Genomic DNA, 48,103 nt, shown 5'->3' on the forward strand with positions numbered 1-48,103 from the left:
GGTGGGGACCGGGCTGGGGAGCGCGGAGCGCCGGGGAGCCCGTCGGGCCCGCACGGCGCGGGCGGCGGCGGCGTCCGGACGGCACGACGAACGGCCGGTCGGGACGGCGCTAGACAACCATCGACCACCGACACCGGTTCCGCAATCCGCCGAGGGGATGACTCCCCCGGCCCGCGGCCGCCGGGACGCGCGGAGGACGCGCAGGAGACGTGTCGGCGGCGGCTCCTACACTTCCAGGATGCGCATCGCCACCTGGAACGTGAACTCCATCCGGGCCCGCACCGGCCGCGTCGTCGACTGGCTCGTGCGCGAGGACGTGGACGTCCTCGCCATGCAGGAGCTCAAGTGCAAGCCCGAGCAGTTCCCGCACGAGGCCTTCGCCGACGCCGGCTACCACGTCGAGATGGTCGGGCTCAGCCAGTGGAACGGCGTCGGCATCGCCTCGCGCCTGCCGATGGAGGACGTGCAGATCGGCTTCCCGGGCATGCCCGGCTTCGCGAAGGAGGCGGCAGCCGACGGCTCCTACCCGCTGGAGGCCCGCGCGATCGGCGCCACGGTCGACGGCGTGCGCGTCTGGAGCCTCTACGTCCCGAACGGCCGCGCGGTCGACGACCCGCACTACCTCTACAAGCTCGAGTGGCTCGCGGCCCTCGAGGCGAGCACCCGCGAGTGGCTGGCCGCCGAGCCCGACCTGCCGCTCGCCCTGGTCGGCGACTGGAACGTCGCGCCGCTCGACAGCGACGTGGGCGACCCGAGCCTCGGCCCCGGATCCACGCACGTCTCGATCCCCGAGCGCGCCGCCTTCGCCGCCTTCGAGGACGCGGGCCTGCGCGACGTCGTCCGCCCGCTCGTGCCCGAGGGCTACACCTACTGGGACTACAAGCAGCTCCGCTTCCCGCGCAACGAGGGGCTGAGGATCGACTTCGTGCTCGGCTCCCCCGCGTTCGGCGACCTCGTCACCGGCGCCTCGATCCACCGCGACGAGCGCAAGGGCGACGCCCCGAGCGACCACGTCCCGGTGGTGGTCGACCTCGACCTGGAGACGACCCTCGACGACGACCGCCCGATGATCTTCTGAGCATGGCCTCGTCGAAGAAGAAGCGCGCGCGGGCCGAGGCCGCCTCGGCCGGCGCCTCCCGCCCCGCCGCCCGACCCGCTACGGCGCGCCCTGCGACCGCCCGCCCCGCGACCGCCCGTCCCGGAGCCGCGCACGACGAGTTCCGGTCCGACGCCTACCGCTCGGTGGGCGAGATCATCGCCGCCGGGAAGCCGCGCCGGCGCCGCTGGGACCTCGTGCTCTCGATCCTCGGCTGCCTCGCCCTCGGCCTGCTCACGATCGTGCTCGGCTACCTCGCCGCGATCCTCTCGGTCTTCCCCGCGCAGTGCGAGGGCCAGAACTTCGCCTGCGACTTCGACCGGATCGACTGGGGCGTCTCGATCGCGCTGATCGGGCCGCCCGCGCTGACGCTGATCGCCGTGGCCGTGACGGTCGTGCGCTACCTCGTGGGCCGTCGCGCGTTCCTCGTGCCGGTCATCGGGTTCGTGCTCTGCATCGCCACCGCGTTCCTCGCCTCCTCGCTCGTGACGAGCTCGATCCCCGGGTCGGCGCTGGTCTAGCACCGACCCGGGGGCGCGTCAGCGGTCGGCTCGGTCGGCGCTGGTCCAGCACCGACCCGGGGGCACGTCAGCGGTCGGCGTGCTCGGCGCTGGTCCAGCACCGACCCGGAGGCGCGCGAAGGCGAGGTCAGCCGCAGGCGGGCTCGTCGTTCAGCGTCACCGCGGTGGGGTTGATCATCGGGGTCACCCGCACGGTCTGGTCGCCGAAGCCGGAGGCGTCGCCGGCGCTGAACTGCACGTCGAACGTCTCGGACTGGCCGGGCGAGAGCTGCACCGCGACCTTCGAGACGGGACGGCCGAGGTCGTCGAGGCTCTCGGGTCCGTACCCCGTGCCGTCGGCCCAGGCCGCGCTCGACACCGTGGTCCCGGGAGGGCCGTAGACGTAGATGTTGGTGACGAAGTCGCCCAGGGGGTACGCACCGCGCCCGCCGGCCGCGGCGACGTAGCCGGGCAGCGTCCGAGCGATCGCCTTCGAGATCGTGTTGGTCACGGTGACGGAGGTGGTGAAGACCGCGCCGGAGGCGGCGCACCGGCCCGCGCTCGACTGCGTGACCGCCGTGCTCAGGTAGTAGTCCATCTTCGAGCCGCCCGAGGCGTCCTGGAAGAACACTCCGGTGGTCGTGCCGTCGGTCGTCGTCTGCGGCAGGACCCCCGCGATCGGCGTGGGCGCGAGGAGCGCCTGCTCGTCGGCGTCGGAGCTGTAGGCGAGGATGCGGCTCTCGTCGACCGCCTTCACGATCGCCGGGAGCATCTTCGTCGGCTCCATCTCCCCGCCGAGGATCTTGCCCAGGACCGTCGCGCTCGCCTCCGAGAAGAACTCGTCGGTGCGCTCGGCCACGACCGACTCCGGGTAGCGGAAGTAGACCTCGTTGAGCAGGGTCGAGACGGTGTTCTCGCTCGTGAGGACCGTGCCGTCGGTGAGGGTCACGGGCCCGGTCGAGCCGAGGAGGTAGGAGAGGGCGACGGGGTCGATCGCGAGGACGCCGTCGATCCTCTGCTCGGGGAACTTCTGCGCCCAGAACTGCGAGGCGATCGAGGCGGCCGTCGGGAAGTCGGGGCGGCTGGTCGAGACGTTGAAGGTCGTCGCCATGTTCTCGCCGATGGTGTCGAGCGCGCTCTGGTCGACGGTGACGGGCGCCAGACCGCGGAAGTCGCCGCTGCCCAGCTGACGGCCGATCGAGATCGCGCCGCCGTCGACGTCGAGCTGCATCACCGACGACGCGCCGCCGCCCAGAGCCTGCGACTCCGCCAGGTTCTGGAACATCACCAGGTAGTGGCGCGGACCGGACGCTCCGAGGGAGTCGGGGAGGATCGCGGTGAGCGGCTCGACCTGCTCCATCGCCGCGGTCGCGGTGGCCAGCTGCGGAGTGAAGGAGTCGAGGGCCGAGGCGACCTGCGGCACCAGCGGGCCGCGGTCGATGCCCTCGACGCGGGTCTGCGCCGCGTCGACGACCTCCTTGGCGACGGTGATCTTCTGCGACAGCTCGGTGACCGCCGCGAGGTCGACCCTGCCGTCGACGGGCTTGAGGATGTCGAGCGAGGTCGTGGAGAGCGGCGTGACGATCCGGCCGGAGACGTCGTCGGCGATCTCGGTCGCGGCGCGGACCGCGGACAGGTTCGGCCCGAGGACGGGCACCACCTCCATCACCCGCCACACCGGGTCCTCGGTCTCGTCGCGCGCCTCGCCGGTGAGGGTCGCGATCCGGCCCGCGGTCTCCTCCGCCCCGGAGGTGTCGAACGTCGTCAGCCTGTCCGTCACCTGCGACACCAGCGGGATCGCCTCGGTCAGCTTGTCGCGGACGGTCATCGCCTTGTCGTAGGTGCGCACGCCGAGGAGCACCGCGACGACGGCGCCGATCAGCAGGACCAGGAGGACGATCAGCGTGATCCAGAGGCCGCGACGGCGGCGCGGCCTGCCGCGGGTGGAGCGGTCGGCGGACGTGGTGGTGCTCATTCGAGAGAGCCTAAGCGACGGTCGGCGGAGTGCGACCGGGCCCGCGCCACCGGCCCCGTCCCAGGACGAGGGACACTCGACGCGGATGCGCGGGCCGTCCGGCGCCTCCGCCGGGACCGAGCGGGAGGCGGGGATGCTGCTCCGCTCAGCCCAGCAGGAGGGACACCCCGATGAGCACGGGCACTGCGGCGACCGTGGTCACGAGGGCCGTGTCGCGGGCGACGGCGACGCCCCGGTCGTAGCGCGAGGCGAAGGTGAAGATGTTCTGCGCGGTCGGCAGCGCGGCGGTCACCGTCACCACGAAGAGGTGCTCGGAGTCGAGGTGGAACGCGAAGCGCCCCAGCAGCAGCGCGACCGCCGGCATCACCAGCGACTTGAGGACGGACGCGACCACCACCTCGACCCGCGCCGGCCCCGCCTCCAGCGGCCGCTGCCCGCGCAGCGACATCCCGAAGGCGATCAGCACCAGCGGGATCGACGCGTTGCCGATGATCGAGAACGGCTGCAGCACGGGCGCGGGCAGCTCCACGCCGGTGAGGGCGACGACGAGGCCGAGGGCGGAGGCGATGATCATCGGGTTCCGCAGCGGCTGCGTGAGGATCGCGCCGACCGAGGTCCGCCCGCTCGTCGAGACGTCGAGCAGCGTCAGGATCGTCGGCGCGAGGACGATCAGCTGCAGGAGGAGCGTCGGGGCCACCCACTGCGGATCGCCCAGCACGTAGATGGCGACCGGCAGTCCGATGTTGTTGGCGTTGACGTAGGAGGAGGCCGCGGTCCCGATCACCGTCTCCGGCAGCGGGCGGGGGAAGAGCAGCCGCGAGGCCAGCACGTAGAGCAGGGCGACGGTCAGCACCGTCAGGAGCGAGACGAGCAGGAACGAGGAGAAGAGGACGGAGACGTCGGCCCGCGACAGCACGGTGAACAGCAGCGCCGGCGTCGTGACGAAGAAGGCGATCCGCGACAGGATCAGCCGGCTCTCGGGCGGGACGATCCGGAACCGCGCGATCAGGTAGCCGACCGCGATGACGACCCCGATGATCGAGAAGCCGGTGAGCACGCCCTCCACGCTGCCGCCTCCCCGCCGCGGCCCGTCCGCTGTCGCGCCTCCACCCTAGGCAGTGGCCGGGCGTTGCAGCGCCGGCGGGACGCGCCTACGGTGTGCGGCATGCCGCATCTCGAGGTCCCCGGCGCGAGCCTCCACTGGGAGGCGGACGGCCACGCCTCCGCGCCCGCCCTGCTGCTCGTGCACGCGGGCATCGCCGACCTGCGGATGTGGGACCCGCTCGTCCCCGATCTCTCGCGCGACCGGCTGGTGGTCCGCTACGACGTCCGCGGCGCGGGCGGAACGAGCACGGAGGACGTGGAGTACGACCCGCGCCGGGACGCCCTGGACGTGCTCGACCACCTCGGGGTCGAGCGCGCGGTGGTCGTCGGCTGCTCGCGGGGCGGGACGCTCGCGCTCGACCTGGCGCTCGAGCATCCGGAGCGGGTGACCGGCCTGGTCGTGATCGCCCCGGGCCTGGCGGGCTTCGACTACCCCGCGCTGACGGCGGAGGAGGAGCGCCGCTTCGGGGAGGTCGAGGCGCTGGAGCTCGCGGGCGAGCGGGAGGCCGCGGCGATCGTCGAGGCGGAGCTCTGGGCCGTGGGTCCCGACCGCTCCGCGGACGACGTGGCTCCGCAGTTCCTCGCGCGGGTCCGGGAGCTCGCGCTCACGGGCGTCGGCCACGAGGCGGAGGCCCCCGCCCGGTCGATCCCTCCGGGCCGGCGGGCGAGCGGCTCGGGGAGATCGCCGTGCCGACCCTCGTCGTGGCGGGCGCGCGCGACCTCTCGGAGTCGCTGCCGGTCTGCGAGCACCTCGCCGCCGAGGTGAGCGGTGCCGAGCTGCACGTGCTCGAGGACGCGGCGCACCTGCCCGGCCTCGAGCACCCCGAGGAGTTCCTCGCGGTGCTGCGGCCGTGGCTGGAGCGCCACGGGATCTGATCAGGCCACGGCGGCCAGGTCGAACGCCCAGTCCACGTAGAGCTCCGGCGGCTCGCCCTGCTCGACGAGGTCGATCCGGTCGAAGCCGGCCTCGACGCAGGTCGCGCCGGCGTCCAGGTCGCTCTCCGCCACGAAGGCGTGCACGAAGCGGGGCACGGGGAACGCCGCCGCCTCCTCGAGCAGCATCCGCACGGAGTCCGCGGTGATGCCGCGGGCGTGCGGAGCGATGCTCCACGCCGCCTCGTAGGCGACGACGCCGCGCGAGCAGCCGTACCAATAGCCGATGGAGCCGACGGAGAGTCCGTCCAGCTCGACCACGTAGAAGAACGCGTCTCCGTCCGCCCAACCGCGCAGGTAGCGGTCGTGGCGCACGAGGATCTCGCTCTCGCTCTCGAGTCCGCCGCCCGCGTGCGCGAGGGTGTCGCGAAGGACGGAGGCGTCCGCCTGCGGCCAGGGGAGCAGGCGGAGGTTCTCGGGGTGGTGGTCGATGCTGGCTGTTCTCTGGTCGCTTCCGGGTTCGGGTCCCGTCACGCGCTCCGATCCTCTCTCTCAGGATGGCTCGCCGATCGAGCGCGCCGCCAGGGTGTTCGGCGCGCCTGTCCGATCGGATGTCTCCGCACTCGGGATGCGGACACGGTGTCGCCCCATCTTCGACCCGATGAGGGGAGGGAAACGGAAGCGGTGAGGAATCTAGCCCCGGACGGGGGGTGGCACCTGCACAACACCTGGGCAACCGCTGACCGCGGGGCCTCCGAGGGGCGGCGGAGACGTGCGCCCGCCCCCGCGAGATCGCCGCTTCGCTCCGCCGAGACGCAAGAAAAGCGCGCGCACGAGCCCATACGCTCGGAGTCGGAGCGCGTTCCGCTCCTGCAGCCCCGTATCACCAGCGTGAGGAGGATCACCATGTCGCAAGCCGTGCAGAGCACCGTCGTCGGAGAACCCGAGGTCGTCGAGGACCGCGTGGAGGAGTCCGCCGCCTGGCTCGACCTGAAGGCGGCCGCCGCCGCGCTGCAGCCGCTCCAGTCCCAGGACGGCTCGCTCGCCGAGCCCGAGCGGCTCGAGGAGGCGCGCGCCCTCGTCGAGCGGATCGTCGCCGGCGTCCGCACCCTCGCCCCCGCGTTCCCGCACGACGCCGCGTACCTCGACGCGCTGGTCGTCGACCTCGAGCGCTGGAGCGCCGGCGGCCTCGGCCTGCCCGACTTCCTCGACTCGCTCACCGCGTTCCAGCCGCAGCTCGAGCGCGTCGACGGCCGCCGCCACCTCGTCGTCTTCCCCATGTACACCCAGAACGGCAGCCGCGACCGCCACGTCGAGGCCGTCCTCGTCGAGGTCGTCTGGCCGCGGTTCGTCGCCGAGCTGGAGGCGGGGGACTACTCCAACGCCCTCTTCGTGCCCGTGCGCTTCGTCGACTTCACCGCCGGCTACGACACCGACAGCGCCGTGCTGTTCCCCGAGACCGTCGCGATGCGCTCCGTCCCGTCCTTCACCTGGGGCGCGATCTTCGCCGACCGCGAGGCGGCCCGGTTCCGCCGCGTCGTCACGGAGGCGGCCCGGATCACCCGTCTCGAGCTCCCGGAGGACGCGCAGCGCCTGCTGGCCGACCAGCGCCTGGCGGAGGAGTCCTTCGTGATGTGGGACCTCATCCACGACCGCACCCACATGCGCGGCGACCTGCCGTTCGACCCGTTCATGATCAAGCAGCGGATGCCCTTCTTCCTCTACTCGCTGGAGGAGCTGCGGTGCGACCTCACCGCCTTCCGCGAGGCCGTCGCCATCGAGCGCCGCCTCGGCGCGCTCGACCGCCGCGACGACGAGGAGGAGGCGCTGGCCGAGCGCTCGCGCTTCGTGCAGTACGCGATCCTGTTCGACCGGCTCTTCCGCTTCCCGCTCACCGGGTCGCGGGTGCGCAACTACGACGGCCTCGGCGGCCAGCTGCTCTTCGCCTGGCTGCACCAGCACGGCGTCCTGCACTGGACCGACACCCGGCTGGCGTTCGAGTGGGACGGCGTCGCCGACGTGGTCGTCGCCCTCTCGGACGCGATCGACGAGCTCTACTGGCGCTCGATCGACCGGCCGAAGACGGCGCACTGGCTGGCCGCGCACGAGCTGATCGCGGCCACTCTCACTCCGCACCCCGCCTCCGCCTGGGCCCGCGGGCTCCCGGACGAGGTGCTGCTCGGCGCCCCGCGCGGCCTCACCGACGCGGTGCTGGACGACGAGTTCCCGCTGTCGATGTTCTACGAGGCCCTCGGGAAGAAGATGGGCGACGTCATCGCCTCGACCCGGGGCATCACCGGCCGGGACTGACGCCGAGCCCGGGAGGCGGCGGGGTGCGCTCCTCCGCCTCCCGGGGCCCCGTCCGACCGGCGTCGGTTAGCGTGGGGCGCATGCCCTCAGGTGACGGAGCCGCGGACCCGCTCGACGCGGGCTGGATCCGGCGAGCGCCGAGCCGGGCCGGATACGTGCGCGACGCGGTCACCGCGGGGATCCTGCTGGTGGCGACGGTCGTCTCCGTCGCGCTGTACTCCTCGGCGGGATTCCCGGACGCGGCGCACCCCGTCGTCAGCGCCCACTGGGCCGTCCTGATGACCCTTCCCCTCGCGCTGCGCCGCCGGTTCCCCGCGAGCGTGGCGGCCGGGCTCTCCGTCGTCTACGCGCTCGGGATCGTGCTCCAGGTGCCGGAGTCGCTCTTCGGCCAGATCTGCCTGTTCCTCGCGCTCTACACGGTCGGCGCGTGGGGCCGGAACCGGCGCACGGCGCTCGTCGTCCGAGTGGCGATCGCGGTCGGGATGCTGGGCTGGCTGCTCACCACCCTCGCCACGGGCGAGTACTTCGGCAGCTCCGTGCCGGTCGACGACTCCCCCGGCCTGCTCTCGCCCTACGCGGCGGAGTCGGCCCTCGCGGTCGTCTCGAACCTGCTCTACTTCGGCAGCGCCTACGTCTTCGGCGAGGCGTCGTGGCAGTCGGCCCGCCGGCTGGAGGCGCTCGAGACGCGCACGGCCGAGCTCGACGACGAGCGGGAGCGCTCCTCGCGGCAGGCCGTGTCCTCCGAGCGGCTGCGGATCGCGCGCGAGCTGCACGACGTGGTCGCGCACCACGTCAGCGTGATGGGCGTGCAGGCGGGAGCGGCGCGGCGGGTGCTGGCGCGGGATCCGGAGCGGGCGGCGGCCTCGCTCAGCGCCATCGAGGGCGACGCGCGCTCGGCGATCGAGGAGCTGCACCGCATCCTGGTCGCGCTGCGCGCCGAGGACGCGGTCCCGAATCCGCTCACCGACGCCGCGTCCACCCGCGGCGTGGCCCAGCTCGAGGAGCTGGTCGCGGCGTCCAGCGGGTCGGGCCTGCCCACCGTCTTTTTCACCCTCGGCACGCCCCGCGAGATCCCCGCGACGGTGGGGCTCAGCCTCTACCGCATCGCGCAGGAGTCGCTCACGAACGTCCGCAAGCACGCGGGGCGCGGCGCGCACGCCGAGGTGCGCCTCCGCTACGCCCCCGACGCGGTCGAGCTCGAGATCGCCGACGACGGCGGGTCCGGCCCGCACCCGAGCGCTCCCGCCTCCTGCGGACTGGGGCACACCGGCATGAGCGAGCGCGCGGCCGCGGTCGGCGGCTGGATCGAGATGGGGCCGAGGGGCGGAGGGTACCTCGTGCACGCCCGGGTGCCGCTGTCCCCCGTCCGGGCGAGCGTGCCGGACGCCGACGACCCGGTACCGTCGTCGGAGACGTCGCGGGGGCGTCAGGAGCGAGCGAGCGGGGGCCGCCCATGACCGAGCACGTGCGCGTGCTGCTCGTCGACGACCAGGAGCTCGTCCGCGTGGGCTTCCGCATCATCCTCGAGTCGGAGCCGGGGATCGAGGTGGTCGGCGAGGCCCGCACCGGGCTCGAGGCCCTGCAGCGCGCCTCCGAGCTGCGCCCCGACGTGATCTGCATGGACGTGCAGATGCCCGGCCTCGACGGCCTGGCCGCGACCCGCGAGATCGTGGCCGACCCGCGCCTGTGCTCGCGGGTGCTCATCCTCACCACCTTCGACCGCGACGACTACCTCTTCGAGGCGCTCTCGGCCGGCGCCAGCGGGTTCCTGCTCAAGAACGCGTCGCCGGAGGAGCTGGTCGAGGCCGTGCAGGTGGTCGCCCGCGGCGACGCGATGCTCGCCCCCGACGTCACCCGGCGCGTGATCGAGCGGTTCGCGTCCGTGCCCGAGCACACGCCGGCCGCGGCCGAGCACTCCGGAGTGGCCGACCTGACGGACCGCGAGCGGGAGGTGCTCGTGCACCTGGCGCGGGGCTGGTCGAACGCCGAGATCGCGGCCGAGCTGTTCGTGGGCGAGGCGACCGTGAAGACGCACGTCTCGAAGATCCTGATGAAGCTCGGCGTGCGCGACCGGATCCAGGCGGTCGTGTTCGCCTACGAGCACGGGATCGCGGTACCGGGGCGCCCCTGAGCGGTGGGCCGGGCGGTCGGCACCGTGGTGGACGGCTCGGAGGTGCTCGACGCCGGGGCGGTCAGCGCCGGGGCTGGCTCGAGGCCGGGCGCGGCGGGGTGCGGCGGACGAACTCCATCCGGATCTCCGGCACGATCTTCCGGTCGAGCACGACCGTCATGTAGCGGCCGTCGACGCGGGCGCCGATCGCGACCACGTCCGGGTCGGTGTCCACGCGGTAGCCGCGCAGCGCCTCCCCGTCCACGATCACCGGGACGCCGCGCACGACGTCCTCGTCGCGGAGGGCGGCGGCGACCACCGGCATCCCGCCGCGGCGGCTGCGCACGCGGCCCGGGAAGGTGTTGCGGAGCACGTCGCCCATGTGGGCCGCGAGGCGGGACTCCAGGGGCCGGCTGCGCTCGGCGGGGATCGGCACGGAGGTGCGGACCGCCTCCCAGAGCACCGGGTACCGCATCCGCGTCACCTGGTCGACCATCCACGGCGGCAGGTGGTCGTTCTCGGCGCGCTCGATCGCGCGCTTCTGCTCGGGGGTCAGCGGGACGTGGTTGACGGGGTCGGCGCGGTTGCGCGGGTTCTTGTAGAACGAGTACGAGAGCGAGATCTCGACGAAGCGGCCGAGCGCCCTCGTCTGCGCCGCGGCGAACTCCTCCAGCCTCGGCTGGGGCGCGAACGCGAGGACGGGATCGCCGAAGCGAGCCGCGATCTCGTCCACCCCGGGAGGGGCGGGCATGTCGCGGACAGCTCCCGTCGTGTCCATGCGCATACGTCAAGAGTGGCCTGCCTCCCAGCCGATACCAACTTCTTGACGGAGATCGGCTTTCGGGTCGTCGTCCGTTCACCTGCCCGAAACATGCGGGAGGCAGGAGGGGTGTCTCGGAGGGCGCCTCCGGGGCTCCTCCGGGTGGCGGGCTGCGAAGATGGAGGGATGAGCGCTCTGCACGATCCCGACGTCCGCGGCTTCGCCTCCGACAACTACTCCGGAGTGCACGACGAGGTCCTCGCCGCGATCGCCGCGGCCAACGGAGCGCACCAGATCGCCTACGGCGAGGACGTCTACACCGAGCGCCTGCAGGAGGCGTTCCGCCGCGAGTTCGGCGAGCAGGCCCAGGCCTTCCCCGTCTTCAACGGCACGGGCGCCAACGTCACCGGCCTGCAGTCGATGCTGCCGCGGTGGGGCGCCGTCGTCTCGGCGGGCACCGCGCACATCACCTCCGACGAGGGCGGAGCGCCCGAGAAGGTCGGCGGGATCAAGATCCTCACGGTCCCCACGCCCGACGGCAAGCTGACCCCGGCGCTGGTCGACCAGGAGGCGTGGGGCTTCGGCGACGAGCACCGCGCCCAGCCGCTCGTGGTCTCGATCACCCAGTCCTCCGAGCTCGGCACCGTCTACACCCCCGAGGAGGTGCGCGCGCTCGCCGACCACGCGCACGGCCTCGGCATGCGGCTGCACATGGACGGGGCGCGCATCGCGAACGCCGCGGCCGCCCTCGGCCTGCCCCTGCGGTCCTTCACGACCGACGCGGGCGTCGACGTGCTCTCGTTCGGCGGCACCAAGAACGGCATCCTGCTCGGGGAGGCGATCGTCGTGCTCGACCCGGCGGCCTCGACCGGGCTGACCTTCCTCCGCAAGACCAACATGCAGCTGTCCTCCAAGATGCGCTTCATCTCGGCGCAGCTGCTCGCCCTGCTCGGCGACGGCGGCGAGGAGGAGCCCCTGTGGCTCCGCTCGGCCCGGCACGCGAACGCCATGGCTGCGCGCCTGCGCTCGGGGCTCGAGGAGGCGATCGCCGCCGGCCGGATCACCGGGCTCGAGTTCACGCAGCAGACCCAGGCCAACGCCGTGTTCGCGACGCTGCCGCCCGGAGTCGCGGACCGGCTCCGCACCGCCTACCGCTTCTACGACTGGAACCCGGCGACCGGCGAGGTCCGCTGGGTCTGCTCCTTCGACACGACGGAGGACGACATCGACGCGTTCACGGCCGCGATCGAGCGCGAGCTGGCCGCGTGAGGGCCCGCCTCCCGCGCCTGGCGACGGTCGCCGCCGCGCTCGCCGTTCTCGTCGCGCTGACGGGCTGCACGTCGGCCGAGCGCTCGGACGTCGCGGCCACCCCGTCGGCGTCCGAGACCGCCGCTCCGACTCCCTCCGCGACTCCGACGCCCTCGCCCACGGCCTCGACCCGCCTGGGCTGCGACTCCCTCCTCCCCGCCACGCGGGCGGCCTCGGCGCTGGGAGTCTCCCGCAGCGCTCTCGAGGGCAGCCGCGAGGTGACGACGCGCTCCTCGGGCGAGCTGATCCGCGAGGCCGCGGAGGAGAACGGCGGAGTGCTCCGCTGCGCCTGGTACGACGAGGACGCCTCGATCACCGCGGCCGCGGTCGACGACGCCGCCGAGGCGTTCGCCGGCCGTCCGGGCCCGCGCCTCGAGACCGGCGTCGAGGCCTACGGCTCCTGCACCGACGGCAGCTGCGACCTGGACCTGCTCGCCGGCGCCACCTGGGTGACGCTGCAGCTGCGCGGCGCCCCCGCGGCCGTCGACCTCGCCGCGCTGGCGACCGGCACCGCCTCCGCCGCGCTCGGCACCCTCGACGAGCCGGTCACCGCGACGGCGCCCGTCTGCACCGAGGTCCTGACGGCCGAGCAGCTGTCCGGTGCCGCCGGTCTCGCGCAGGCGACCGCGGGGACGGGGACCGGGACGCCGACCACCGCGTCGGCCGCTGCCGCCGCCCGGGCCGGGTACGCCTCCTGCAGCTGGAGCGACGCCTCCAGCGCCGCGTACTCGGGCGTGACGGTCGACGCGCTCCCGAACGGCGACGACGGCTGGCGGAACCTCTCGCTGACCTCGGGCCTGGCGATCCCGCTCGAGCCGCTCGACGGCTTCGGCGAGAAGGCCCTCACCGGCTGCGCGGCGGGCGTCTGCGAGATCGACGCGCTCGCCGACGACGTGTGGTGGCGCGTGACCGTCACCGGCGACGCGTCGAAGGCCGAGGCCGTCGCCCGCGCCGTGCTCGCGAACGCCTGACCCGGGCCCCCCGCTCCTCCTTCGCGAGCGGGTCAGCGCCAGTACTCGTACCAGGACGACTCGCGGCAGCCGAGGGACGCGTAGAGGCGGCGGGCGCCGGCGTTCTCGGCGAGCACCTGGAGCCAGAAGCGCGCGACGCCCCGGCCGGACGCGTCCTCGAGGAGGGCGCGGATCACGGCGGAGGCATGCCCGCGGCGCCGGGCGTCCGGCCGGGTCGCCAGGGCGAAGAGGCCGCCCCAGAGCTCGCCGTCCGGCGCCGTGACGAGCGCGAGGCGGCCGGTCGCGGCCGGGCCGTCCCCGTCGACGGCGAGAGCGTAGGAGGAGGGGCAGCCCGCGAGGATGCGCTCGGCGACCGCGCGCTCCTCCGCGCCACCGCGACCGTCCACCGACCACCAGAGGGCGAGCCAGTCCTCGTCGGGAGCCGGGGAGAGGCGGACGCGAGGCCGCGGCGCGGGCCTCGACGGTGCGGATCCCGACGGTGCGGACCGCGACGGCGGGGATCCCGACGTCGTGGGCAGGGCGGCGAGCGCCTCCTGCACCGATACGGTCAGCACGAGCGTCCGGTCGATCGGCGCGGCGCCCCGCTCGGCGAGCAGCCCGGTCAGACCGGCGGGGCTCGGCGGCCCGATCTGCACGAGGGGCGCGATCCCGTGCTCGCGGGCGAACGCCTCCGCCGCGTCGAGCGCCGCCTCCTGGTCGACGACGTCGCCGGACGCGAGCACCGAGTTCGCGCGCTTGGTGACTCCTGCGGAGGCGCGCAGCTCCCAGGCGCCGAGGGGGCGCCGCACGAGCGCGGGCCAGGCGTCGGCGGCGAGGCGGTCGAGCAGGCGCGGATCCATCGGGCCACGGTAGCGGGAGCGGCGCCGGAGCCCTGTGGACGCCCCCGGAGACGGCTCCGGCCCGCAGGATCCGCCGCGGACGAGCCGAGCGGGATCCTGCGGGCCGGAGGCCGTGGAGGGACGAGCCCTACATGTTGATCATGTGCCCCTTGAGGCCGTGGAAGCCCTCCTGCAGCGCCTCCGACAGCGTCGGGTGGGTGTGCACGTTGCGGGCCAGCTCGGTCGCCGTGAGGTCCCACTTCTGGGCGAGCGTGAGCTCGGGAAGCAGCTCCGAGACGTCCGGGCCGATCATGTGGGCGCCGAGGAGCTCGCCGTACTTCTTGCTCGCGATGAGCTTCACGAAGCCGGTGGGCTCGCCGAGGCCGTGGGCCTTGCCGTTCGCCATGAAGGGGAAGGTCGAGACGGTGATCTCGTGTCCCTCGTCCGTCGCCTGCTTCTCAGTGAGGCCGAAGGAGGCGATCTGCGGCTGGCAGAACGTCGCGCGCGGCATCATCCGGTAGTCGCCCAGGGTCTGGGTCTCGGCACCGGCGAGGGTCTCGGCGGCGACGACGCCCTGCGCCTCCGCGACGTGCGCGAGCTGGAGCTTCGCGGTGACGTCGCCGATTGCGTAGATGTGCGGCACGTTGGTGCGCATGTGGTCGTCGATCGCGATCGCGCCGCGCTCGGTGAGCTCGACGCCCGTCTTCTCGAGGCCGAAGCCCTCGGTGCGGGGGACCCAGCCGATCGACATGAGCACCTTGTCGACCTCGAGGGTCGACTGCGTGCCGTCCTTCGCGGTGTAGGTGACCGTGACGTAGCCGTCCTTGTCGACGACCGACTCGACCTTGGTCGAGGTCAGGATCTCGACGCCGAGCTTCTTGTACTGCTTCTGGATCTCCTTGGAGACGTCCGGGTCCTCGTTGGGGAGGGCGCGGTCCATGAACTCGATGATCGTCACGTCGACGCCGTAGTTCTTGAGGACGTAGGCGAACTCCATGCCGATCGCGCCCGCGCCCACGATGGCCATCGTGTCGGGGAGCTCGCGGGTCATGATCTGAGTCTCGTAGGTGACGACGTTCTCGGAGAGCTCGACGCCGGGGAGGAGGCGGACGCTCGCGCCGGTCGCGATGATCGCGTCGTCGAAGGTCAGCGACTCCGTGCCGCCCTTGCTCAGCTGCACGTCGAGGCCCTGCGGACCGGTGAAGGAGCCGACGCCGTCGAACTCGGCGATCTTGTTCTTCTTCATCAGGAAGTGGACGCCCTTGGTGCGGCCGTCCGCGACCGAGCGGCTGCGGTCGAACGCCGCGCCGAAGTCGAACGAGACGTCGCCCGAGATGCCGAACTGCTTCGCCTGGGTGTGGAAGAGGTGGGCGAGCTCCGCGTTGCGCAGCAGCGCCTTGGACGGGATGCAGCCGACGTTGAGGCAGACACCGCCCCAGTACTGCTTCTCGACGACGGCGACGGACTTGCCGAGCTGGGCGGCGCGGATCGCGGCCACGTATCCGCCGGGGCCTGCCCCCAGGACGACGACGTCGAAGTGCTGGGCCATGGATGATCCTCCAGAGTCGTGGATGGTGGTGCGCGGGGTGACCACGCCGTCTCCCACCGTACCGTTCCGGGGCTCGGAGGCGGCCCGCTCCTCCGTGGGCGAACGCGCGCGCGGGCGCCTGCCGTGCGCGCGCGGGAATGCCCGCGGGGCGGGGACGGTTGGGCTCCACGGGCGACGGAGCCCCTCCCCCAGTCCCCCGCACGGAAGAAGCCCCGCGATGTCCGCCACCGCCTCCCGCACCGCCAGCACCAGCGCCCCGATCCTCGACGTCCTCGCGGAGCGCTGGAGCCCCCGCTCCTACGACGCGACCGCGACCGTCTCCGACGAGACCCTCGCGTCCCTCCTCGAGGCCGCGCGCTGGTCCCCGTCCGCCAGCAACTCGCAGCCGTGGCGCTTCATCGTCGCCCGCCGCGGAACCGACGAGTTCGACCGCATCGTCGCGACGCTCGCCGGCTTCAACGGCGCCTGGGCCGGCTCCGCCGCCGTCCTGGTCGTCGCGCTGGCCGAGACCGTCGACTCCGAGGGGAAGCCGCGCCCCTGGGCCGTCTACGACCTCGGCCAGTCGATCGCCCACCTCAGCGTCCAGGCGCACCACGAGGGCCTGCACGTGCACCAGATGGCCGGCTTCGACAAGGACGCCGTCCGCGCCGCGTTCGGCGTCGACGAGCGCTTCGACCCGGTGACGATCGCCGCGGTGGGAGTCGCGGCCGACGCCGACGCGCTGGCGAACGAGACCCTCCGCGAGCGCGAGACCGCGCCGCGCACCCGCCTACCCCTCGAGGAGCTCGTGCTCGTCCAGGCGTAGCCCTCCGGCGGAAGGCCTCCCCCGTCCGCGGACCGGGGAGGCCTTCCGCGTCCCACCCCCTGTGTTACTCCCCGTGTCGGTCCCCGCTGTGCCGCCGGGAGCCTCTCCGTACGATCGGACGATCCGCCCGCCCGTCCCGCTGCCCGGAGAGACATGCCCGCCACCCCCGCCGCCCGCACGAGCCTGGCCTTCGACGCCGAGCTCGGCCAGTCGGCGTTCCCCGTGCGCTTCGAGGGGGTCGGCCGCACCTTCGCGCTCGGGTCCCCCGTGCTGACGGATGTGACGCTCGAGGCCGCCGCGGGCGAGGTCATCGCGATCCTCGGCCCGAGCGGTTGCGGCAAGTCGACGCTGCTGCGCATCGCGGCGGGCCTGGACACCGCCTCCGAGGGGTCCGTCCTCATCGACGGCGCCCCCGTCTCCGGCATCGACCCGCGCTGCGCGGTGGCGTTCCAGGAGCCGCGGCTGCTGCCCTGGCGGAGCATCGCCGACAACGTCGCGCTCGGCCTGCCGCGCGGCACCCCGCGCCCGGCGGCCCGCGCCGCCGTCGACGAGCTGCTCTCGCTGGTCGGCCTCACCGCGCACGCCCGCTCGCGGCCCCGCGAAGTGTCCGGAGGGATGGCCCAGCGAGCCTCCCTCGCCCGCGCCCTCGCCCGGAACCCCGGCGTGCTCCTCCTGGACGAGCCCTTCGGGGCGCTCGACGCGCTGACCCGCCTGCGGATGCAGGACCTGCTGCTCGACGTGCACGCGGCGGCTCCGGCGACGATCCTGCTCGTCACCCACGACGTCGACGAGGCCCTGCAGCTGGCCGACCGCATCGTGCTCCTCGGGCGCGACGAGCCCGGAGGCGTCTCGCGCATCCAGCGGATCGTCACCGTCCCCGGCGCGCGGCCCCGCGACCGCGGCTCGGCGGAGCTCGCCGAGCACCGGGCCGAGCTCCTCGCGGGGCTGGGCATCGAGCGGCACTGACCCCGGGCGGATCGACCCGCGTCCCTCCACCCGGGCGGCACGGTCCGGGCGGCACGACCTCCCTCCCCAGCCGCCTCCTCCTCCCGCTCTCCACCGCACGAGCACCTCCCCGCACCGCCCCTCCCCCGCAGCGTCCACACTCGCTGTCACCGCATCCCCGAAGCCGAGGCCCCCATGTCGTTCACCAGCTCCCCGCTCACCCGCCGCACCGCTCTCGCCGGTCTGCTCACCGCCGCCGCCGTCCCGCTCCTCGCGGGCTGCGTGCAGGGCGAGGGCGGAGGAGGAGCGGCGGCCGCGACCGCCGACGCCGCCTCCGGAGGAACCCGGGGCGGCACGCTCACGCTCGACTTCGCGACGTACAACCCGCTGAGCCTGGTCATCAAGGAGAAGGGCTGGCTCGAGGCCGCCCTCGCCGAGCAGCAGGTCACCGTCGCCTGGGTGCAGTCGGCCGGCTCCAACAAGGCCAACGAGGCCCTGCGCGCCGGAGCGATCGACGTCGGCTCCACCGCCGGCTCGGCCGCACTGCTCGCCCGCTCGAACGGCTCGCCGATCAAGACGATCGACATCTTCTCTCAGCCGGAGTGGTCGGCCCTCGTCGTCCCCGCCGGCTCGGCGATCACGTCGGTCGAGCAGCTCAAGGGCAAGCAGATCGCGGCCACCAAGGGCACCGACCCGTACTTCTTCCTGGTGCAGGCGCTCGAGGCCGCCGGGCTGGGCATCGGCGACGTGACGGTGCAGAACCTGCAGCACGCCGACGGCTGGGCGGCGCTGCAGAACGGCTCCGTCGACGCCTGGGCCGGCCTGGACCCGATCATGGCCGGCGCCGAGGCGGCCGGGGCGACCCTGCTCTACCGCAACGTCGACTTCAACTCCTACGGCCTGCTCAACGCGACCGAGAGCTTCCTCGCCGAGAAGCCGGACCTCGCGCAGACCGTCGTGAACGCGTACGAGCACGCCCGCGCCTGGGCGCTCGAGAACCAGGACGAGACGGCGAGCATCCTCGCCTCCGTCGCCGGCCTCGACGTGGCGGTGGCGACGACGGTCATCACCGAGCGCAGCAACCTCGACGTCGACAACGTCCCCGGCTCCGCGCAGACCGACGTGCTCGCCGTGATCGGCCCGATCTTCGTCGAGAACGGCGACGTCGCCTCGCAGCAGCAGGTCGACGACGCGCTCGACTCGCTGCTCGACGACACCTACGCCTCGGCGGCCGACCCGAGCGCCATCGGCGCCTGAGGGTCCGGCCCTCCGCCCCCGACCCCGTGATCCGAGGAGACCGACGATGACGATCCGCGACGACGACACCGCGACCGACGCCGATGTGCTGCGGCGGAGCGCGCTGTCCGCGCCGATGCCGGGTGAGCCCGGACTCGTGACGGCGGGCCCGTCGGTCGCGGCCTCCCAGCGCCGCCTCCGCGAGGACCGCTCCCACCCGCTCACCACGCGACGGTGGTTCGTGGTCGCGGGAGGCGCGATCCTGCCCGTGCTGCTGCTCGTCGCCTGGCAGATCGCGACGACGACCGGGATGGTCTCGGTGGCGGTCTTCCCCTCGCCCGCGATGGTCTGGGCGGCCGGCGTCGACCTCGCCCAGCGCGGCGACCTCGGCCAGGACGTCGCCATCTCGACGCAGCGCGTGCTCATCGGGTTCGCGCTCGGCTCGGCGCTCGGGCTCGTGGTCGGCGCGCTCTTCGGGCTCTCCCGCGTCTGGGAGGTCGTCCTCGGGCCGACCCTCGGCGCGATCCGGGCGGTCCCGTCGCTGGCCTGGGTCCCGCTGCTGCTGCTCTGGATGGGCATCGGCGAGGAGTCGAAGATCACGCTGATCACGATCGGCGCGTTCTTCCCCGTCTTCACCACGGTGGCCACGGCGCTCGGCCACGTCGACCGGCACCTCGTCGAGGCGGGCCGCGCCTTCGGCCTCTCGGGCGTCCGGCTCTTCACGACGGTGCAGCTGCCCGCGGTGATCCCCTCCGTGATCTCCGGGCTGCGCCTCGCGCTCGCCCAGTCGTGGCTGTTCCTGGTCGCCTCCGAGCTCATCGCCTCCTCGATGGGCCTCGGCTTCCGCCTCATCGACAGCCAGAACAACGGCCGGATCGACCGGGTGTTCCTGGCGATCGTCCTGCTGGCCGTGCTGGGCAAGCTCACCGATGCCGTCGTCGGCGTGTTCCAGCGCTACGCCGTGAGGAAGTGGGCGTGAGCGCCGGGGAGGGAGCTCCGAGCGTGAGCGGGACGATCGCCAACCTGCTCGACGAGCACCGCCGGTTCCCCCCGCCCGCGGCCTTCGCCGCGCAGGCGAACGCGGGCGCGGAGGAGTACTCGCGAGCCGCCGCCGATCCGGTCGCGTTCTGGGAGGAGGCGGCCCGCCGCCTCGAGTGGGCGGAGCCGTGGCACACCGCCCACAGCTGGGAGCCTGCCGCTCCGCTGCCCGACGGCTCGCTCTCGGTGCCGCGCACGACCTGGTTCGAGGGTGGACGGCTGAACGTGGCCGTCAACTGCGTCGACCGCCACGTGGACGCGGGACGCGGCGGGAAGACCGCCCTCCACTTCGAGGGCGAGCGCGGCGACCGGCGGTCGATCACCTACGCCGAGCTCCAGCGCGAGGTCTCCCGCGCCGCGAACGCGCTGACCGCGCTCGGGATCGGGAAGGGCGACCGCGTCGTCGTCTATCTCCCGGTGATCCCCGAGACCATCGTCATCACGCTCGCGATCGCGCGGATCGGCGCGATCCACTCGCTCGTCTTCGGCGGCTTCTCCGCCGAGGCGGTGCGGTTCCGCGTGGAGGACACCGGCGCGAAGCTCCTGGTCACCACGGACGGGCAGTTCCGGCGCGGAGCGGCGGTGCCGGTCAAGGCGAGCGCCGACCGGGCGATCGAGGGCGTCGCGTCGATCGAGCACGTCCTCGTCGTCCGCCGCACCGGTGAGACCGACGTCCCGTGGACCCCGGGCCGCGACGTCTGGTGGCACGAGCTGGTCGACGCGCAGAGCGACGTCCACGAGGCCGAGGCCTTCGACTCCGAGACGCCGCTGTTCATCATCTACACCTCCGGCACGACCGGGAAGCCCAAGGGACTGGTGCACACCAGCGGCGGCTACCTCACGCAGGCCTCGTGGACGCACTGGGCGGTGTTCGACGCGAAGCCGGACGACGTGCACTGGTGCACCGCCGACCTCGCCTGGGTCACCGCGCACACCTACGAGATCTACGGACCGCTCTCGAACGGGCTCACCCAGGTGATCTACGAGGGCACCCCGAGCACCCCGCACACCGCCCGGCACTTCGAGATCATCGAGCGGTACGGGGTGACCGTCTACTACACGGCGCCGACGCTGATCCGCACGCTGATGACCTGGTTCCCCGAGGGCGTGCCCGCCCGGTACGACCTGTCGAGCCTGCGCCTGCTCGGCACCGTCGGCGAGTCCATCAACCCCGAGGCCTGGGTCTGGTTCCACGAGGCGATCGGCGGCGGTCGCTGCCCGATCGTCGACACCTGGTGGCAGTCCGAGACCGGCGCCGCGGTGATGTGCCCGCTGCCGGGCGTCTCGACCCTCAAGCCGGGCTCGTCGCTCGGAGCCCTGCCCGGGCTCGGCGTCCTCGTGGTGGACGAGCACGGCGAGCGGGTGCCGAACGGCTCCGGCGGCTACCTCGTGGTCGACCGGACCGGGCCGGCGCTCGCCCGGACCGTGTGGGGCGACCCGGAGCGGTACCGCGACTCCTACTGGGCCCGCTACGCGTCCCAGGGGTGGTTCTTCTCCGGGGACGGCGCGAAGTACGACGCCGACGGCGACGTCTGGGTGCTCGGCCGCGTCGACGACGTCATCAACGTCTCCGGCCACCGCCTGTCCACGATCGAGATCGAGTCGGCCCTCGTCGCCCATCCGGCCGTCGGCGAGGCCGGAGTCGTCGGAGTCGCCGACGCGACGACCGGCCAGGCGATCGCGGCGTTCGTCATCCCCTCCGACGAGGCCGTCGACCGCGCCGAGGAGGACCCGGCCTACTGGGCCGCGCTCGGCGCGACGCTCTCGGCGCTCCTGCGCGACCACGTGGCGGTCGCGATCGGTCCGATCGCCAAGCCGCGCGACGTGGTGGTGGTGCCGGATCTGCCCAAGACCCGCTCCGGCAAGATCATGCGGCGGCTGCTCGGCGACATCCGCGACGGCCGCCCGCTCGGAGACGTGACGAGCCTCCAGGACGACACCGTCCCGGCGCGCATCGCCCGCATCGTCGCCGAGCGCGGGTAGGCGCCGCGCCAGTCGGACGCGGCGGGCGGACCCTGTTTCGGGGAGGCGTCGGGAGCCTGCGCGTCCGCGGCGAGGAGGGGCCGCCGGGGAGCATGCGGAGTAGCGTGAAGCCGTGCGCGACGTCCAACAGCAGATCATCTCCGAGCTCCACGTCTCCCCCGCCGTCGATCCGGCCGTCGAGGTCGAACGGCGCAGCGGCTTCCTCGCCGACTACCTCCGCAGCACCGGCGCGAAGGGCCTCGTCCTCGGCATCAGCGGCGGCCAGGACTCGAGCCTCGCCGGGCGCCTCTGCCAGCTCGCGGTCGAGCAGGTCCGCGCGAGCGGCGGCGACGCCTCCTTCATCGCGGTCCGCCTGCCGTACAAGGTGCAGGCCGACGAGGAGGACGCCCAGCTCGCCCTCACGTTCATCCGCCCGGACCGCCAGGTCGTCTTCGACATCCACCAGGGCGTCGACGGCGTGGCCGCAGCATTCGGCGACGCGGTCGACGAGCCGATCAGCGACTTCGTGAAGGGCAACGTGAAGGCGCGGATGCGGATGATCGCGCAGTACGCGATCGCCGGCCAGGCCGGGATGCTCGTCGTCGGGACCGACCACGCGGCCGAGGCGGTCACCGGCTTCTTCACGAAGTACGGCGACGGCGGCGCCGACGTCCTCCCGCTCACCGGCCTCACCAAGCGGCAGGGGCGCTCGCTCCTCGAGCACCTGGACGCACCGGCCCGGCTCTACGAGAAGGCGCCGACGGCGGACCTGCTCGACGACAACCCCGGCCAGACCGACGAGACGAACCTCGGGCTCACCTACGCCGACCTCGACACGTACCTCGAGGGCGGCGAGGTCGACCGGGCCGTCGCCGAGGCCATCGAGGCGCGGTACGCCGCGACCGAGCACAAGCGCCAGGTGCCGCTGTCGATGTTCGACGACTGGTGGCGCTGAGCCGCCGCTGACCGCTTCCAGCGGCCGGCAGCTCAGGACCGCACGGGGCCCCGCTGAGGCGGGGCTCCCGTGCGTCCGGCGCGGAACCGATGCCAGGACCGGACCCGCCGCGGTATCAGGAGTCGGCGCGGGCGTTGTAGACGAGCACCTCGCCGGAGTCGACGGAGGCGCGGTAGGCGCGGAACACGTCGAGGGCCTCGTCGCGGAGCACGCCGTCGACGACCTCGATGCCGCGGGCCTCGAACTGCGCGGCCCAGTCCTCGCGCATCGGCCCCTCGTCGAAGGTGCTGATCTCCTCGAGCTCGGGGCCGGAGCCCGCGACGACCAGGCGGCGCACCCCCGACCACATCGTCGCTCCGTAGCACTGCACGCACGGGCGCCAGTTGACGACCAGGTCGTGCGCGGGGAGGCCCTCGCCGCCGAGGTCCCAGGTGCCGAGCGCGGTCTGCGCGAGACCGAGCGCCGTCACCTCGGCGTGGCCGGACGAGACCCCGCTGCCGAGGACGACGTTCACTCCGACCGAGACGAGACGACCGGAGTCGCGCTCGACGACGATCGCCGCGAACGGGCCGCCGTTCCCCTCGCGGAAGTTGCGGTCGGCGAGCGCGTGCACGAGGGCCATCCGGTCCTCGAGGCTCGGGAGGACCTCGGGGACGTCGCGGAGGGCGTCACCGATCCAGGCGGGCAGGGCGATCTCGTAGCGGGTGGCGAGGCGGTCGATGTCCATGGGTCCTCCGGGAGACGGGGCGGGGCGGGGCGGCGGGTCGGCGGGGCGGAGACGGATGCGCGGCAGGCACGGCACGGGCGACGCGCGGATGACGACGGCCGTCGCCCCTCAGCCTCGCAGTCCCGAGCGCCGGAGACGGAATCGGCCCGGCGCGTCGACGCGGAGGTCAGGCGAGGAGGGCCTCGCCGAGCGCCGCGGCCTGCGCCGCCCAGAAGCGCTTCGCCACGCCGGTCCGGCGGAACAGGGCGTCGAAGCCGTGGAAGGCGCCCTCCACGATCTCGAGCCCGCACGGCACTCCGGCCGCGCGCAGGCGCTCGGCGTAGCGGACGTCCTCGTCGTGGAAGAGGTCGAGGCCGCCGACGCCGATCCAGGCCGGCGGGAGGCCCGTGAGGTCGTCGCGGCGGGCGGGGGCGGCGTAGGCCGTGACGCCGGGGCCGCCGGGCTCGCCGGCGAGGTAGGCGGTCCAGCCGAAGCGGTTGCTGCCCGGGGTCCAGACGCGGACTCCGCGCGGAGGAGGACCGGGCCGGGTGACGGTGCGGTCGTCGAGCATCGGGTAGACGAGCAGCTGGAACGCGGGCTGCGCTCCTCCGCGGTCGTGGGCGAGGAGGGTCGCACCCGCGGCGATGCCGCCGCCCGCGCTCGCGCCTCCGACGGCGATGCGCGCCGGGTCGACGCCGCGCTCCTGCGCGTGCTCGACGAGCCAGTCGAACGCGGCCAGCACGTCCTCGACGGCAGCCGGGGCCGGATGCGCGGGCGCGAGGCGGTAGTCGACGGAGACGACCGTGATGCCCAGGGTGCGGGCGAAGTCGATGCAGGACGCCTCGTCCTGGAGGTGGCTGCCGAGCACCATGCCGCCGCCGTGCACCCAGAGGAGCGCGGGAGCGGTACCGCGGAGGATGCGCGGCCTGTAGCTGCGGGCCCGGACGGGAGCGGCTCCGGCGACGGGGATCTCGACGTCGTCGACCACGATGTCGGGCGGAGCCTCGCCTCCCTCGGCGGCGCGTCGCGTGGCGAGGCGCAGCAGTCGCGGGCCGAGGACGATCGGCGGGAGGAAGCGGCCGAGCGCGAGGTCGGGGTGGAAGAGGGGCGCCGTCGCGGCGGTGCGGGCTGACGCGGTCATGCGCGGGAGGCTACTCCTCGCGACCGTGCCGGCGCCCCTCGGCGGGGCTACGGACGCACGAGGGTCTTGATCGCGCGGCGCTCGTCCATGGCGGCGTACGCCTCGGCGATCTCCTCGAGGGGCAGCTCGAGGTCGAAGACCAGACCGGGCTCGATCGCGCCGCTGAGCACGTCGGGCAGCAGCTCGGCCATGTAGCCGCGGACCGGCGCGACTCCGCCGTTGACGCCCACGTTCGAGCCGAACATCTGGCGGACGGGCAGCTCGGGGCCTCCGTTGGGGACGCCGACGTAGCCGACCATGCCGCCGGGGCGGGCGGAGTCGAGGGCCTGCTGCATCGACTCCTTGGTGCCGACGCACTCGAGCACGCAGTCGGCGCCGATCCCGCCGGTCAGCTCGCGGACGCGCGCGACGCCCTCGTCGCCGCGGGTCTCGACGATGTGGGTCGCCCCGAAGCGGCGGGCGAGGTTCTGCCGCGACTCGTGCCGCGACATCGCGATGATCGTGGTCGCGCCGAGGCGCTTGGCCGCCAGGACGGCGCAGAGGCCGACCGCGCCGTCGCCGACGACCGCGACGGTCGAGCCCGCGGTGACGCCGGCCGAGACCGCGGCGTGGTGGCCGGTCCCCATCACATCGGCGAGGGTGAGCAGGCTCGGGATGAGCGCCGGATCCGGATCGATGCCCACGCGGAAGAGCGTGCCGTCGGCGAGGGGCACGCGCACCTTCTCGCCCTGGGCGCCGTCCGCGAAGCCCTCCTCGCGGACCTCGGCGCCCCACCAGCCGCCGGTGAGGCACGAGGTGGAGACGCCGTTGGCGCAGTTCGCGCAGGTGCCGTCGCAGACGTAGAACGGGGCGATCACGAAGTCGCCGACCGCGACGTCGTGCACGTCGTCGCCGATCTCCTCGACGACGCCGACGAACTCGTGGCCGATGCGGTGCGCCTCCTTGGTGGGAGTGACGCCGCGGTAGGGCCACAGGTCCGAGCCGCAGACGCAGGCCGCGGTGACGCGGACGATCGCGTCGCGCCCCGTCGAGAGCTGCGGGTCGGGGACCTCCTCGAGTCGGATGTCGCGCTCGCCGTGGATGAGTGTTGCTCGCATGGGTGCTCCTGGTCGGGAGGGGGGTGGGGTCGGCGTCCACGGTACGCCCGCGACCGGCCGCGGGCGCCGGAGAGGCGGGGGCTTGCACGAACGCGCGCCGACGCGGCACAGGTGGAGAGCCGGGGCGCGGCCGGGGGCGGTCCGGCGCCGGGCGGGAGGCGTCCTGCCGGAACGGAGCGGCCCCGCAGCAGCCCTGCGCCGCGTCACGGCTGCGCCTCCGCCCAGCCGTCGCGCCCGATCACGACGTGTGCGAGGAACCGCAGGCCGCACGCCTCTGCCCCGTCGGCGATCGCCCGCGTCGCCGCACGGTCGGAGGGGAGCACCACGGCCTCGCCCGCGTGGCTGTGCGCCAGGCCGATGCCCGCCGCGCCGCGCGCCAGCACCTCGGCGAGCACGGCGGCGACGGGGATCTCGGCGTGCGCCGGGGCTCCGTCGGCCAGCGTCAGGACGTCGCGGACGGCTCCGGACTCGGCGAGCGCCACCGCCAGCACGGTCTCGACCGGCCGGGCGGCCAGCAGCGGAGCGACGAGCCCGGCCAGGCCGGCGGCGTCGGTCACCCGGGCGGCGCGCGAGGCGCGGTTCATCCTCCGCCGCAGCTCGAAGGAGGCGACCAGGCGGCAGGCGGCGACCTCGCCGACTCCGCGGTGCCGCATCAGATCGCCCACCCCGGCCCGGGCGACGGCGTCGATGCCGCCGAAGCGCGCGAGGAGGCGCTGCGCGACGACGGTCGCGTTGGCGCCGCGGACGCCGGCCCCGATGAGCACGGCGAGGGTCTCGGCGTCGGTGAGCGCCTCCGGTCCGTAGGCGCGGAGGCGCTCCCTCGGCCGCTCCTCGGGAGGGAGGTCGGCCATGCGGGGGCCGGGCGTTTCGAAGGACATGCCGCCGACGCTACGGAGCCCGCCGGACGGGCGCGCCGCGGATCCCGCGACAGTGGACGACTCCCGCCCTCGCGCGCCCTGTGGAGGGACATCCCGTCGCCGCCCCCGCGCTCCTCCCCCTGCGGGAACGCAGGAGTAGCGGTACTCGACCGCGACCACCGCGACGTCTGCGGACTCGCGACAGGGCTCGAGCACCCCGGTCAGTCCGACGCGGGCATCCCCGCCGTCACCGACAGGCTCTCGCCGTCCGGCGCCACGTCCACCAGCACCACGTCCCCGTCGCGCACCGTGCCGCCGAGCAGCGCCGTGGCCAGCTGGTCGTCGATCGCCCGCTGCATCAGCCGGCGCAGCGGCCGCGCGCCGTACTGCGGGTCGTAGCCGCGCTCGGCCAGCCACCCGCGGGCCGCGGGCGTCACCGCCAGGTCGAGCCGTCGCTCCGAGAGCCTCCTCGACAGCCGGTCGACGTACAGCGACACGATCTCGCCGAGCTCGGTGCGGTCGAGCGCGTCGAAGATCACGATGTCGTCGAGCCGGTTCACGAACTCGGGCTTGAAGGCCTGGCGCACCATCTGCTGGACCGCCTCCTCCTTCTGCGGCCGCGACAGCGCCGGGTCCACGAGGAACTGCGACCCCAGGTTGGAGGTGAGGATGAGGATCGTGTTGCGGAAGTCGACCGTCCGCCCCTGGCCGTCGGTGAGCCGGCCGTCGTCGAGCACCTGCAGCAGGACATCGAACACCTCGGGGTGCGCCTTCTCGATCTCGTCGAGGAGCACCACCGAGTACGGGCGGCGGCGGACCGCCTCCGTGAGCTGGCCGCCCTGCTCGTAGCCGATGTAGCCGGGAGGGGCGCCGACCAGCCGCGAGACGGCGAACTTCTCGCCGTACTCCGACATGTCGATGCGGACCATCGCCTTCTCGTCGTCGAAGAGGTGGTCGGCGAGCGCCTTCGCCAGCTCGGTCTTGCCGACGCCGGTCGGCCCGAGGAAGAGGAAGGAGCCGGTCGGCCGGTCGGGGTCGGAGATGCCCGCGCGGGTGCGGCGCACCGCGTCCGCGACGGCCGACACCGCCTCGTCCTGGCCGATCAGTCGGCGGTGCAGCTCGGTCTCGAGGTGCAGCAGCTTCTCGGTCTCGCCCTGCAGGAGGCGCCCGACGGGGATCCCCGTCCAGGCGGCGATCACCGCGGCGATGTCGTCGGCCGTCACCTGCTCGTTGACCATGCGGCCCTCGGCCGGCTCCTCCTCCGCCTCGGCGGCCGCGAGCTCGCGCTCGATCACCGGGATGTCGCCGTAGAGCAGCTTCGACGCGCGCTCGAGCTTGCCCTCGCGCTGCGCCCGCTCGGCGGCGATCCGCAGGGCGTCGAGCCGGTTCTTGAGCTCGCCGACGCGGTTGAGGGAGGCGCGCTCGCGCTCCCAGCGCTCCTGCAGCTCCTCGAGCTGGGCGCCGCGGCGGGCCAGGTCCTCGCGCAGCTTCTCCAGCCGTGCCTTCGAGGCCTCGTCCTTCTCCTTCTTCAGCGCCAGCTCCTCGAGCCTCAGCCGGTCCACGGAGCGGCGCAGCTCGTCGATCTCGACGGGAGCGGAGTCGATCTCCATGCGCAGCCGCGACGCGGCCTCGTCGATCAGGTCGATCGCCTTGTCCGGCAGCTGGCGGGAGGTGATGTAGCGGTTCGAGAGCGACGCGGCGGCGACCAGGGCGGAGTCGGCGATCGCCACCTTGTGGTGCGCCTCGTAGCGCTCCTTCAGCCCGCGAAGGATCGCCACGGTGTCCTCGACGGTCGGCTCGCCGACGAAGACCTGCTGGAAGCGGCGCTCGAGAGCGGCGTCCTTCTCGATGTACTGGCGGTACTCGTCGAGCGTCGTCGCGCCGATCATCCGCAGCTCGCCGCGCGCCAGCATGGGCTTGAGCATGTTCGCGGCCGCCACCGACCCCTCGCCGCCGCCCGCGCCCATCAGCGTGTGCAGCTCGTCGATGAAGGTGATGATCCGGCCGTCGGACTCCTCGATCTCCTGGAGCACGGCCTTCAGCCGCTCCTCGAACTCGCCGCGGTACTTCGCTCCGGCGATCAGGGCCGAGAGGTCGAGGCTGACGAGCTGCTTGCCCTTGAGGCTCTCGGCGACGTCGCCCGCGACGATCCGCTGGGCGAGCCCCTCGACGACGGCGGTCTTGCCGACGCCGGGCTCGCCGATGAGGACGGGGTTGTTCTTGGTGCGGCGCGTGAGCACCTGGCTGACGCGCCGGATCTCGGCGTCCCTCCCGATCACCGGGTCGAGCTTGCCGCTCGCCGCGATGGCGGTCAGGTTGACGCCGTACTGCTCGAGTGCGGACTTCTCGTCCTGCTGGGGCATCCGACCGGCCTGCATGATGGTGGTCTCCTCCGTGGCTCGAAAGTTGAGTTCGACGGACTCAACTTTACTCCCGCGACGGCTCCGGCGGTTAGGCCGTCAGAAGATCGCTGTCGCGACCCTGGAGCGCCTCGAGCGCGTTCCGGAGGATCGAGCGCAGCCGGAACTCGTCGATCCCGGTCAGCGCCGAGATCTCGGCCTGCGAGAAGCCGCCGGCCGCAGCCAGCAGCAGGAGCTCGCGGTCCGGGCAGTCGAGGGCGAGCAGGCCGCTGCCGAGCGGACGCCGGGCGAGCTCGTGCGCGGAGCCGAGGGTCTCGCAGAGGACCTCGAGCACCCAGAGCACGGGCTCCGGCGAGCGGGCGCCCTCGCGGGAGCGGCGCCAGACGGCGGTGAAGACGTCGGTGCAGAGCCGGTCGCGGCCGGCCGGGTCGGCCTGGACCGTGCCGATGCACGCCGAGACGAGGCCGCCGAAGCGGTCGACGAGCTCTCCCAGAGCGGAGGCGTCCCCCGTGGCGGAGCGGGCCAGCAGCCGGGCGGCGTCCTGCGTCAGCGGCGGACGCACCCGTCCTCCGGTCGCGTCCTCGCCTCCAGCACTCACAGGCCTCAGCGTGTCACCGACTCCGGGACGGCGGGACCAGTTGCGCGGAAGGGGGGTGACAGGTATGGAGCTGATCCGCTATCCGACATCAGAGGCGCGGCCAGCGCGCGCGGGCGAAGCAGAAGAGCCCGTAGGCGATGAGCCCGACGGCGACGAAGCCGAGGAGGAGCACACCTGCCGGCAGCTCCACGAGCGACTTCAGCGCCTCGTCGAGCCCGCCCGCCTGCTCCGGATCATGGGTGACGGCGGCGACGATCAGCAGCACGCCGAGAGCGCCGAGGACCACGCCCTTGGCGACGTAGCCGGCGACGCCGAGCACGGTGACGACGGTGCCCGCCGTACCGCCCGGCGCCGCGACGTTCTCGAGGAACTTCCTGCTCGCTCCGCGGTACACGAAGACGCCGCTTACCGCGAGGACGGCCAGTCCCGCGATCACGAGCAGCACGACTCCGCCCGGCGCCGAGAGCACCTGCGCGCTCGCGCTCTCGGACGACTCGGACGAGCTCGACCCGCCGCCCGTCGCGAACTTCAGCGCCGTCACGCCGAGGGCGCCGTAGACGACGGCCTTGCCCGCCTCCTTCAGCCGGCTGCCCCAGGTCTTCAGGGCGCTCTCGCGCGGGCGGACGAGGAACGCCTCGAGCAGCCCCCACAGCGCCAGGCCGAAGAGGCCGACCGTGCAGATCCAGAGGATCACCAGACCGCCGGGCTGCGCCGCGAGGGCGCCGAGAGCACCGCTCTGGTCGGCCTCGCCTCCGCCGCCGCGGGCCACGCCGAGCGCGATCACTCCGATCAGGAGGTGGACGAGGCCGTTCGCCGCGAAGCCGCCGCGGGCGAGGGTCCGCACCGCCCGCGAGTCCTGGATGTCGTCGGCGGTGCGCTGGGCGTCGGCGGTGCTCGGAGTGTTCACAGGGTGGACGCTACGCGTTTCCACACCCCCGCGCCCGGCTCCGCCGTTCGGAGGTGCTCCCGGAGCGGGTTCTCCACACCTTTCCACAGGGTTGTCCACAGCTGTGGAATCGCTAGAGGGACGAGCGGATCACACGTCGACGGCGCGGACGAGCCCGTCCTGCACGCCGCCCAGCCAGTCGTAGACGCTGCGGATCGCGGCCGCGCTCCCCTCCTCCGGGACGACGTCGTCGGTGTCGTCGATCCCCAGCCGCACGGCCAGAGCGAGCCGCATGTCGGTCAGTGCGCGGAGCCAGGCGATCGCCTGCGGCTCCTCGAGACGGACCGCGACCTCGCCCAGCCCCTCGAAGATCCGGCCGTGACTCGTGCCGTCGCCGGCGTCGAGGGCCGCCGTGACGGCGCGGGCGTCGTCCATCTTGCGGGCGGCGAGGTCCGGAGCGGTGAAGCGGCGGAACTCGTCGGCCGCCTCGGCGTCGTCGCGGTAGGCGTCGGGCAGGAGGCGGGCGAGCGCCGGATCGGAGCGGGCCTCCTCCGAGGACGCCCCGCGGTCGAGCAGCTCGAGCATCTCGCCGGCCAGGTGGCGGAGGATCCCGGCCTCCTCGCGGTCGAAGCGGGCGACGGCCGCTCCGGAGGAGTCGCGGCGGAACGCGCGCATCAGCCGAGTCCTCGGATGCCGCGAGCGGGGTGCTCTCCGGTCTCGGCGGCCGCGGGACGCAGCGGGGCGCTCACGCGTCGGCCTTCTGCAGCGTCGCCCACAGGCCGTAGCCGTGCATCGCCTCCACGTGCCGCTCCATCTCCTCGCGGTTGCCGGTCGCGACGACCGCGCGCCCCTCGGTGTGCACCTGCAGCATCAGCCGCTCCGCCTCGGCCCGGCCGAAGCCGAAGTAGCTGCGGAAGACGTACGAGACGTACGACATCAGGTTGACCGGATCGTCCCAGACCAGCACGATCCACGGGACCTCGGCCGCCGAGCGGGTCGCCAGGCGCTCGTCCGCGCGCTCGATCGTGTCCGCCATCCCTCCAGCGTAGGCCGCGGCGCGGACGGACGCCCGGGCGCGCAGGCCGGAGCGTGCTGCCCGCAGCCCGCGAGTGACCAGGAGTCGTCGCACTCGGCGTCGAGCCGCGAGGACGAGATCGCGAGAAGCCAGGAGTCGTGGAGTCGGCGCCAGCGCCGCCCGCCCTACGCCGACAGGCGCGGCAGGACCTCCCGGGCGAAGAAGTCGAGGTGATCGAGGTCCTGCAGGTCCATGAACTGCAGGTAGACGCGCTCGCAGCCGGCCTCGCGGAGGGACTCGAGGCGGTCGACCGCCTCGTCGACGCCGCCGGCCACTCCGTGCTCGCGCAGCTCGGCGGGCTCGCGGCCGATCGCCGCGGCACGGCGCGTGAACTCCGCCTCGTCGCCTCCGCCGACCGCGATCAGCGCGACCGAGTGCACGAGCGACGAGGGCTCGCGCCCGATCGCCCGGCACGCCTCGTCGACGCGCTCGAAGGCCCCCGGGATCGCGTCGAACTCGGGGAAGGGCAGGTTGAACTCGCTCGCGAACCGCGCCGCGAGCGCCGGGGTCCGCTTGGGGCCGCCGCCACCGACGATCACCGGCAGCGGCAGGCGGGCGGGCTTGGGCAGGGCCGGGGAGTCGGTCAGCGTGTAGTGCTCGCCGGCGAAGGAGTAGCGCTCGCCGACCGGCGTCGACCACAGGCCGGTCACGATCTCGAGCTGCTCCTCGAGGAGGTCGAAGCGGCGCGGAGGGAAGGGGATGCCGTACGCGGCGTGCTCCTCCTCGAACCAGCCGGTGCCGAGGCCGAGCTCGGCACGGCCCCCGGACATCGCGTCGACCTGGGCGACCTGGATCGCGAGGATCCCCGGCGGCCGGTAGGTGACGGAGGAGACGAGGGTGCCGAGCGCGATCCGCTCGGTCTCGCGGGCGAGGCCGGCGAGCGTCGTCCACGCGTCGGACGGGCCCACGCCGGGATCGCCGTCCCCCATCCGGAGGTAGTGGTCGGAGCGGAAGAAGCCGTCGTAGCCGAGGCTCTCGGCGGCCTGCGCGACGGCGAGGAGGTCCTCGTAGCTCGCGCCCTGCTGGGGTTCGGTGAAGACTCTGAACTGCACGGGTCCAGCCTCCCGCACCGGGGCCGGATCATGCCAGCCCTACTCCCCCGGCCGGGGCCGCCGACGGGCCCCCGTGTACCGTGGACGCTTGCCGCCGACGAGAGGACCCCATGTCCGAGCACCCGTCCTCCCCGGACACCGCCCCCGCCACCGCGGGCACGACCGCCCCTCCGCACCGCCTCGCGCGGTGGGTCTTCTGGCCCGCCGCCGTCCTGACGCTGTCGATCGCGGCCTTCGCGATCCTCGCGCCCGACGCCGCGACCTCCGTGTTCTCGACGCTGCAGACCACCGTCGTCAACACGTTCAGCTGGTACTACGTGCTGATCGCCGCGGTCTTCGTGGCCTTCGCCATCTGGATGGGCGTGAGCCGCTTCGGCGACATCAAGCTCGGCGCCGACGACGACGAGCCCGAGTTCTCGATGCTCGCCTGGATCTCGCTCCTCTTCGCCGCCGGCATGGGCATCGGCCTCGTCTTCTACGGCGTCGCGGAGCCGCTCACCCACTTCGCCACTCCGCGCCCGGGCGTCACCGGCACCGAGACGCAGCTCGCGCAGAGCGCGATCTCGCAGACCTACCTGCACTGGGGCGTCCACGCCTGGTCCATCTACGTGGTGGTCGGCCTCGCCCTCGCGTACGCGATCCACCGCCGCAAGCGGCCGGTGTCGATCCGCTGGGCGCTGGAGCCGCTGCTGGGCCGCCGGGTCCGCGGCGGCTGGGGCAACGCGATCGACGTGGTCGCCCTGGTCGGCACCATGTTCGGAGTCGCGACCTCGCTCGGCCTGGGCGTCACCCAGATCTCGGCGGGCCTGGAGGCGAGCGGCATCGTGGAGTCGTCGCTCACCGTGCAGATCGTGGTCATCGCCGTGGTCACGGGCCTGACCGTCTTCTCGCTGATCTCGGGCGTGGGCAAGGGCATGAAGTGGCTCTCGACCGGCAACCTGCTGCTCGCCGCCGCGCTCCTCGTCTTCGTGCTCGTCGCCGGCCCGACCCAGTTCCTCCTCCGCGAGTTCGTGCAGTCGCTCGGCAACTACCTGCAGAACTTCATCGGCCTGACCTTCACGGTCAGCGCCTACGCCGGCCGCGAGGGCGAGCAGTGGCAGGCCTCGTGGACCACGTTCTACTGGGGCTGGTGGATGTCGTGGGCGCCGTTCGTCGGCATCTTCATCGCCCGCGTCTCGAAGGGCCGGACGGTCCGCGAGTTCGTCGGCGGCGTGCTGCTCGTGCCGACGATCATGACCTTCCTCTGGTTCAGCGTCCTCGGCGGCACGGCCATCTACCGCGAGCTCTACGGCGACGGCGGCCTCGTCGGCGCCGACGGCTCGGTCGACACCAACCTGGCGCTCTTCTCGATGCTGCAGGGACTGCCCGCGGGCTCGGTGCTGACGATCGGCGCGATCCTCCTGATCGGCGTCTTCTTCGTGACCTCCGCTGACTCCGGAGCGCTGGTCATGGCGATGATCGCGACCGGAGGCCAGGCGGAGCCGCGCAACCCGATCCGCGTGTTCTTCGCCGTCGCGACCGCGCTGCTCGCCCTGTCGCTCCTGGTCGCCGGCGGCCTCGACGCCCTGCAGACCGCGGCGATCCTCTCGGCCCTGCCGTTCAGCGTCGTGATGATCCTGATGTGCGTCGCGACGGTGATCGCCTTCCGCCGCGAGATCCGCGCGTACGACAAGGCCCGCCGCAAGGCGTTCGTCGGCGACATCGGCACGTTCTACGGCCTCGAGGTCGAGGATCCGGCGGAGCGCGAGCCCGCCCACCCGATCAAGCGCCTCGCGAACCGCCTGAAGCCGGGGTCGAAGGAGTAGTCGGCTCGGAGGAGCAGCCAGGTCGGAGGAGGCCGGGCGCCGCTGGGGCGCCCGGCCGGCCGATCAGCTGGGCGACGGGATGAAGGGGTGCTCCGGCGGGTCCTGGTCGTCGCCGAGGCGGGCGTCGGCGCCCTGGTCGAGCGCCTCGTCGATCGACTCGGGGTCGTCGATCTCGGCCGGGTCCTCCGGCGGGACCGGCAGGGAGTCGCCGTCGGGGCGGGTGGTGTCGGTGACGTCCTCGGGGGCGTCGAAGCCGAAGCTGCTCATGGTTCCCTCTCCGCGGTGCGCCCGGGAGGCGGCGCCGCTGCGGGCAGCCTAGGTCGCGCCCCCGGAGGCGGTCACGGACTTGACGGGGCACCCGAGGGGCCCCGCGGGGTCGGCCTGCTCCGGAGGAGCCTCCGCCCCGGCAGCCGTCAGTGCACGTACTCGAGCAGGTCGGCTCCGAGGGTGCGCATGCCCTCCAGCACCGCGAGGCGGTAGTGCAGGGTCGTGTCGTCGAACTGGGTGGCGACCGCGTAGGCGACTCCGGCGCGCGGGCCGCGGAGGACTCCGGCCTCGGCGCGGACGCCGACGTCGGTGCCGGTCGCGTTGACGAGCAGGACGCCGTGGTCGGGGTGGCGGTGCGCGAGCGGATCGAGCCCGAACGAGGCGGCGACCATCGAGAGGTCGGTGCCGAGCGAGAGCCAGCCGATCACCCGCGAGCTCACGGCGGCGTCGACGATCTCGCCGTTCGCGAGGGTGGCGAGCAGCCAGGTCAGCTCGCGGGCGGAGCCGATCGAGAGCTGCGGCGCGTCGTCGGGACCGCGCTCGTCGCGCACGACGTCGAGCAGGGCGGTGCGGGAGAGGCCGAGCGCCTCCGCCCGCTCGCGCACGGCATCGAGGCCGACGCGGCGCAGCAGGACGTTGGTCGCGAGGTTGTCGCTGGAGGCCCCGACGAGGGCGGCGAGGTCGGCGATCGGCATCGACGGCACCTGGAGGTGCTGCCAGAGCCCGGAGCCCGAGACCGCGTCCGCCGCGGTCCGGTCGACCAGGCGCAGGTTCTCCTGCGGCTCGTTCGCCAGCCGGGCGGCGACCTCGATCAGCAGCACGACGGTGCCGAGGGAGGCGGTGGGCATCGAGACGGAGTCGTCGACCGCGAACAGGGTGCGGCCGGTCGCCAGGTCGACGGCGCGCGCCGAGACGACGACCCCGTCGATCGCGAGACGGCCGAGGGCGTCGAAGCCGCGCTGGAAGTTCTCGCGGTCACCGCCGCCCTTGTGGCGCCCCCGGCGGTTGCGTCGGCTCTCACGGCGGGTCTCGCTGGTGGGGATCACCACGGGTACGGCCCCTCTACGGGTCGGGAGTGCGGTCGTGCGGAGGGGGACCGGGGTCCTCACGCGCCGGCAGGACGCGCGATCGGCGGACGACCCCGCTGCATCGGTCGGCTCTCGATGCCCGGGGCTCCTCGTCCGTGGTGCGGAGGTGGTCGGCGGCGACTACCAGATGGTGACGCGCTCGCTCGGGGAGAGCCAGAGGGCGTCGCCTTCGGAGACGTCAAAAGTAGCGTAGAACTCGTCGATGTTCCGGACGATCTGGTTGCAGCGGAACTCGGCCGGAGCGTGCGGATCGATGGCGAGGAGGCGGATCGTCTCCTCGTCGCGCGACTTCTGCTGCCAGGCCTGCGCCCAGGAGAGGAAGAAGCGCTCGGCGCCGGTCAGGCCGTCCACGACGGGCGGCTCCTCGCCGTCCAGCGAGAGCAGGTAAGCCTTCCAGGCGATGCCGAGACCGCCGAGGTCGCCGATGTTCTCGCCGATGGTCAGGGCGCCGTTCACGTGGTGCCCGGGCGTGGTCGCGGGAGCGAGCGCGTCGTACTGCGCGATGAGCGCCTTCGTCCGCTCCTCGAACGCGGCCCGGTCCTCCTCGGTCCACCAGTCGGTGAGGCGGCCGTCGCCGTCGAAGCGCGAGCCCTGGTCGTCGAAGCCGTGGCCGATCTCGTGACCGATGACGGCGCCGATCGCTCCGTAGTTCGCGGCGGGGTCGCGGGCCTCGTCGAAGAAGGGGAACTGCAGGATCGCGGCCGGGAAGACGATCTCGTTGAAGCCCGGGTTGTAGTACGCGTTGATCGTCTGCGGGGTCATGAACCACTCGTCGCGGTCGAGCGGGCGGCCGATCTTGCCGAGCTCGCGGGCGAACTCGAACTCGGCCACGCGGCGGGCGTTGCCGAGCAGGTCGGCCGGGTCGATCGAGAGGGCGGAGTAGTCGCGCCAGCGCACCGGGTAGCCGATCTTGGGCGTGAACTTCGCGAGCTTCTCGAGCGCGCGCTCGCGGGTGGCGGGGCTCATCCACTCCAGGTCGACGATGGAGCGGCGGTACGCCTCGATGAGGTTCGCGACCAGCACGTCCATCGCGGCCTTCGCCGTCTCGGGGAAGTGGCGGGCGACGTAGGTGCGGCCGACCGCCTCGCCGAGCGACCCCTCGACGAGCGAGACGGCGCGCTTCCAGCGCTCCCGCTTCTGCGGGGTGCCGGTGAGGGTGCGGCCGTAGAAGTCGAAGTTGGCGTCGACGAAGCCGCTGGACAGGTAGGCCGCGGCTCCGCGGATCACCTGCCAGGACAGCCAGTCGCGCCAGGCCGGGAGCCGGTCCTCGGTGAGCAGGCCCGCGAGACCCTGGAGGAAGCTCGGCTGGCGGACGACCACCTCGGCGAGCGCCCCCTCCGGAGCGCCCATCGCGGTGAGCCAGACGCCGAGGTCGACGCCCGCGGCGAGCTCCTCGACCTCGGACCAGGAGCGGAGGTTGTAGGTCGCCTGGCTGTCGCGGCTGCGGACCTTGTCCCAGTGCGCGGCGGCCAGGTCGGTCTCGAGGGCGACGATGCGCTCGGCGCGGGCCTCGGCGGCGTCGATGCCGGCCAGCGCCAGCATCCGTGCGACGAACGGCGTGTAGGCCTCGCGGACGGAGGCGAACTCCTCCTCGCGGTAGTAGCTCTCGTCCGGCAGGCCGAGGCCGCCCTGGTTGACGAAGACGAGGTAGCGCTCGGGGCTGCCCGGGTCGTTGTCGACGAAGAGGCCGAAGAGCCCGGGGACGCCGGTGCGCTCGAAGGCGCCGACCGCGCGGAGCAGGCCGGGGATCGAGTCGACCCGCTGCACGGCGGCGAGGTCGTCGGCGATCGGGGCGGCGCCGAGCTCCTCGGCCCGCTCCTCGTCCATGAAGGAGGCGTAGAGGTCGCCGAACAGGCGCTCCTCGGTGCCGTGCTGCGCGGTCTGCGCCTCGACGATGATGTCGCGCACGGCCTTCTCCGCCTCCTCCTGGAGGACGTGGAAGGAGCCGTAGCGCGCCTTGTCGGCGGGGATCTCGGTGCGGTCGATCCAGAGCCCGTTGACGTGCCGGTAGAGGTCGTCCTGCGGGCGCGTCGCGGGGTCGAGTTCGGAGCGGTCGATACCGGAGCGAGGCGTCGTCGAGGTCATGGCGGACAGCCTACGTCGGGGCGCCGACACGGTGGCGCGAGGTGCGGCGGGTCGAGCGCGGAGCCGCGGAGGGCGGGCGCGGAGCCGCGGACGGGAGTGCCCGGCGCGGAGCCGGGGGAGGGCCGGGCGCGCCACCGTCCGGCTCGCGGGGGCGGACTGCTCCTGCGAGCCGGACGGTGGCCGACGGGGACGCCGGAGCGTCAGCGCCCGAGCTGCTCCTCGACGTACGCGCGGATCGGCGTGGTCGGCCGCCCGATCAGGCGGGCGAGCGAGCCGTCGGTCCCGCCGAGGAGGCCGTCGGCGATGTTCGCGTCGAGGCCGACGACGAAGCCGACTCCGCCCTCGGGGACGCCGGCGCCGGTGAGGACGCGGGCGTGCTCGTCGGAGGAGACGTGGCTGATCGCGGCGTCGCGTCCGGCGACCTCGGCGACGATCGCGGCCAGCTCGTCGAAGCTCCAGGCGGTGTCGCCGGAGAGCTCGTGCACGGTGCCGACCAGGGACGGGTCGGTCAGGGCGACCGCTGCGGCCTCGGCGTAGTCGGTGCGCGCGGCGCTGGCGACGCGGCCCTCGCCGGCGCTCGAGAGGGTGCTGCCGGTGGAGGCGAGCTCGGCGACGGTCTGCTCGTAGTTCTCGTTGTACCAGCCGTTGCGGAGGATGACAGCGGGGACGCCGCTGGCGGCGATCGCCTCCTCCGTGGCCTTGTGCTCGGGGGCGAGGATGAGCGCGCTCGTGGTCGCCTTCGGGGCGCTCGTGTAGACCAGGCGCGCGCCGGCGCGGACGGCGGCGTCGATCGCGGCGGTGTGCTGCGCGACGCGCCTGCCGACCTCGGAGCCCGAGACGAGGAGGACGGCCTCGGCGCCGGAGAAGGCGGCGTCGAGCGAGGCGGGGTCGTCGAAGTCCGCGACGGCGGTGCGGACGCCGAGGTCGGCGGCGAGCGCCTCGAGCTTCGCGGCGTCGCGGCCGGTGGCGACGATGTCGGAGGCGGCGGTGCCGCGGGCGAGCAGGTGCTCGACGGCGAGACGGCCGAGGTGGCCGGTGGCTCCGGTGACGACGAGGGTCATGAGGGGTCCTTCCTGACGGGTGGGGCGGGCGGGGTCCGCCGCCAGGAGGGTGCAACCGGCGCATCCTCCTCTTGCTTCCCGGAATGCAGTACCCACTATTTCGTTAGTACTGTCATCACCCCTGTTCCGAGGAGCGCCCATGACGATCGCCGACTCCCCCCTGCTCGCCGGGGACGTCTACTCCGCCGACTGCCCGAGCCGCGAGGTCTTCGGGCACGTCACCAGCAAGTGGGGCGTCCTGGTGCTCGCGGCGCTCGCTCCGGGCACGCTGCGCTGGGGCGCTCTGCGTCGCCGGATCGGCGGGATCAGCGAGAAGATGCTCGCCCAGACGCTGCGGATCCTGGAGGAGGACGGCTTCGTGCACCGCGAGGCGCGGCCGGTCGTCCCGCCGCACGTCGAGTACCGGCTGACGCCGCTGGGAGCGGAGCTGGCGGAGCGGCTGCTGCCGGTCGTCGAATGGATCGCGGGGAACGTCGGGGCGGTCCTGGAGGCGCGCTCGGAGGGCCGCCGGGAGGGAAGGTGAGCCTCACCTTCTTGTGAGAACGTTCACGTCCCGTTCAGGGAGGAGTCTCCACCCGGCGGCATCGGCGCCCCCTCCCCCTGCTTGCCTCGATCGCGTCTCCTGCTCGTGATCGAAGGACCTCCATGTCAGACACCGCCCGCCGCCCGCTCCTCCTCCCGATGGCCGGCCACGTGCGCGGCAAGCGCAGCCCCGTCACCTGCGCGCTGAAGTGCGCCAACGCCTGCTCCACCGCGACCTGCAACACGTCGCACAACAGCTACTTCCGCGACATCGTCTCGTCGCAGCTCTCCCGCCGCAGCGCCCTCGGCCTCGGCCTGGCCGGCGCGGTCACCGTCGCCGTCGCCTCCGCCGGAGGAGCGCCCACCGCCGAGGCGGCCGTGGCGACCGCGACCGACGGCTCGCCGCTCGCCTTCACTCCCATCGCTCCGGTGCCGTACACGGTCGACCGGTTCACCGTCCCCGAGGGCTTCGCCTGGCAGCCGATCATCCGCTGGGGCGACCCGCTCTTCGCCGACAGCCCCGCCTTCGACATCGCCGACCAGACGGAGGCCGCCCAGGCCGCGCAGTTCGGCTACAACAACGACTACACCGACATCGTCGAGATCCCGGGCTCGAAGCGCCTCCGCGCCCTGCTCGTCGTGAACCACGAGTACACGAACGAGAGCATCATGTTCCCGGCCGCGCAGCTCGAGGCGGAGCCGGAGCGCGTGCGCGCCGTCGGCCGCGCCGCCCACGGCCTCAGCGTCGTCGAGCTGGTCCGCACCGCGGTCGACCGCCCGTGGGCCTACGTCCGCGGGGGCGAGCGCAACCGCCGCTACCTGCTCGACACCCCCTACGAGGTGACCGGCGCCGCCGCCGGCACCGACCTGCTGAAGACGGTCGCCGACCCCGAGGGCCGCACCGTGCTCGGCACGCTCGGCAACTGCTCCGGAGGCACGACGCCGTGGGGCACGATCCTCTCGGGCGAGGAGAACTTCAACGGCTACTTCCGCGCCGTCGGCACGAGCGACGCCGAGAAGCGCTACGGCCTCGCCGACTCCGAGACCTCGCGCCTCTGGGAGCTCGACGACCCCCGCTTCGACGCCCGCACCCCGGGCTACGAGAACGAGCCGAACCGCTTCGGCTGGATCGTGGAGTTCGACCCCTTCGACCCCGACTCCACGCCGAAGAAGCACACAGCACTCGGCCGGCTCAAGCACGAGGGCGCGAACGTCATCATCGCCCCGGACGGCCGCGTGGTCGCGTACCAGGGGGACGACGAGCGCTTCGACTACCTCTACAAGTTCGTCTCGACGAAGCGCTACATCGAGGGCGACCGCGCCCACAACAAGACCCTGCTGGAGGAGGGCGACCTCTACGTCGCCCGCTTCACCGGCGACTCCCCCGTGGCCGAGATCACCGGCACCGGGGCGGTCCCCTCGGACGGCGGCTTCGACGGGATCGGCGAGTGGCTGCCCCTGGTGCTGAACGGCGCCTCGACGATCGCCGGGATGAGCGTCGCCGAGGTGCTCGTCCACACCCGCCAGGCGGCGGACGCCGCGGGCGCGACCAAGATGGACCGTTGCGAGGACGTGCAGCCCAGCCTGGTCAGCGGACGGATCTACGTGGCCTGCACCAACAACTCCGCCCGCGGCACCGAGGGCGCCAAGGAGGGCGCGACCGAGGTCAACCCGCGCACCGAGAACCGCGACGGCCACATCGTCGAGATCATCGAGGACGGCGGCGACCAGACCGGCCGCACCTTCACCTGGAACCTGCTGATGCTCTGCGGCGACCAGGCGCAGGGCGACGTCGTCTACTTCTCCGGCTTCCCGGCGGACCAGGTCTCGCCGATCTCGTGCCCGGACAACCTGGCCTTCGACTCGGTCGGGAACCTCTGGATCTCGACCGACGGCGCCCCGAGCGGCATCGGCTACAACGACGGGCTCTTCAAGGTCGCGCTCGAGGGCGCGACGCGCGGGAGGGTGGAGCAGTTCCTCTCGGTGCCCCGCGACGCCGAGACCTGCGGACCGATCGTCCACGACCTCGACCAGCACGTGTTCGTGGCGGTGCAGCACCCGGGCGAGGAGGGCACCTTCGAGGCGCCGACCTCGTTCTTCCCGGACTACGGATCGACGGCGGCGGGAGCGGTGGCGGCACCGCGTCCGACCATCGTGCAGATCCTGCCGGCGTCGCAGGTGGTGTCGCCGACTCCGACGCCGACCGCGGGGCCGACCACGGCACCGACGACCCCGCCGACCACCGCGCCCACGGCGACTCCCACCACGGCACCGACCGCCGGGCCGACCGCGGCGCCCACCGCGGCTCCGTCCCCGGTGCCCACGACTGCGCCGACCGGCACTCCCACCCCGCTGCCCGTCGGCGGCTCGGGCGGCGGGCTGGCCTCGACCGGAGTCGAGAGCGTCGGCCTGATCGCGGGCGCCACCGCGCTCCTGGCCGCGGGCGCCACCGCGCTCGGACTCGGAGCGCGCCGCCGCGCGGCCGCCGAGGGCGAGGACGACCAGCAGGCGTGAGGCCGGACAGGGCCCGGGACCGATCACAGGATCGGGGCCCGGGCCCTGTCGCGCTCGGGGACCCGCCGCTCAGGCCCCCGGGACCGGCGGGCCGGTGCGCCAGCGGAGGATCGCCGCGGCGTCGGCGTCGTGCGGCAGCGTCACCACGTCGACCCCCTCCGGGGCGGTGCGGGAGTCGGTGACGAGCACGCGTGCGTCCGTGAGCACGGCGGCGCGGGCCAGCGCGAGGGCGGCGTCGACGGAGTCGATCACCTCGGCGCCCAGCGCCTCCTCCGGGGCCGACGCGACCCACGGCTCCGCGGCGAGCGCCAGCAGAGCGCGCTCGCGCAGTCGGCCGGGGTCGAGCACCAGCGTCTCGACCTGCGCCGAGGCCAGCGCCGTGACGATCGCGCCGAGCGAGTACTCGACCGTGCGGCGCGGCTCCCCGGTGCGCAGGGCGTCGAGCACGTCCTCCTTCTCGCGCAGCAGGATGCGGTCGAGCTGCTCGTCGACGAACCGCTCCAGCGCCCCCTCCTCGCTGCCGGCGGCCCGCGTGTTCACGGGCTCGACGGCCAGGATCGCGGCGCTGCTCGGCGAGAGCTGCTGCGCGAGCAGCTGCCGGGCGTGGATGTCCCCCGCGACGACCAGCAGGCGCGGCCGGTGCACGCGCACGAGCTCGTCCACCGCGGCGGCGAGCTCGGCCTGCGTGCGCCGCCAGATCTCCTCCGCGTGGTGGTGGAACCGGTCGTGCCGCCAGCCGCCGGCCTGCGCCTTGTGGAGGGTGTCGGTGCGGCCCTGCACGGCCTGCTCGGCCTCGGGTCGCTGCGCGCCCAGGCGGTGCAGGCGGATCTCGCCGCCGTCCCGCGAGGTCTCGACGACGAGGACGCGCAGGTCGGGCCGGTGCTGCAGCAGCGGCACGATGTCCGGGAGCGGGCTGTAGGAGACGCCCTCGGGCGCGACCGGCCGACCCGGCAGCACCTCGTTCAGCACGACCCTCCCGTCCACGGCGACCGCGAAGAGGCAGCAGCCGCCCTGGGGGCGCCCGGCCCCCTCGAGCAGATCGGCGAGGGCCCGGATGTCGGCCTGGGGCGCACCCTGGCGGGCGAGCTCGTCTCCGAGGGACGTGGCGCGCTCGAGCGAGATGTCCGGCGGATCCCCGGAGTCGATCGCGAGGTCGACGTAGAGCTGCGACACGGGCCGGGAGTCGCGGAGGAGCTCGGCCAGGGTCGGGAGAGCGGGGGTGGTGGTCACCATCGGGTCGTCCTTTCCTGTCGTGTCCCGACAGTGTCGGACGGCAGGAGCGGGAGGAGGGACGGGGTTGACTGCTCGCGCGCGAGCGGAGCCGCGGCTCGCGCGGTGGGGATGGAACGGTGCCCTGCGATCTCCTCCCGTGCTGCCGCACGAACGAAGCAGCGCGCAGACCGGGTGACGAGCAGGGCCGCGGCGCCACGCGTCAAAGCCGACCGCGCAGGAGCGGGCGCCGGTAACGTGACCGCAACGACCGGGCGGGGCAGGAAGAGAATGAACATGGCCGAATCGAACGAGTTCGGAGAGGTGATCCTCTGGATGATCACCAACTCCTCGACCTGGCAGCACCGTCGTGTCGAGAGCCTGCGCCTCTCGGACGGGCCACTCAGTCGACGCCGCGTCTCTCTGGACATCACTGTTCCTAAAGACGACCGGCTACAGGTGACGTCCCGGGCCCCGGGGGCCGATCCCCTGCTTTTCGTTCCCCTCGCGATGGTACAGAAGGCTAGGCTCCAGGATTTCGACTCGTTCGTGGACGGCTCGAAACCCCTCCCGATCGCCGACACTGAGGTGAACGGGCGCGCGGCGGTCGCTGCCGTCGTCGCTGCCTGGACGCTGGAGCTCGGAGAGGCACCCTCGCACGATGCTCGAGTCATCATCCGCACGGTCGTACACAGCAAGAACGACTCGGACAGCGACAAGAGGCTTTCGGATTTCCTCGACGGCGGAGTCTGGGAAGGAACAAGGATCCGCATCGATGCTGCCCGGGCGCCGCAGACAGTTGAGCTTCTGGCCTTGCTCGCAAGGAACTTCCTCCTCGCCGGGTTGTTCCCGCTGCCTGGCGCCGGGACGCGGCAGATCGTCAAGTACTCGACGCACTGGGAGCTCGTCGGTGGCGCTCGCGACCAGCGCCTTCCATGGTGGCAGTGGGTCACCTCAGCCTTTGGGCTGTCGAGCGCATCCCTCGAGATTCCGCTGAACGCTGGAAGCATCGTTGCGGAGTCCACCCATCTCGAGGTCCACACGCCCCGCGGGCTCCTGGGTGACGAGGTGACACTCGAGAGTCTCGGGGTGGTCGTCGAACGCGATATGCGGCCTGGAGTGGTCTGTCACGTCGCGACTCGGAAGGACGACAAGACGCCATCCCCCGATCGCGCGGTCATCCGGCTGCGGACCAGCCCTTACGGCCTCCTCCCATGGACCGCGGTCGCCGCAACTGCCTCCGCGGTCATGCTTTGGGGAGGATGGTTCGCCGGCTTCTCGTCCCGAATCTTCGAGCCGGAGGCCCCCTCCATCACTCCCATCTTCCTCGCGGCGATCGCCGTCCTCCTCGGCTTCCTGAGCCGCGACCAGGAGAATCCGGTTGCAGCTCGGCTGCTTCGGCCTCTACGAATCTCGGTCGCGAGCCTCGCGCTGGTGTACGTCGTCCTCGCCGCGGCGATCGCTCTGCGAATGGGCGCAGGCATAGGGAACAGCGTCTGGTTCGCCGGAGGCATCTGGACGGCCGTTCTCTGCGCCTTGACGGTCACAGGCCTGATCCAGTGTCGTAGGTTGGCGGTAAACAGTGATGACGAGGTCCTCCATGCAGCAGGACCGGAGTAGGAGCGATGATGGCGGACAAGAGCAGTCGACGTCGGGCAGTGGTCGGCCGTATCACCACGAGCGAGGCCCGCTCGGCGGACAAGCGGCGCACGACGCCAGAGCAGCTGGCCGCGGCTGCCAAGCGCATCGATCAGGCCTACCGCCGCCCCACCCGCTGAGTTACCCCCAGCCCTGGCGCTGCCACAAACCGCATATGCCGCGCCTCAGAGCAGGCGGCGGGCGGAGGCCCAGGCGGTGAGCTCGTAGCGGGAGGAGAGCTGCAGCTTGCGGAGGACGGCGGAGACGTGTGACTCGACCGTCTTGACCGAGATGAAGAGCTCGGCCGCCGCCTCCTTGTAGGCGTAGCCGCGGGCGATCAGGCGCATCACCTCGCGCTCGCGGGCCGAGAGCCGGTCGAGCTCGTCCACCGACTCCGCCTGCTCGCCCGCCAGCGCCCCGAAGGCGTCGAGCACGAAGCCGGCCAGGCGCGGCGAGAACACGGCGTCCCCGCCCGCCACCGCGAGCACGGCCCGGCTCACCTCGGCTCCGGAGCTGGCCTTGGTGATGTAGCCGCGGGCGCCGGCGCGGATCACGCCGACCACGTCCTCCGCGGCGTCCGAGACGCTCAGCGCCAGGAAGCGCGACGACGACCCGGCGCTGCGCCGCAGCACCTCGGCCCCGCCTCCGCCCGCACCGCCCGGCAGGTGCACGTCGAGCAGCACCACCTCGGGCGCGAGCGAGGCGACCAGGCCGACGGCCGAGTCGACGTCGGCCGCCTCCCCGACGACCTCGAGCTCGGGGGCGAGGTCGGCCCGCAGGCCGGAGCGGAAGATGGAGTGGTCGTCGACCAGCAGCACGCGGGTCACCGCTCGACCTCCGCGGGGAGCCGCAGATGCACCTCGGTGCCGGTGCCGCCGACCCCGGGACGCACGGTCGCGCTGCCGCCCGCGCGCGCCATCCGGCCGATGATCGACTCGCGGATGCCGAGGCGGTCGCCGGGCACCTCGTCGAGGACGACGCCGGGGCCGCGGTCGCGCACGAACACGTCGACGCCCTGCACGGAGGACTCGAGGTACACCGAGACGTCGCCGCCCGCGTGCCGGGCCGCGTTCAGCACGGCCTCGCGGGTCGCGGCCAGGAGCGCGGCGGCGCCGGGGACGGACGCTCCGACGGCCACCACCTCGAGGTGCACGGGGTAGTCGAGCTCGACGGCGGCGGCGATCGCCCGGACCTCGGCGGCCAGGTCGTTGGCGACCGGGACGTCGCGCTCGAACAGCCAGTCGCGCAGCTCCCGCTCCTGGGCGCGGGCGATGCGGGCGACCTCGCTCGAGGCTCCGGCGCGGTTCTGGATGAGCGCGAGGGTCTGCAGCACGGAGTCGTGCAGGTGCGCGGCGATCTCGGCCCGCTGCTCCTCGCGCACGCGGGCGGCGCGCTCGCCCATCAGCTCGGACCAGAGGGTCACCACTCGGGGCGCGGCCAGCACACCGGCGGCGATCAGCAGCACGCCCACGGCGAGCACCGCGTTGAGGGCGCTCGGGCGGCCGGTGAGCACGGCCGCTCCGGCGAGCACCAGCAGCGCGCAGGAGGCGAGGCGCACCGCGGAGCCGTACCGGGCGGGGCGGACGGCGTCGCCGCGGTCGAGCCCGAGGCTCCAGCCGACGGCTCCTCCCGCGAGCAGGCCGACGGCGACGAGCGCGCGCGTGATGTCGGCGTCGTCGCCGCTGTCGACGGTGATCAGCACGGCGAGCGCCGCGACGGCGGCGGCGAGGGTCAGCAGGCCGGCCACGGGAGCGGAGCGGCGGACGGCCGGATCCGCGTCGCGCGAGTCGAGCGGCGCGAGGGGCACCAGGGCCCAGAGCCAGAGGTAGAGGAGCGCGCCGCCCCCGCCGAGCGCGGTCGTGAGGACGGCCAGGAGGCGGGTCCTCCGCACGCTCCAGCCGAGGTGGTCGGCGACCGCGGTGCACACTCCGCCGAGCAGCATCGTCCGCGGCCGCTGCAGCGGGGGGCGGACGGCGGTGCCGGGGACTGTGCTCACCCCTGCATCCAAACAGGTCGGCCGCACGATCGGGGGTGCTCTCGGGGTCGGATCAGGGGTTCCCCCGATGGTCCGGGCCGTGGAGCGCACGGGAGACTCGCAGCATGACAGGACAGAGCACGACCCCGCCGGGCTCCGCGGAGCCGGACGGCACGGAGGCGGCGAGCACAGCGACGACGCCGATCGGGACGGATCCCGGAGCCGCCGGCCCCGACAGCGCCGGCCCGGACAGCACAGGCCCCGAGAGCACCGGCCCGGAAGCCTCCGGCCCCGCCGATCCGCCCCCCGCGCCCGAGAACCGCTTCGTGCTCTGGCTGCGCGGCCTCGACCTGCCCCGCCGTCCCGGCTGGATCGGCGGCGTCTGCGCGGGGATCGCCGACCGGCTCGGCATCGACCCGCTGATCGTGCGCGGGATCGTGCTCGTCGTCGCGGTGCTGGGCGGGCCCGCGCTCCTCCTCTACGCCGCGGCCTGGCTGCTGCTGCCCGACCAGGACGGCGCCCTGCCGGTGGAGCGGCTGCTGCGCGGCTCGCTCGACAGGGTGCACGCCGGGATCGGCGTCCTCGTGCTCGCCTCGATGCTGCCGGTGGCGCAGGGCTTCTGGTCGCTCGGCGGCGCGTACACCGGGGCGATGCCCTGGGCGCCCGCGACCGGGCGGACGCTGTGGTCGCTCGTGGTGCTCGGGCTGATCGTGGCCTTCGTGGTCTGGATCGTGCGGCGGAGCCGGCGATCGGACGACGCGGCCGCTCACCCGGCCCAGGGCTCCCCGTCCGCACACCCCTCCGCGACGCTCCCCTACCCCGCGCCCTCCGCTCCCGCCTACCCCGCACCCGACCCCGGGCTGCAGGACGAGCGCCCCTCGTCCCCCGAGGCCGTCGCCGAGTGGCGCGAGCGCCAGGAGGCCTGGCGGGCCGAGCGGGAGGCGTTCCGCGCCCAGCAGAGCGCGTCGGCCCGTGAGACGGCCCGCGCCCGGGCGGAGGAGGCGCGACTCGCCGCCGCCGCCGTCACCGCCGCGCGCCTGGAGCGCCAGCGCCTCCGACACGCCGCGAACCCCCGGCTGCGGGCGAGCCTCACGCTGCTCGCCCTGGGCGCCGCCGCCCTGACCGGCGCACTGGTCTCGCTCACCGCCTCCGGACCGACGGCCCTCGTCGTCGGAGCCGCCTCGGCCGCGCTCGTGCTCGCCGTGGTGATCGTGCTCGCCGGCCTGTTCCGGAGGCGCGCGATCGCGCTGATCGCCCTCGCGACGGTCGCGCTGGTCACGGCCGCCTGCGCCGCCGTGCTGCCGACCGACCGCGAGCTGCTCCCCGTGCTCGGCACCTACGGCTTCTCGAGCGCCGCTCCCGGCCGCTACGCGACGCTCGCGGCGAGCGACCTGCGCGTCACGGTCGCACCCGGCTACGAGACCTCCGGCGAGCCGCTGGACCTGTGGATCGGCTACGGGCACGTGTCCGTCGCCACGATGGCGGGAACGGCGGTCCGCCTCGAGGCGACCACAGAGGACACCGAGCTCCTCGTGCTGGACGCCGACGGAGGCGCGATCGACGCGCCCCGCGAGGTCCGCACCGCCGACGGCCGTCAGCTGTGGACGCAGACCTTCGGCGATCCCGAGGCCGAGCCGTTCGTGGTCCGCATCGCCCAGGAGGGCGGGTCGATCCGAGTCCAGGACTCCACACCGGGCGCCGGCTCCGGCACGACTGCGCCGGACGCCGACGCCACCCCGACACCCACCCCCGGCCCCCCCCCCCGGACCGGCGCCAGACGCCCACCACCACCCCCACCCCCCCCACCGCCCCCCCCCGCAACCGCGCCGGCCCCGTCCTCCACAGGCCCGGC

The 48,103-nt window shown here is 73.6% G+C and carries 44 protein-coding genes; 21 read left to right on the top strand and 23 right to left on the bottom strand.

Annotated elements, in window-relative coordinates; translation table 11 throughout:
* Positions 1-238 precede the first annotated feature (238 nt).
* Positions 239-1,078 (top strand): exodeoxyribonuclease III, encoded by an 840-nt coding sequence (locus C5D50_RS03385; RefSeq protein WP_104258169.1) that lies wholly within the window; start codon positions 239-241, stop codon positions 1,076-1,078.
* 2 nt (positions 1,079-1,080) lie between these two features.
* Positions 1,081-1,617, top strand: a complete 537-nt coding sequence (locus tag C5D50_RS03390; protein ID WP_104250684.1) for a hypothetical protein — start codon at positions 1,081-1,083, stop codon at positions 1,615-1,617.
* Between the two features lie 127 nt (positions 1,618-1,744).
* Here the strand turns inward: C5D50_RS03390 and C5D50_RS03395 are convergent, their stop codons facing one another.
* Together C5D50_RS03395 and C5D50_RS03400 are read right to left on the bottom strand one after the other, a co-directional pair.
* Entirely contained in the window at positions 1,745-3,571 is a 1,827-nt protein-coding gene (locus C5D50_RS03395) for a DUF4012 domain-containing protein (protein WP_104282752.1), read from the bottom strand.
* Positions 3,572-3,716: 145 nt separating this feature from the next.
* A complete protein-coding gene (locus tag C5D50_RS03400) occupies positions 3,717-4,637 on the bottom strand; it encodes an AEC family transporter (protein WP_104222809.1) in 921 nt (306 codons plus the stop codon).
* A gap of 99 nt (positions 4,638-4,736) precedes the next feature.
* Here C5D50_RS03400 and C5D50_RS03405 point away from each other — a divergent pair, with 99 nt between their 5' ends.
* Both C5D50_RS03405 and C5D50_RS16985 read left to right on the top strand, forming a co-directional pair.
* The gene (locus C5D50_RS03405; RefSeq protein ID WP_104282753.1) at positions 4,737-5,441 is read left to right on the top strand and encodes an alpha/beta fold hydrolase; all 705 of its coding nucleotides are present in this window, start codon (positions 4,737-4,739) and stop codon (positions 5,439-5,441) included.
* Positions 5,438-5,551 carry an alpha/beta fold hydrolase gene (locus tag C5D50_RS16985; RefSeq protein WP_374955342.1) on the top strand — a complete coding sequence of 38 codons (114 nt, stop codon included), beginning with the start codon at positions 5,438-5,440 and terminating at the stop codon, positions 5,549-5,551. Before C5D50_RS03405 ends, C5D50_RS16985 begins: the two co-directional genes overlap by 4 nt.
* Here C5D50_RS16985 and C5D50_RS03410 read toward each other — a convergent pair whose 3' ends face one another.
* Entirely contained in the window at positions 5,552-6,082 is a 531-nt protein-coding gene (locus C5D50_RS03410; RefSeq protein ID WP_104260956.1) for a hypothetical protein, read from the bottom strand.
* Positions 6,083-6,454: 372 nt separating this feature from the next.
* On the opposite strand from C5D50_RS03410, the gene C5D50_RS03415 reads away from it, so the two are divergent.
* The 3 genes from C5D50_RS03415 (at position 6,455) to C5D50_RS03425 (ending at position 9,989) form a co-directional block, all read left to right on the top strand.
* The gene (locus C5D50_RS03415) at positions 6,455-7,858 is read left to right on the top strand and encodes a DUF6421 family protein (RefSeq protein WP_104282754.1); all 1,404 of its coding nucleotides are present in this window, start codon (positions 6,455-6,457) and stop codon (positions 7,856-7,858) included.
* Between the two features lie 80 nt (positions 7,859-7,938).
* A complete protein-coding gene (locus C5D50_RS03420) occupies positions 7,939-9,315 on the top strand; it encodes a sensor histidine kinase (protein WP_104282755.1) in 1,377 nt (458 codons plus the stop codon).
* Complete coding sequence (locus C5D50_RS03425) at positions 9,312-9,989, top strand: response regulator transcription factor (RefSeq protein WP_104250690.1); 678 nt, start codon at positions 9,312-9,314, stop codon at positions 9,987-9,989. The genes C5D50_RS03420 and C5D50_RS03425 overlap by 4 nt, the downstream gene beginning before the upstream one ends.
* 61 nt (positions 9,990-10,050) lie before the next feature.
* On the opposite strand, the gene C5D50_RS03430 is transcribed toward C5D50_RS03425, so the two are convergent.
* On the bottom strand, positions 10,051-10,746 hold the full coding sequence (locus tag C5D50_RS03430; protein WP_104282756.1) for a hypothetical protein: 696 nt from the start codon (positions 10,744-10,746) through the stop codon (positions 10,051-10,053).
* A 168-nt stretch (positions 10,747-10,914) separates the two neighbouring features.
* Here C5D50_RS03430 and C5D50_RS03435 point away from each other — a divergent pair, with 168 nt between their 5' ends.
* Both C5D50_RS03435 and C5D50_RS03440 read left to right on the top strand, forming a co-directional pair.
* A complete protein-coding gene (locus C5D50_RS03435) occupies positions 10,915-11,997 on the top strand; it encodes a low specificity L-threonine aldolase (RefSeq protein WP_104256598.1) in 1,083 nt (360 codons plus the stop codon).
* Positions 11,994-13,007 carry a hypothetical protein gene (locus C5D50_RS03440; protein ID WP_104282758.1) on the top strand — a complete coding sequence of 338 codons (1,014 nt, stop codon included), beginning with the start codon at positions 11,994-11,996 and terminating at the stop codon, positions 13,005-13,007. The genes C5D50_RS03435 and C5D50_RS03440 overlap by 4 nt, the downstream gene beginning before the upstream one ends.
* 32 nt (positions 13,008-13,039) lie before the next feature.
* On the opposite strand, the gene C5D50_RS03445 is transcribed toward C5D50_RS03440, so the two are convergent.
* Both C5D50_RS03445 and lpdA read right to left on the bottom strand, forming a co-directional pair.
* Positions 13,040-13,846 carry a GNAT family N-acetyltransferase gene (locus C5D50_RS03445; protein ID WP_104282759.1) on the bottom strand — a complete coding sequence of 269 codons (807 nt, stop codon included), beginning with the start codon at positions 13,844-13,846 and terminating at the stop codon, positions 13,040-13,042.
* 127 nt (positions 13,847-13,973) lie between these two features.
* Positions 13,974-15,374 (bottom strand): dihydrolipoyl dehydrogenase, encoded by a 1,401-nt coding sequence (gene lpdA, locus C5D50_RS03450; protein WP_104222818.1) that lies wholly within the window; start codon positions 15,372-15,374, stop codon positions 13,974-13,976.
* A 217-nt stretch (positions 15,375-15,591) separates the two neighbouring features.
* Between lpdA and C5D50_RS03455 the strand changes: the two genes are divergently transcribed.
* The 6 genes from C5D50_RS03455 to nadE all read left to right on the top strand — a co-directional run bounded on the left by C5D50_RS03455 (position 15,592) and on the right by nadE (position 22,315).
* A complete protein-coding gene (locus C5D50_RS03455) occupies positions 15,592-16,179 on the top strand; it encodes a nitroreductase family protein (RefSeq protein ID WP_104239204.1) in 588 nt (195 codons plus the stop codon).
* 153 nt (positions 16,180-16,332) lie between these two features.
* Positions 16,333-17,145: an ABC transporter ATP-binding protein gene (locus C5D50_RS03460; RefSeq protein ID WP_104288928.1), complete on the top strand. Its 813-nt coding sequence runs from the start codon at positions 16,333-16,335 to the stop codon at positions 17,143-17,145.
* Positions 17,146-17,319: 174 nt separating this feature from the next.
* Positions 17,320-18,381 (top strand): aliphatic sulfonate ABC transporter substrate-binding protein, encoded by a 1,062-nt coding sequence (locus tag C5D50_RS03465; protein ID WP_104282760.1) that lies wholly within the window; start codon positions 17,320-17,322, stop codon positions 18,379-18,381.
* A 46-nt stretch (positions 18,382-18,427) separates the two neighbouring features.
* A complete protein-coding gene (locus C5D50_RS03470) occupies positions 18,428-19,339 on the top strand; it encodes an ABC transporter permease (RefSeq protein WP_258069547.1) in 912 nt (303 codons plus the stop codon).
* Between the two features lie 23 nt (positions 19,340-19,362).
* Positions 19,363-21,381: an acetate--CoA ligase gene (gene acs, locus C5D50_RS03475; protein ID WP_104282762.1), complete on the top strand. Its 2,019-nt coding sequence runs from the start codon at positions 19,363-19,365 to the stop codon at positions 21,379-21,381.
* A gap of 112 nt (positions 21,382-21,493) precedes the next feature.
* Positions 21,494-22,315 carry an ammonia-dependent NAD(+) synthetase gene (gene nadE / locus C5D50_RS03480; RefSeq protein WP_104222821.1) on the top strand — a complete coding sequence of 274 codons (822 nt, stop codon included), beginning with the start codon at positions 21,494-21,496 and terminating at the stop codon, positions 22,313-22,315.
* A 115-nt stretch (positions 22,316-22,430) separates the two neighbouring features.
* Here the strand turns inward: nadE and C5D50_RS03485 are convergent, their stop codons facing one another.
* The 10 genes from C5D50_RS03485 to C5D50_RS03530 form a co-directional block, all read right to left on the bottom strand.
* On the bottom strand, positions 22,431-23,042 hold the full coding sequence (locus C5D50_RS03485; protein ID WP_181027247.1) for a nucleoside deaminase: 612 nt from the start codon (positions 23,040-23,042) through the stop codon (positions 22,431-22,433).
* A 166-nt stretch (positions 23,043-23,208) separates the two neighbouring features.
* The gene (locus C5D50_RS03490; protein ID WP_104222822.1) at positions 23,209-24,162 is read right to left on the bottom strand and encodes an alpha/beta hydrolase; all 954 of its coding nucleotides are present in this window, start codon (positions 24,160-24,162) and stop codon (positions 23,209-23,211) included.
* A gap of 47 nt (positions 24,163-24,209) precedes the next feature.
* Positions 24,210-25,259 carry a zinc-dependent alcohol dehydrogenase family protein gene (locus C5D50_RS03495; protein ID WP_104222823.1) on the bottom strand — a complete coding sequence of 350 codons (1,050 nt, stop codon included), beginning with the start codon at positions 25,257-25,259 and terminating at the stop codon, positions 24,210-24,212.
* Between the two features lie 203 nt (positions 25,260-25,462).
* Positions 25,463-26,137, bottom strand: a complete 675-nt coding sequence (locus C5D50_RS03500; protein WP_104225738.1) for a RadC family protein — start codon at positions 26,135-26,137, stop codon at positions 25,463-25,465.
* Positions 26,138-26,337: 200 nt separating this feature from the next.
* A complete protein-coding gene (locus tag C5D50_RS03505) occupies positions 26,338-28,479 on the bottom strand; it encodes an ATP-dependent Clp protease ATP-binding subunit (RefSeq protein WP_374952925.1) in 2,142 nt (713 codons plus the stop codon).
* A gap of 88 nt (positions 28,480-28,567) precedes the next feature.
* On the bottom strand, positions 28,568-29,074 hold the full coding sequence (locus C5D50_RS03510; protein WP_146086872.1) for an RNA polymerase sigma factor: 507 nt from the start codon (positions 29,072-29,074) through the stop codon (positions 28,568-28,570).
* 88 nt (positions 29,075-29,162) lie between these two features.
* The gene (locus tag C5D50_RS03515; protein ID WP_104282764.1) at positions 29,163-29,981 is read right to left on the bottom strand and encodes a DUF1206 domain-containing protein; all 819 of its coding nucleotides are present in this window, start codon (positions 29,979-29,981) and stop codon (positions 29,163-29,165) included.
* 129 nt (positions 29,982-30,110) lie between these two features.
* Entirely contained in the window at positions 30,111-30,635 is a 525-nt protein-coding gene (locus tag C5D50_RS03520; RefSeq protein WP_104225742.1) for a DUF2017 domain-containing protein, read from the bottom strand.
* Between the two features lie 70 nt (positions 30,636-30,705).
* Positions 30,706-30,996 carry an ATP-dependent Clp protease adapter ClpS gene (gene clpS / locus C5D50_RS03525; protein ID WP_104222829.1) on the bottom strand — a complete coding sequence of 97 codons (291 nt, stop codon included), beginning with the start codon at positions 30,994-30,996 and terminating at the stop codon, positions 30,706-30,708.
* Between the two features lie 164 nt (positions 30,997-31,160).
* Complete coding sequence (locus tag C5D50_RS03530; protein WP_104234367.1) at positions 31,161-32,087, bottom strand: LLM class F420-dependent oxidoreductase; 927 nt, start codon at positions 32,085-32,087, stop codon at positions 31,161-31,163.
* A 110-nt stretch (positions 32,088-32,197) separates the two neighbouring features.
* On the opposite strand from C5D50_RS03530, the gene C5D50_RS03535 reads away from it, so the two are divergent.
* On the top strand, positions 32,198-33,892 hold the full coding sequence (locus tag C5D50_RS03535) for a BCCT family transporter (protein WP_104288929.1): 1,695 nt from the start codon (positions 32,198-32,200) through the stop codon (positions 33,890-33,892).
* A 63-nt stretch (positions 33,893-33,955) separates the two neighbouring features.
* Here C5D50_RS03535 and C5D50_RS03540 read toward each other — a convergent pair whose 3' ends face one another.
* The 4 genes from C5D50_RS03540 to C5D50_RS03555 form a co-directional block, all read right to left on the bottom strand.
* Entirely contained in the window at positions 33,956-34,159 is a 204-nt protein-coding gene (locus C5D50_RS03540) for a hypothetical protein (RefSeq protein ID WP_104222832.1), read from the bottom strand.
* A gap of 146 nt (positions 34,160-34,305) precedes the next feature.
* On the bottom strand, positions 34,306-35,208 hold the full coding sequence (locus C5D50_RS03545; RefSeq protein WP_104222833.1) for a serine hydrolase: 903 nt from the start codon (positions 35,206-35,208) through the stop codon (positions 34,306-34,308).
* 159 nt (positions 35,209-35,367) lie between these two features.
* Positions 35,368-37,332, bottom strand: a complete 1,965-nt coding sequence (locus C5D50_RS03550) for a M13 family metallopeptidase (RefSeq protein WP_104222834.1) — start codon at positions 37,330-37,332, stop codon at positions 35,368-35,370.
* Positions 37,333-37,532: 200 nt separating this feature from the next.
* On the bottom strand, positions 37,533-38,393 hold the full coding sequence (locus C5D50_RS03555; protein WP_104258186.1) for an NmrA family NAD(P)-binding protein: 861 nt from the start codon (positions 38,391-38,393) through the stop codon (positions 37,533-37,535).
* A gap of 139 nt (positions 38,394-38,532) precedes the next feature.
* Here C5D50_RS03555 and C5D50_RS03560 point away from each other — a divergent pair, with 139 nt between their 5' ends.
* Both C5D50_RS03560 and C5D50_RS03565 read left to right on the top strand, forming a co-directional pair.
* Positions 38,533-38,916, top strand: a complete 384-nt coding sequence (locus C5D50_RS03560) for a helix-turn-helix domain-containing protein (RefSeq protein WP_104256663.1) — start codon at positions 38,533-38,535, stop codon at positions 38,914-38,916.
* A gap of 122 nt (positions 38,917-39,038) precedes the next feature.
* Positions 39,039-41,429: a PhoX family phosphatase gene (locus C5D50_RS03565; protein ID WP_104282766.1), complete on the top strand. Its 2,391-nt coding sequence runs from the start codon at positions 39,039-39,041 to the stop codon at positions 41,427-41,429.
* 69 nt (positions 41,430-41,498) lie between these two features.
* Here the strand turns inward: C5D50_RS03565 and C5D50_RS03570 are convergent, their stop codons facing one another.
* On the bottom strand, positions 41,499-42,662 hold the full coding sequence (locus C5D50_RS03570) for a Vms1/Ankzf1 family peptidyl-tRNA hydrolase (protein WP_104282767.1): 1,164 nt from the start codon (positions 42,660-42,662) through the stop codon (positions 41,499-41,501).
* A 273-nt stretch (positions 42,663-42,935) separates the two neighbouring features.
* On the opposite strand from C5D50_RS03570, the gene C5D50_RS03575 reads away from it, so the two are divergent.
* Together C5D50_RS03575 and C5D50_RS16475 are read left to right on the top strand one after the other, a co-directional pair.
* Positions 42,936-44,258, top strand: a complete 1,323-nt coding sequence (locus C5D50_RS03575) for a hypothetical protein (protein WP_146087918.1) — start codon at positions 42,936-42,938, stop codon at positions 44,256-44,258.
* Positions 44,259-44,266: 8 nt separating this feature from the next.
* Entirely contained in the window at positions 44,267-44,416 is a 150-nt protein-coding gene (locus tag C5D50_RS16475; protein ID WP_181137279.1) for a hypothetical protein, read from the top strand.
* A gap of 45 nt (positions 44,417-44,461) precedes the next feature.
* Here the strand turns inward: C5D50_RS16475 and C5D50_RS03580 are convergent, their stop codons facing one another.
* Together C5D50_RS03580 and C5D50_RS03585 are read right to left on the bottom strand one after the other, a co-directional pair.
* Positions 44,462-45,103 (bottom strand): response regulator transcription factor, encoded by a 642-nt coding sequence (locus tag C5D50_RS03580; RefSeq protein WP_104225749.1) that lies wholly within the window; start codon positions 45,101-45,103, stop codon positions 44,462-44,464.
* Positions 45,100-46,272, bottom strand: coding sequence for a sensor histidine kinase (locus C5D50_RS03585; protein ID WP_104222840.1), 1,173 nt, complete (start codon positions 46,270-46,272; stop codon positions 45,100-45,102). Before C5D50_RS03585 ends, C5D50_RS03580 begins: the two co-directional genes overlap by 4 nt.
* A gap of 104 nt (positions 46,273-46,376) precedes the next feature.
* On the opposite strand from C5D50_RS03585, the gene C5D50_RS03595 reads away from it, so the two are divergent.
* A partial coding sequence (locus tag C5D50_RS03595; protein WP_146087919.1) for a PspC domain-containing protein occupies positions 46,377-48,103 on the top strand: 1,727 nt, incomplete at its 3' end.

This window comes from Rathayibacter sp. RFBD1 (genome assembly GCF_002932915.1).
Taxonomy (GTDB): domain Bacteria; phylum Actinomycetota; class Actinomycetes; order Actinomycetales; family Microbacteriaceae; genus Rathayibacter.

Excerpts from the sequence above, each read along its gene's own strand:
- C5D50_RS03385 (WP_104258169.1), top strand. The coding sequence starts at position 239 with ATGCGCATCGCCACCTGGAACGTGAACTCCATCCGGGCCCGCACCGGC.
- C5D50_RS03390 (WP_104250684.1), top strand. The coding sequence starts at position 1,081 with ATGGCCTCGTCGAAGAAGAAGCGCGCGCGGGCCGAGGCCGCCTCGGCC.
- C5D50_RS03395 (WP_104282752.1), bottom strand. The coding sequence starts at position 3,571 with ATGAGCACCACCACGTCCGCCGACCGCTCCACCCGCGGCAGGCCGCGC.
- C5D50_RS03405 (WP_104282753.1), top strand. The coding sequence starts at position 4,737 with ATGCCGCATCTCGAGGTCCCCGGCGCGAGCCTCCACTGGGAGGCGGAC.
- C5D50_RS03415 (WP_104282754.1), top strand. The coding sequence starts at position 6,455 with ATGTCGCAAGCCGTGCAGAGCACCGTCGTCGGAGAACCCGAGGTCGTC.
- C5D50_RS03420 (WP_104282755.1), top strand. The coding sequence starts at position 7,939 with ATGCCCTCAGGTGACGGAGCCGCGGACCCGCTCGACGCGGGCTGGATC.
- C5D50_RS03425 (WP_104250690.1), top strand. The coding sequence starts at position 9,312 with ATGACCGAGCACGTGCGCGTGCTGCTCGTCGACGACCAGGAGCTCGTC.
- C5D50_RS03430 (WP_104282756.1), bottom strand. The coding sequence starts at position 10,746 with ATGGACACGACGGGAGCTGTCCGCGACATGCCCGCCCCTCCCGGGGTG.
- C5D50_RS03435 (WP_104256598.1), top strand. The coding sequence starts at position 10,915 with ATGAGCGCTCTGCACGATCCCGACGTCCGCGGCTTCGCCTCCGACAAC.
- C5D50_RS03445 (WP_104282759.1), bottom strand. The coding sequence starts at position 13,846 with ATGGATCCGCGCCTGCTCGACCGCCTCGCCGCCGACGCCTGGCCCGCG.
- lpdA (WP_104222818.1), bottom strand. The coding sequence starts at position 15,374 with ATGGCCCAGCACTTCGACGTCGTCGTCCTGGGGGCAGGCCCCGGCGGA.
- C5D50_RS03455 (WP_104239204.1), top strand. The coding sequence starts at position 15,592 with ATGTCCGCCACCGCCTCCCGCACCGCCAGCACCAGCGCCCCGATCCTC.
- C5D50_RS03460 (WP_104288928.1), top strand. The coding sequence starts at position 16,333 with ATGCCCGCCACCCCCGCCGCCCGCACGAGCCTGGCCTTCGACGCCGAG.
- C5D50_RS03465 (WP_104282760.1), top strand. The coding sequence starts at position 17,320 with ATGTCGTTCACCAGCTCCCCGCTCACCCGCCGCACCGCTCTCGCCGGT.
- C5D50_RS03470 (WP_258069547.1), top strand. The coding sequence starts at position 18,428 with ATGACGATCCGCGACGACGACACCGCGACCGACGCCGATGTGCTGCGG.
- C5D50_RS03485 (WP_181027247.1), bottom strand. The coding sequence starts at position 23,042 with ATGGACATCGACCGCCTCGCCACCCGCTACGAGATCGCCCTGCCCGCC.
- C5D50_RS03490 (WP_104222822.1), bottom strand. The coding sequence starts at position 24,162 with ATGACCGCGTCAGCCCGCACCGCCGCGACGGCGCCCCTCTTCCACCCC.
- C5D50_RS03495 (WP_104222823.1), bottom strand. The coding sequence starts at position 25,259 with ATGCGAGCAACACTCATCCACGGCGAGCGCGACATCCGACTCGAGGAG.
- C5D50_RS03500 (WP_104225738.1), bottom strand. The coding sequence starts at position 26,137 with ATGTCCTTCGAAACGCCCGGCCCCCGCATGGCCGACCTCCCTCCCGAG.
- C5D50_RS03505 (WP_374952925.1), bottom strand. The coding sequence starts at position 28,479 with ATGCCCCAGCAGGACGAGAAGTCCGCACTCGAGCAGTACGGCGTCAAC.
- C5D50_RS03520 (WP_104225742.1), bottom strand. The coding sequence starts at position 30,635 with ATGCGCGCGTTCCGCCGCGACTCCTCCGGAGCGGCCGTCGCCCGCTTC.
- clpS (WP_104222829.1), bottom strand. The coding sequence starts at position 30,996 with ATGGCGGACACGATCGAGCGCGCGGACGAGCGCCTGGCGACCCGCTCG.
- C5D50_RS03535 (WP_104288929.1), top strand. The coding sequence starts at position 32,198 with ATGTCCGAGCACCCGTCCTCCCCGGACACCGCCCCCGCCACCGCGGGC.
- C5D50_RS03540 (WP_104222832.1), bottom strand. The coding sequence starts at position 34,159 with ATGAGCAGCTTCGGCTTCGACGCCCCCGAGGACGTCACCGACACCACC.
- C5D50_RS03550 (WP_104222834.1), bottom strand. The coding sequence starts at position 37,332 with ATGACCTCGACGACGCCTCGCTCCGGTATCGACCGCTCCGAACTCGAC.
- C5D50_RS03555 (WP_104258186.1), bottom strand. The coding sequence starts at position 38,393 with ATGACCCTCGTCGTCACCGGAGCCACCGGCCACCTCGGCCGTCTCGCC.
- C5D50_RS03560 (WP_104256663.1), top strand. The coding sequence starts at position 38,533 with ATGACGATCGCCGACTCCCCCCTGCTCGCCGGGGACGTCTACTCCGCC.
- C5D50_RS03565 (WP_104282766.1), top strand. The coding sequence starts at position 39,039 with ATGTCAGACACCGCCCGCCGCCCGCTCCTCCTCCCGATGGCCGGCCAC.
- C5D50_RS03570 (WP_104282767.1), bottom strand. The coding sequence starts at position 42,662 with ATGGTGACCACCACCCCCGCTCTCCCGACCCTGGCCGAGCTCCTCCGC.
- C5D50_RS03575 (WP_146087918.1), top strand. The coding sequence starts at position 42,936 with ATGGCCGAATCGAACGAGTTCGGAGAGGTGATCCTCTGGATGATCACC.
- C5D50_RS16475 (WP_181137279.1), top strand. The coding sequence starts at position 44,267 with ATGGCGGACAAGAGCAGTCGACGTCGGGCAGTGGTCGGCCGTATCACC.